The organism is Modicisalibacter sp. MOD 31.J, assembly GCF_020147985.1.
Lineage (GTDB): Bacteria > Pseudomonadota > Gammaproteobacteria > Pseudomonadales > Halomonadaceae > Modicisalibacter > Modicisalibacter coralii.
The window spans coordinates 113,670-169,916 of sequence record NZ_JAGXFF010000006.1 but is presented as its reverse complement, the minus strand read 5'-3'; the positions used below and the strand labels follow the sequence as shown (position 1 = coordinate 169,916).

Here is a 56,247-nt window from a genome sequence, read left to right as displayed (position 1 = left end):
CGTCGAGCGCGATTTCGTCAGCGGCCTGCTGGACACGGCCCGGGTGCTGATCCTCACCCAGGACGAGCAGGGGCGGATCACCCTGGTCAACCGCTTCACCGAAACGGTCACCGGCTACGACGCCGACGCCCTGATGGGCCGGCGTTTCGCCGAGTTGTTCCGCCACGAACACCACGGCCACGAGCGGCTGCCGCTGCCGCCCCAGGAGCACGCCTCGCAGGAGGAAGGCGAGCTGCTCACCGCCCGCCGGGAGTCACGGATCATCGCCTGGTATCACGCCCCGATCCCGGGACAGGGCCAGCACGCCGGCACCCTGATCTCGGTGGGGCTGGACATCACCGAACGCAAGCGGGCCGAGGAACGCCTGGCCTGGCTGGCCCATCGCGACCCGCTGACCGACCTCTACAACCGGCGTTTCTTCCAGGACGCCCTGGAACGCGCCCTGACCATCGACGCCCAGGGCGCGGTGCTGTTCCTCGACCTTGACCAGTTCAAGGAAGTCAACGAACTCAGCGGCCACAACGCCGGCGATCAGCTGCTGCGACTGGTGGCCCGGGCACTGGCCGGCGAACTGGAGGACGAAGCGATCATCGCCCGCCTGGGCGGCGACGAGTTCTCGATCCTGCTGGAGAACGCCGACGCCCACCTGGCCTGCCGGGTCGCCGAACGCATCGTCCGGGTCCTCGAGGAGATCGACTTCTCGACCAACGGCCGACGCCATCGTGCCGTGGCCAGCATCGGCATCGCCCTGTATCCCGAGCATGGCTCGAGCCAGATCGACCTGATGGCCGGCGCCGACCTGGCCATGTACAAGGCCAAGGAGAACAGCAGTCAACGCTGGCACCTGCTGTCGACGGTGGTGCACTCCCGCGAGGAGCTGCGTCAGCGCGTCTACTGGGTCGAACGGATTCGTCAGGCGCTGCGCGAGAACGACTTCGAACTGGTCCTGCAGCCGATCCGCCGACTTACCGACGACAGCATCCGCCACTACGAGGCCCTGCTGCGCATGCACGGCGACAACGGGGCCCTGGTGATGCCGGGGCTATTCATCCCCATCGCCGAACGCAGCGGCCAGATCGTCGAGCTCGACCGCTGGGTGCTGCGCGAGAGCCTGGGCCTGCTCGCGCGGTTGCAGCGCCATGGCGTGAGTCTGGCGGTCAATCTCTCCGGCCAGTCGCTGCACGACGCCAACCTCACCGAGTTCCTCGAACGCACGCTGGTCGAGTCCGGCGCCGATCCCCAGCGCCTGATCCTCGAGGTCACCGAGACCGCCGCCGTGACCGACTTCGCCACCGCCCGCGGCGTGTTGCAGGGGATCCGCGACCTGGGCTGCCAGACCGCCCTCGACGACTTCGGCGTCGGCTTCAGCAGCTTCCACTACCTGGGTCAGTTGCCCGCCGACTACATCAAGATCGACGGCTCGTTCATCCAGAAACTGCTCGACAGCCCCGAGGACCGGCTGATCGTCAAGGCGATCGCCGACATCGCCAACGGCTTCGGCAAGCGGACCATCGCCGAGTTCGTCGATCAGGCACGGATGCTGCCGTTGCTCGAGCAGTACGGCATCACCTACGCCCAGGGCTATTACATCGGCCGGCCGGTGCCGGCGAGCGAAGTCCTTGCCATCTGGCGCCGCCGTGGCGCCGACGAGCACGACTGAGACTCGACAAACGCGCATTCGCCTGCCGGCGCCGGGGGCGTAGAATGAACGCACGGTCGGGCCTTGATGAATTTCGTACAACGCCCAGGCCGCCACAGGCCCTTGCCAGGGATGACTCGACAAGGAGGCATCAGACCTCTCCGACCGAAGGGAATTGCCCGTGAACGCATTGACCCAGTTCGAGGCGGCCTTCGCCTTTCGCCTCGCCACCACCCCCGAAGCGCGCGACCGTGCCTACGCCCTGCGTCACAGCGTGTTCCGGCGCGAGCTCGACTACCAGATGAGCGAGGACCCGGCCAAGCGCCTGGAACACGACGATTACGACCGCGCTTCGCTGATCGTGCTCCTCGAGCATCGCGCCAGCGGCCTGGCCGCCGGCTGCATGCGTCTCGTTCACCCGCTCGAGGGGGCCTCGGCGACGCTGGCCCGGTTGCCGCTGGAAGTCCACTGCCGGGACAGCCTGACCCATCCCGAACTGCATCCCGAACGCCTGCCCCGCGGGCAGATCTGCGAGATCTCGCGACTCGCCGTCCCCCATTACTTTCGTCGTCAGCCGTCCGGCGACGCCCCGCCCACGCCCCCCGACTCGGATTACCGCTTCTCGGCGGACGAACGGCGTACCTTTCCGTTGATCGGGGTCGGTCTGTTCCTCGCCGCCACCGCCCTGGTGGGGCTGTCCGGGCATTATCATGTCTTCGCCATGATGCAGAATCGCCTGCCGCGGCTGCTGGCGATCTACGGCCTGCGCTTTACCTGCGTCGGCGAGCCGACCGTCTTCCACGGTCAGCGGCGCGCCTTCTACATCGATCAACGCGAGGCGGTGGCCAGCCTGCAACCCAGCCTGCATGAACTCTATCGCCACATCGAGGGCGAACTGGCCAGCCAGTACGCCAGAGCAGCGACGCGCGGCAGGGCCGAGACAAACGCAAACTAGTGTGACAAAGCGTGACGCGACGGTTTCCGGCACAGCCTCCTGCGCTAAGCTGGCGTCATCTTCGCTCAGGGAATCGCGCCGCTCATGTCACCATTGCCGCTTCACGCCGTCGACGGCGTACCACCGCCTCAGGGCGCCGCGACACGGGCGCTGATCGTCGATGACGATGTCGAGATCCGCCTTCTGATGCGCGCCCTGCTCGGCCGCCACGGGTATTGCGTCAAGGTCGCCAGCGGCCTCCAGGAGCTGGCCTGTCAGAGCGAGATGCTCGATACCGAGCTGATCTTTCTCGATGTCGACCTGGGGCCCTTCACCGGCCGGGACGTCATGCAATTCCTGCAGGACAAGCGGGCCACCGCCGGCGTGATCCTGGTCAGCAGCTGTTCGCTGGCCACCCTGGAACAGCTCGTCGAGGCCGGCCGGAGCGGCGGACTGAGGATGCTGGGTTACCTGCACAAACCCGTGCAGCCGGCCACCCTGCAGCGCCTGCTCGAGCAACGCCCGCTGCCGCCGCCCCCGCTCACCGTGGCCGAGTTCGACACCGCCCTGCGGCGCGACGAACTCTTCCTGAACTTCCAGCCCAAGCTGGAGCTGGCCAGCGGCCGGTTGACCGGCGTCGAGGCACTGCTTCGCTGGAACGCGCCGGGGCGGGGCATCGTCTACCCGGACGCCTTCATCCCGCTGGCCGAACGCAGTGGCCGTGGCGTTGCCCTGACCTGGCACGTGCTCGACCTGGCCTTTCGCCAGAAGGCACGCTGGGAAGCCGCCGGCCACCACTTCGGCCTGGCCGTCAATGTCCCGCCGGCATGGCTGCACGACGCCGACTGCCTGAGCGGCATCGATGCCCTGGCGGCGCGTCACGGCATCGCCCTGGACGGCGTCGAACTCGAAATCACCGAAAGCGGGGCGATGGAATGTCTGAGCTATGCCCGCCATGTCCTGGGCAGCCTGCGCGACCGGGGCTGCACTCTGTCGATGGACGATTTCGGCACCGGCTATTCGTCGATGGCCCAGCTCTACCGGCTGCCGTTCGACCAGATCAAGGTCGATCGCAGCTTCGTCGGCTGTAGCGACATCGACGCCGAGGCCGCCGCCATCACCCGGACCATCGTCGATCTCGGCCAGCGTCTGGGCCTGCGCGTGGTCGCCGAGGGCATCGAGACTCCCGCCCAGCACGAGCTGCTCACGGCCATGGGGTGTCCACTGGGCCAGGGCTACCTGTTCGGCCGACCGATGAATCCCGAGACCTTCGGCGACTGGCTGACCCGACATCCCCGCGCACCGCACTAAGGAAGCGCTGAATAAGAGCCCATTTCCAAACCCTCTGACGATGGGCGCCGGGGGTAGGGCAAAGCGAGGGTCCTTTGCCATGGATGGCAAAGGTAGCGCCCAGGGAGGGGTTCACAGCGCCCTCGCGTCGCCCTGCCGCCGGATAAGTCCACGTCGTCTAGCGGTTGTGAAAGGCGCTCTAAATTGGCGAGCGGTGTAAAGCACGAGGCGTACGGCGCACAGGAACCGGAGCCTATGGGGTATAGGTGAGGATTCCGACCGGGCTGGCGCACCAGCACCGCACAACGACGTGATTTGCCCGCGTAGCCATTTATGCAGTGTTTCCCTAACGCGGCGTCACCTGCCCGCCGTCAGGCGGGCAGCAGCCCCTCTTCCCGCAACGCCTCGCTGGTCGCCTCCTGGAGTCGCCGAAGCTCGGCGACACGCTGCGCCAGCGTCGCGAACGGCGTATCCGCGGCGATGCGCTCGAGCTCGGCGGCGGCCTGCGCCATGGCCGTGCAGCCCAGCGACGACGACGCCCCCTTGAGCGAATGCGCCTCGGCGGCAATACCCGCGCGATCCTCCGCCGCCAGCAACGTCTCGAAGCGACTCAGACGCGACGTCAGACGCTCGAGATAGGTCAACAGCAACCCCTCCAGTACGTCGGGTGCCAGCGCGTCGCGCAACTCGTCACGAGTCGCCGGATCGATCAGCGGAGGGCCGGCCGACGCCGCCGGCGCCTCCTCGCTGGCGACCGCCTCCCGCACCTCACCGGGCCCCTTCGCGACCCCCAGAAAGCGCCCCAGCAGGCGGCGCAGATCGGCCCGCGTAAAGGGTTTACAGATCATGTCGTCCATCCCCGCTTCCAGGCAGTGTTGGCGATCGGCCGGCATCACGTTGGCGGTGACCGCCACGATCGGCAGCCGGGTGCCGGTTTCCCGCGCACGCCAGCGGCGTGTGGTTTCCAAGCCATCGAGCCGCGGCATCTGGATGTCCATCAGCACGAGATCGTAGGGAGTCTGCGCCAGCGCCACCAGCGCCGCTTCCCCGTTATCGACGATATCGGCCGATTGCCCCAGATACTCCAGCATGGCCTGGGTGAGCGCCTGATTGACGGGGTTGTCCTCGACGATCAGCAGGTGATGACGCGACAACGCCGACGCCGGCTCACAGACCGTCTCATCGATCTCTCCCTCGGCGACCCGCGGCAGGGGCACGCGGAACCAGAACAGGCTGCCCAGGCCGGGATGACTATCGAGGCCGATCTCGCCGCCCATCGCCGTGACCAGCCGCTGACAGATGGCCAGCCCCAGGCCGGTGCCTTCGTGACGGCGGGCGATGGAACTGTCGACCTGCGAGAACGGCGCAAACAGGCGCGTCTGCATGGCCGGCTCGATCCCGCAGCCGGTGTCACGGATGTCGAAGCGGATGGCGCCGTCGTCGGGAAACACGCTCAGACGCACGAACCCGGCTTCGGTGAACTTGAAGGCGTTGTTGAGCAGATTCATGGCGATCTGGCGCAGACGGTTGACGTCCCCGCTCACCCAGTCGGGCAGGGCCGCGTCGATATCGCATTCGAAGCGCAACCCGGTGGCCTTCTCGCGGGTGCGATAGCCGGCACAGAGCTGATCGAGGAAGGCCGACAACGAGAACGGCCGCCGATCCAGATCCAGCGAACCGGCCTCGATCTTGGTGAAGTCGAGCACGTCGTTGATCACCACCTGCAGGCCCATGGCGCTGTCACGCAGCGTCTGCAGCAGGTCGTGCCCGCGCGGCCCGCTCACCTCGCCATCCAGCAGGTCGGCAACGCCCACCACACCATTGAGCGGCGTGCGAATCTCGTGGCTCATCACCGCCATGAACTCCGACTTGGCACGGCTGGCCTCCTCGGCCCGTTCCCGCGCCGCCTCGAGTTCCCGGGTGCGCACCTCGAGCTGCTCGGTCTTGAACTGGCGCTCCCTGGCCTGGCGCAGCAGGGACACCACCAGCACCCCGCCGGACCCCATCATCAACAGCACCATCGCGAGGACGACGGCGTAGAGGCGCAGCAGTAACTGGCGTTCCTCGACACGCAGCGAGGCCACGTAGCCATGCGTATTGACCAGGGTGGTCCCGACATCCTCCTGGAGCGCCTGAAACTTGGCCTCCAGGCGCTGGCGGAAGGCCGGCGTGAGCGACAACTCACCGTCGCCCAGCGCCCGGAAATCCGCCTCCATGTCATGAATCGCCGTCAGGGCCTTGACCAGTGGCTGGCGAATCGCGGGAATCGCCGCCATGCTTCGCGCGATCTCGCCGCGACTGAACAGCTGCCCCCGACTGTAGAGAATCTCGTAGCGGGTCAGCAGCTCGTCGAGATCGCCGTCCTGGGTATGACTCAAGGTCAGGCGCAGTTCGCGCACTTCGCGATCGAACTGATAGACCGCCCAGACCAGATCCTCGAGCAGGCGGTTCTCCACCGCCTGCTGACGCTGGTAGACCACGCCGCCGGTGATCATGGCCGAGAGAAAGAACAGGATCACCGCGAAGCTGGTGATCCGGAAGCGCAGCGACATCAGGTGGAGCATGGCAGGGTATCCGGCTTATTCGATATCGATCTGTGTGACCTGCCAGACCGAGCGTGTCATCACCGTCTCGTTGAGCAGTTCCGGCGCCTCGTCGAAGGGATAGATCACGAACAGCGGCCCCTGATCGCGGATCCGCAGTCGCCGGCCGTCGGCCGACATGGCGAGGATCACGTCATGCTCGTAGAAATCGGCCATCGGCACGGTCGCGGCGTAGTCGTTGAGCGCGGTCACTCGCATCCGCGTCCCCTGCGCGCCGACGGCCTCGAGCACGGCGCGCCCCAAGGGGCCGCTGAACACCACCCGACCATCGTGCCAGGGCGTGTGCGTGGCGGTGTCGCGCTGGGTCAGCGCCAGCAGCATCTGCCGGTCGAAGCGTGCCTCGTTACCCACGTTGGTGTTGGCAATATTCCCGGTGACGGTGAGCAACACCGGGCCCTGCGGCGCCTCGAGAGCGAGTGCACGCCCCCCCAGAACCGCCAGCAATGCCATACTGACGGTAAACAGGTGCTTCACGAACTGGACTGACATGTTTCAGGCCCTCCTGATGACCTGGGTCAGTATATCGGCGGAAGCGTCGTCTCCAGCACGGCCAACTGTGAAGCTTTGTGACAAGGCTGCCGATAAGACAAAGAGCCCCCATCGACAAACGTACAACGGAGCAAGCAGGCATGCGTATCGGCGTTCTCGAAGACGACAAGGATCAATGCGATTTCATACGCCAGTGCCTCGCCGACGAGCGGGTCGAGACCTACCTGCGTGCCAGCGAGATGCACCGCGCCCTGCTCGCTCGGGGCTTCGACCTGTTGATCCTCGACTGGTACCTGCCGGATGCCTCGGGCCTGGACGTGATGACCCAGTTGCGCCGTCACCACGGCTGGAACGGGCCGATCCTCTTCATTACCGCCAGCGACGGCGAGGACGACGTGGTGCTGGCGCTCGAACACGGCGCCGACGACTTCCTGCCCAAGCCCCTGCGCCCCTCCGAGCTGCGGGCCCGGGTCGCCGCCCTGGCACGCCGTGCCGGCATCCAGGCGGCGGCAAGCGACGACAACATCGGCGCCTACCATCTCGACCACCAGCGCCATCGCATTCAACTGGGCGAGGCGGAGATCCCCCTCACCGACCGCGAATTCCGGCTGGCCAGCGTGTTCTTCAGTCGTCTCGGTCAACTCTTCTCGCGGGGGCAGCTGCTGGAACTGGTCTGGGGCATCAGCGCCGACGTCTCGACGCGTACCGTCGACACCCACGTCAGTCGGCTGCGCAACAAGCTCGAACTCGACGGTCGCCACGGCCTGCGCCTGAAGAGCGTCTATCAGCATGGGTACCGGCTGGAATCCCAGGGGTGACGATTCGCCGGGTTTCCCTGCTGACGGCGTCGCTGTGCTTGGTACGACCCGAAAAAATTAACTATCCTTCGGTTTCCGATGATATCGCCACGGTAACTTTCCCTTGACCGCCTCAGGCACAGGAGACATTTGCGGGTCTTGCGGCCCGGGACACGCGCCTCATCGCATGCGTCGTGTCAGCGAACGACCAGCCGACCCTTACCGCTCCACTGTCGCCCCATCCTAGAAGGCGGTTTCCATGCCCCGTATCCAAAGCTGCATCCTGGCCAACCTGAATCACTATTTCAGGCTGGGTGACGACGACCAGCGTCTTCTGCGTGATCTCGAGAAGGATCCGGCCCAAATGCGCAGCGGTCAGCCCCTGTGGACGGCCGACAGCCCGGTCGATCAGCTCTATATCATCCAAAGCGGTTGGGCCTACAGCTTTCGCGACAATCCCGACGGGGGCCGACAGGTGGTCGACATCCTGTTGCCGGGCGATGTCGCCGGTTTGCGTGAACTGACCTTCGCGACGCATATCTCCGAGGCACGCATGATCACCGAAGGGGTGGTTTACCCGTTCCCGCATCACCGAATTCTCGACATCATGGAAAATTCGACCCCGCTGTCGATGGCGCTGCTCGCCGCGTTCGCCCGGCAGGAAGCGATCCTCACCGAGCGTCTGTTGCTGATTTCACAGCGCAGCGCGCGTGCCCGGATCGCCCACTTCATCATCGAGACCCATACCCGCCTGAATCGGGTGCAGCCCACGGACCTGAGCGGCTTCTACCTGCCGCTCTCGCAGAAATTGCTCGGGGAACTGCTCGGCCTGACCTCGGTCCACGTATCCCGGTCGCTGTCCGACATGACGCGTGACGGCTTGCTCACCAAGGCGCGTCACCACATCGAAGTTCACGATCGCGACCGGCTGTTCGAGGAGGCCGACTTCGACGACCGCTATCTGAGCTCGGCCATGAGCGGGCTGCATGCCCGGGTCGAGGACACCGCCTGAACGCGCCGCTGCCAGTCCCGACTCGACGGCGTCTCAGACGTCCGAGCGGCTGACGGCCGGGTTCGCCGGATCGCCGGACGGCGCATCGCTGGTCCCCGCTGCGCCGTGGTGGTCGAGTTCCAGGTGGGCACGCTCGACCAGCTCGGCGGGCAGCTCCTTCTTGACCGCCACGCCCAGGTCCTTGAACTCGGCGGTCTGCTTGATCAGGTTGCCCTTGCCGCTGACCAGCTGATTCATCGCCCGGTCGTAGCTCACGCGTGCACCATCGAGCTTCTTGCCGACGTCCTCCATGCTGTTCAGGAAGGTGGCCAGCTTGGCATAGAAGCGTTCGGCGCGGTTGGCGAGTTCGGCGGTGTGCTTGTTCTGATCCTCGAAGCGCCACAACTGACGAACGATGTTGAGACTGGTGAGCAGCGTGGTCGGCGTGGCGACCAGCACGTTGTTCTCGATGGCCCGCTGGTAGAGACCGTCGTCGAACTTGAGTGCCTCCACATAGGCCGACTCCACCGGCACGAACATGATCACCACTTCCGGCGAATTGAGCCCCGGCAGGTCGTAGTAATGACGGTCGGCCAGCTCGTTGATGCGCTCGCGCACCGCCCGGCAGTGCTCGGCCAGCGCCTGGCGGCGTTCGGTGTCGTCGTCGGCGTTGACGTAGCGCGTGTAGGCGGCCAGCGAGGTCTTGGCATCGATCACCAGATGCTTGCCCTGGGGCAGATGGACGATGGCATCCGGTCGCTTGCGGCCCTCTTCGGTAGTGAAGCTCGCCTCGCGCTGGTAGTCGACGCCCCGACGCAGGCCGGCGCCGTCGAGGACGTTCTCGAGCATCAGCTCGCCCCAGTTGCCCTGGATCTTCTTCTGCCCCTGCAGGGCGTTGGTCAGCCGGTCGGCCTGGTCAGTTATCGCGCGGTTGAGTTCCTGCAGGTGCCTGAGCTCGGTACGCAACTGCACGCGCTGCTCGCTCTCCTGCTGATGAATCGACTCGACCTTCTCGCGAAAGCCTTTCATCTCGTTGTGGATCGGCTGCAGAAGACCGCTGATGCGCTCCTGGGAGAGCGCCGAGAAGGCCTTGCCCTTGCGCTCGAGAATCTCGTTGGCGAGATTCTCGAACTCCTGCTTGAGCGCTTCGCGACTCTGGCGCAGCAGGTCGAGCTGTTCGTCGAAGTGCCTCTGCTTCTGCTCGAGAGTGGTGGCGAGTTCGCCGTAGGCCGTCTTCAGCTCGGCGAGCTCGCCGGCGAGTTCGCCGCTGCGGGCCTTCTCGGCCTCCCACCACTGGCGATGATCGGCCAGCGAGCGGCGCGTCTCGTCGCGCTGGGTGGTGGCGGACTGCAGCGTCTCGCGTAGCCCGGCGGTGCGCTCCTGGGCCTCCTCGAGCACCGCGGCCTGCTCGGCGAGCCGCGCTTCCAGGCGCTGGCGTTCGGTGTCACGCTCACGAAGGCGCTCCTCGAAGCCGGCCCGCAGCTCGTCCTGGTGTCGGCGCAGCCCGGCGAGCTCGGTCTCGACGCGCGCCCGGGCGATGTCGGCCTGGGACAGCGATGCCTGGGCGGCCTCGGCCTGACGCGCCTGCTCGGCCAGCCGCGACTCCAGGTCGGTCTGAATCGTGCGCAATGCTGCCACCCGACGTGCGCCACGCCAGGCGGCCAGGCTCCAGCCGGCGATGAAGGCCGTCAGGGCGGCCGCTACGGCCAGGGGAATCGGGTCGAGAATCATCGGGGCTCACTCACCAGGCATCGTCATCCGCGCATGGTAGCGCGACACGGGATCGACACGAAGACGCTACCGGAAGCGTGAACACTGAAAGACCGAGTGAGAGTGCTACAGCTCACGCCAGCCGAACCATCCGGCTGGCGAAGTTCAGCAGGTCATCCGTGTAGTTCTGGATGATCGCGATGACGATGGGGACCTGCACGGCCTGATAGTCATGCACGGCGATGTTGCGAAAGCCGGTCATGCGCTTCATGACACCGGCCAGTTCGGGGTCGATCAGCTGCGCTTTCGCCAGCAGATCGAATATCTCCCGGGCACTCTGAGGCAGGCCGAGGCGGTGGGTTCGAATCAGTCGATTGCCGGCGTCGAGTGCCGCCTCGCAGGCGCGCTGAAGATTCAGGATGGCGGCGTCCTGACGCGTCTGATCGGTCTCGAAGGAGTCCGGCCCCTTGGCATATTCTTCCCGGGCACGCGCCACACAGCGCTCGATGGTCGCGGCCTTGTTGAGAAGCACGTCATCGGCCATGAATGCTGCCTCGCTGCTGGATGTCGTCGAGCAGGTCATGGCGCAGGATGGCCAGGTCCCAGTACTCGCTGAGTGCGGTCAATTCGAATTCGTCGGCCTCCGTGCCACCACTCCACAACCGGCGTCCGTGTTCGACGACCTGATGTTGCATGACGGTACTGGCGCACCGCAGGTCGACCAGATCGACGTCCCGATTCAGCAGCTCGGCGACACGCTCGGCCAGCTCCCAACGCTGATACGCACCCAGCGGCGCGGGCAGTAGTATTGCCAGATCGACATCACTGGAAGTCTCGTGCTGCCCGCTGGCCTGACTGCCGAACAGATAGACGGCCTGCAACGCCGGCAAGCATTCGCGCAGGATGTTCACGCATCGCGTCAGACGACTGGCTGATGGACTCATGAAGGTTTCCGATGGACCGGGCAAATCTGCACTCTAGGAGGCCCCCGCCGCGCTGACAATATCGGCGACGCTTGCTGCGGGCCTACGGCCACTCGCGCACCATGATCGTCACCGTCTCGCCCCGGTAATCGACGCTCTCGACATCGCGCCAGCCCAGCCGCCGGTAGAGCGCCTGCTGGTCCGGCGTGTAGAGGTAGAAGCGTTCGAGCCCGGCTTCCCGGGCCTCGCACTCGACGCGGCGGACCAGCGCCGAGGCGATGCCACGGCCGCGCCACTCGGGCAGCACGAACACCGAGGCCAGCCACGGTGTCAGCTCGGGTCGGCTGCTCATGTCGTCGACGATCAGGCTCGCCGTGCCCAGCGGTGTCTCGCCGCTCATGGCCACGAACACCGACGGCACCCCGGCCTCGCCACACTCGTCGCGCGTCTCGGCAAGCCGGTCGGCAAAGTCGAGTGCCGGGTTGAGATGACCCCAGGTGTCGTGGGTCCAGCGCGTCACGGTATCGAGATGCGGCGAATCGGGGGGCAGACGCTCGAGCGTCCAGTCCTGCGGCATGGCACGTTTTCCTCATGGCATCAAGGCGAAGGTATGACGACTCGCCGATTGGCAAGCCCCACACGGCGCCTTAGACTTTCAGAATCGATAATAAACAACAATGCCCCTCATGCTCCACGACTCAGCCGGTCCCCTCGATACCGTCGCGCTGCTCGATGCCCTGAACCAGGGCGGTCGGGCACTGGCCGAGGCGAGCCGTTTCACCGACGGCGTCAAGCGCCTGCTCGCGCACATCGGCCAGGCCACCGGCGGCAGCCGGGTGTGGATCTTCCAGCTGATCGACTTTCAGGAAGAGGCGATCATCCAGGACTATGTCTTCGAGTGGGCCGCCGCGGCACGCTATCGCCAGCTGACCCAGCGACGCTTCCGCTTCTTCTCCACCCTGTTCGACGACCCCGAGTTCATGCGCCTGGTCAACCAGCGCCGCCTGGGCCAGCGCCAGAGCACCATCACCCACCGCCTGGCGCCGGGATCACTGCGCGCCAACCTCGAAAGTCAGTCGATCCTGTCGATGGCCACGGTGCCCATCCTGGTCAACGGCCGCTGGTGGGGCACGCTGGGGATCGACGACTGCGAGCGCGCCATCGACTGGGAGGGGCCGGGGCTCGATACCCTGGCCATCGCCGCCGAGTTGATCGCCGCCGGCCTCTCTCGCCAGCAGCTCTCCAGCCGCTCCTCGCAGGTCGAGCTGTTCCACAAGGTCACCGACTGCGGCGTCTGGGAAGTGGACCTGACCTCGGGCGACTTCTGGTGTTCCCAGGGACTGCGTCGCCTGCTCGGCTACCCGGACAGCTACCCGCACGTGCCGCTGCGCCGGGTGCTGGTCCGCCTCGTCGGCGAGGATCGCGAGCGACTGTTCGCGAGTCTGCGCCAGGCACTGCACGACGGGATCGCCTACTGGCGCCAAGACGCTCGGGTACGCATCGCCGACGGCCGCACGCGCTGGAGCGAGGTGGTCGCCGACATCACCTACGATACCTGCGGGCGGCCGCTGGGCATCGCCGGCCTGCTGATCGACATCAGCCGGCACAAGCTCCGCGAGCAGCAGGCACTGATCGCCTCCCATCACGATGCGCTGACCGACCTGCTCAACCGGCGCGGCCTGGAACAGCACTTCGCGGCGCTCCCCCGGCCCGTGCCGGGAAGCGGGGATGGCCCAGCCGAGGCCCACCTCCTGCTGCTCGACCTCGACTACTTCAAGCGAGTCAACGACCGTCATGGCCACCCCGTCGGCGATGCCCTGCTGTGCCTGGTGGCCCGGCGCATCCAGGGGACCCTGCGACACGAGGATGCCTTCGCCCGCATCGGTGGCGAAGAGTTCGCGATCCTAACCACCGCGATGGCTCCGAACCAGGCGCTCGAACTGGCCGAGCGAATCCGCCGCGCGGTCGCCGACGAGCCGTTCAGCGTGGCCCCGGGAGAGAACAGCGACCGGGTGACCCTGAGTGTCTCGCTGAGTATCGGCCTGACGCGCGTCCCGCCGCTCGACGATGTCCACGAGCGTCAGGCCGTCGCCCTGGCCCGCGCCGACCGCGCGCTCTACATCGCCAAGCACCGCGGGCGCAACCAGGTCGAGGTCGACGACGAAGCGCCGGTTACCGTGAATGAGGCGCGTTCAGCCGGCACGTAGCCGCTGCACGGCCGCGACGACGCCCAGCGCCACCGCTCCCACCACCAGGCCGATCACCAGGTTGAGCAGCGACGGACCGAGCCCGTGGATCAGGGCATCGAGCCCGGGCACGCCGACATCGGCCTCGGCGGCACCTTCGACGAGATGATGCAGCAGCGGCACTCCATGGCTGAGAATGCCGCCGCCGACCAGGAACATCGCCAGGGTGCCGACCACCGATAGCCCCTTCATCAGCCAGGGGGCACCCGCCAGCAGCCCACGGCCCAGCGTGGCCGCCGCACCGCGGCGGCGACTGAGGTAGAGCCCCAGATCGTCGAGCTTGACGATCCCCGCGACCAGCCCGTAGACGCCCAGCGTCATCAGCACGCCGATCCCCACCAGCACCGCGATCTGCTGGGTCAGGGTCGCCCCGGCCACGCTGCCCAGGGTGATGACGATGATCTCCGCGGAGAGGATGAAGTCGGTGCGAATCGCGCCCTTGATACGGTCGCGCTCGAAGGCGCGCATGTCGGTCTCGGCGTCGGCCATCGCCGCGAGCCGCCGACGGTGTTCCTCGGCATCGTCGGCACGATGCAGGAACTTGTGAGCGAGCTTTTCGACGCCTTCGTAGCACAGGTAGGCACCACCGAGCATCAACAGCAGCGTCACCGCCCAGGGCACGATGGCGCTGATCAGCAGTGCCGCGGGGATCAGGATCAGCTTGTTGCGCAGCGAGCCCACCGCCACCGCCCAGACCACCGGCAGCTCGCGGTCGGCGTTGACGCCGGTAACCTGCTGGGCGTTGAGGGCGAGATCGTCGCCGAGCACCCCGGCGGTCTTCTTCGCCGCCACCTTGGTCATCAGCGAGACGTCGTCGAGCAGGGTGGCGATATCGTCGATCAGGGTAAGCAGACTGCTGCCGGCCACGGGGGCACCTCCCACAGGGTTTCGCGCCAGCTTACCGGCTGACGACGCCCGCTGTCGCGGCCTCTGCACCGCAAATCGAGAGCCACGGGAACCGACAGCGCGCCCGGCGGTCGACTACGCTGTTGGCGACACATTCGTTTAGCCGGCTCACGGCGATGACACAAGGAGTTGGTCATGGAACTACGCCCCCTCGGCAACAGCGGTCTGGAAACCGCGCCGCTGATCTTCGGCGGCAACGTCTTCGGCTGGACACTCGACGAGCGCGAGTCGTTCGCGATGATCGATGCCTGGCTGGATGCCGGCTTCAATGCCATCGACACCGCCGATGTCTATTCGCGCTGGGTCGACGGCCACGACGGCGGCGAATCCGAGAGCGTGCTGGGCCGCTACTTCAAGGCCCGTGGCAACCGCGACAGGGTGCTGCTGGCGACCAAGGTCGGCAAGCCGATGGGCGACGGCGAACAGGGCCTGTCGAAGGAGTACATCATGCGCGCCGTCGAGGCCTCGCTGACGCGTCTGCAGACCGACGTGATCGACCTCTACCAGTCCCACGACGACGATACCGACACCCCGCTCGAGGAGACCCTGGAGGCCTATCAGCGGCTCATCGAACAGGGCAAGGTCCGCGCCATCGGCGCCTCGAACTACCCCGCGCGGCGTCTCGACGAAGCGCTGTCGGTCGCCGAGCAAAACGACCTGCCGCGCTACGAGACCCTGCAGCCCTTCTACAACCTCTACGATCGCAGCGACTACGAGTCCCGGCTGGCACCGCTGTGCGAGAAACGCAGCGTCGGCGTGATTCCCTACTTCTCGCTGGCCAGCGGCTTTCTCACCGGCAAGTACCGCAGCCGCGAAGACGCCCGTGGCAAGCCCCGCGAGGCCTTCCTCGACAAGTACTTCGACGAGCGCGGCATGCAGATTCTCGCGGCCCTGGACGAGGTCGCCGAGCGCCTCGACACCACCCCGGCGAGCGTCTCGCTGGCCTGGCTGATGACCCGCCCCGCGGTCACCGCGCCGATCGCCAGCGCCACGTCGCAGCGCCAGCTGGATGCCATGATCGCCGCCACCCGGCTGACGCTGGATGACAACGCGCTCAAGACGCTCGACGAGGCCAGCGATCCCTTTCAGGCTTAGAGTTTCCTTAACACACAACCCGGCAGACCAAGCAGGCTCCCGGGACAAGGCTTCGCGAGGGCGCTGTGAACCCTTCCGTGGGCGCTACCTTTGCCATCCATGGCAAAGGACCCTCGCTTCGCCTTGCCCCGGCGCCCAGCATCACCGGGGTTTGGAATTGAGTTCTTAATCGCCCTGACTGGCTGACCCGCCACCACCGCGCTGGTTGAAGAGAATGCGCCGCTCTGCCTCGTCGGGCGGCGCCTGGCGACGGTACTCCTTGCCCAGATCGACCCCGCGCTGCACCGCGGGTCGCGCCTTGATCGCCTGGCGCCAGCGCGCGACGTTGGGAAACTCGTCGAGCGGCTGGCCCAGCGGCTTGGCGATCAGCACCCACGGCCAGGCGGCCATGTCGGCGATGGTGTAGTCGTCGCCGAGCAGATAATCGCGCCCCGCCAGGCGCCGTTCGAGCACCCCCAGGCAGCGGTGATACTCGTTGGCGTAGCGTTCGTGGGCGTACGGATGATCGCCCGGCGCGTAGTTGACGAAATGGCTCAGTTGCCCGGCCATCGGCCCCAGATTGGCGACCTGCCAGAACAGCCACTCTTGCAGTTCCTTGCGCCCGCGTGCCCCGTTGAGCAGGAAGCGCCCGCTCTTTTCGGCCAGGTGCAGCAGGATCGCCCCGGACTCGAAAATCGGCAGTGGCCCGTTGTCGTCGGCATCGGCGGCATCATGGTCGACGATCGCCGGCATGCGGTTGTTGGGGCTGATGGCCAGGAAGTCGTCGCTGAACTGCTCGCCCTTGCCGATGTTGACCGGAATCGTGCGGTAATCCAGCCCGCACTCCTCGAGCATGATGGCCACCTTCCAGCCGTTGGGGGTGGGCCAGTAGTAGAAGTCGATCATGGGTCACCGTCCCTGGAAGTATCCGTCGAATTGCCCGACGCGGCCGAGGCGTCGGGCCCGAAGGCGCCGTCGGCGGCCAGGCGGTCGAGCGTGGCCGCATTGTAGCCGCACTCGCCGAGCACCGTGCGGGTGTCCTCGCCCAGCGCCGGGGCGCCCCGCCAGGCCTCGGGCGCGTCGACGTCGCCCTCGCCGAAGCGCGCCGCCGGACGCGCCTGACGCAACCGGCCCGCCTGGGGATGGTCGTATTCGCGGACGATGGCGTTGGCGGTGACCTGCGGGTGCTCGAGCACCTCGTGGCGGGTCAGCACCGGCGCGCAGGGCACGCCCTCGGCCTGGAGTCGCTGCAACCAGTGCTCGCTGGTCGTGGTGCGGATCACCGACTGGGTCAGCTCGAGACGGGCATCGATGTTGTCCTGGCGCAGCGCGGCGGTGGCAAAGCGCGGATCGTCGCGCCACTCGGGACGCTCCAGCGCCCGGGTCAGCGCCGCCCATTCGCGGTCGCTCTGCACCGCCAGGGTGATGTAGCCGTCCTCGGTTTCGTAGATCAGGTCCTGAAAGCTCGCCGCCGCCTGCTGGGGGAGCTCGCCGCGCACGAAGGTCTGGCTGCCCATGTCCGAGGCCCACAGGAAGGCGATCACCGAATCGAGCATCGACAGGCGCACGTGCTGGGCCTCGCCGGTGCGCTCGCGGGCGAACAGGGCGGCACTGATCGCCTGGGCAGCGTTCACCCCGGTGAGCTTGTCGGGCAGGATGGTGCGCACCAGTTGCGGGCGCCGCTCGTCGCTGCCGGCCTGCACCGTGGCCAGCCCCGAGAGCCCCTGGACCAGCGGATCGTAGACCGGGTACTGGGCGTAGGGCCCGGCCTCGCCGAAGCCGCTGATCGAGACGTAGACGATCGACGGCGCGATCTCGCGCACCCGCGTCTCGTCGAAGCCCATGCGCTCGATCACCCCGGGGCGAAAGTTCTGCACGAAGACATCGGCGCGCTCGATCAGCCGGGTGAGCGCCGCCCGCCCGCCGGGATGCTTGAGATCCAGCGCCACCGAACGCTTGTTGCGGTTGTTGTTGAGATACGACGCCGCGAAGCCGTGCCGGCGGTTGGACGCCGAGCGCGTGAAATCGCCCCCGTGGGGGTTCTCCACCTTGATCACCTCGGCACCCTGATCGGCGAGCATCATGGTCGCCAGCGGCCCCGAGACCATCGCGGTGAGATCGATGATGCGAATGCCCGACAATGGACCGGTCATCGCTGTTCTCCTTTCCCTGGATAACGCGTGATCGTTCCAAGGTATCAGAAGATCGCGACGACGCGAGCCCAGCGGCGACCGACGGACCGCCGAGCGAGCGTCACCACGGCGTCTGGCGCGGCGACCGACCATTCGGTCAGACATGCCTCGGTCGTCACGCCGGTCGATGATAGACTGTCGCCCCTTTGTCTGGAGGCGATCCGCCGTGTCGCAAGCTTCGCTCTCGTCCCGCTCTTCGCTGCCGGCCTGGCTGTGGCTGCTGGCCTTCGGGCTGGCGGCGATCAACCTGCGTGCGCCGATCGTGGTCATCGGCCCGGTGCTCGAGCCGATCATGGCGACGCTGTCGATCGGCGCCGGCGTGGCCAGCCTGTTCACCACCGGGATGATTCTCTGCTTCGGCCTGCTCTCGCCGCTGGCGCCCGGGCTCGCCGACCGGGTCGGCCTCGACCGGGCGATCGCCTGCGCGATCAGCCTGATCGCCATCGGCGGCGTGTTTCGCGGCGTCGAGAGCGTGGCGATCATGCTGCTGGGCACGCTGTGCGCCGGGCTGGGCATCGCGCTGGGCAACGTGCTGATGCCGAGCCTGGTCAAGCGCGACCGGGGCGACCGCCTGGGCCGCACCATGGGGCTCTACACGGTGATGATGGGCGTGGGCGCGACGATCAGTGCCGGCACCGCGATTCCCCTGATGCAGCTGTCGGGCAGCTGGTCGCTGCCGATCTGGCTGTGGGCGGCGTTCGGGATCGTCTCGGCGATCATCTGGTGGCGTCTGGCGTTGCGCCTGGGCCCCGAGGCCGGCACGGACAGCCATCGACCGTCGATGACCCGACTGTTCAAGAATCCCGTCGCCTGGACCCTGACACTGTTCATGGGCGCCCAGTCACTGAGCTTCTATACCCTGCAGACCTGGGTCCCGGCGGTCGCCAGCGAAGCCGGCGTCCCCCAGGCGACCGCAGGGCTCATGCTGTCGATGATCAACCTCACCAGCATTCCCGCCAGCTACTTCATCGCCCGGCTGTCCTCGCGGCTGTCACGCCACAGCCTGCTGGTGCTGGGACTGTGCACGCTGATCGCCATCGCCCTGCTGGGCTTGCTGCTGGCACCCACCGCCGCCCCGATCGGCTGGGCGCTGATGCTGGGCGCCGGCCAGGGCGGTTGCTTCAGCTTCGCGCTGACCATGATCGTGCTGCGCACGCGCCACCCCCAGCATGCCGCCATGCTTTCGGGCATGTCGCAGAGCGTCGGCTACCTGATGGCCGCCAGCGGCCCGCTGCTGTTCGGCGCCCTGCACGAACTGAACGGCGACTGGCAGCTCTCGCTGGTGTTCCTGCTGGTGCTGCTCGCCGGCCAGAGCGTGGCCGGGATGCTGATCGGCCGGCCGAAGATGGTCAGGCTCGCCGACGAGTGACCCGCCAAGAAGCAGGCTTTTTCAGCTCGATAGCGGATAACGGCAAGCATGGGCCCGCTCGGGCTCGTGCGTCCAGTCCGGCACGATCACGGCACAGTCGTCGCGCGCATACGGGCAGCGGCCATGAAACTCGCACCCCGACGGCCGGCGGACGGGGCTTGGCATCTCACCCGATAGCTCGATCCGGCCGTGTCTGGCATCCGGGTCCGGCGACGGATTGGCGGAGAGCAGCGCCTCGGTATAGGGGTGGCGTGGATGTTCGAAAATCGCCTGCGTGGCGCCCTGCTCGACGAAACGACCGAGATACATCACGGCCACCTCGTCGGTGATATGACGCACCAGATTGAGATTGTGCGTGATGATGACGATCGCCACCTGGGTGCGTTGCTGGATATCGTTGAGCAGGTTGAGTATCTCGCCCTGGACCGACATGTCCAGACCGGCGGTGGGCTCGTCACAGATCAGCAGCTTCGGGTCCAGTGCCAGCGCCCGGGCCACGCCGACCCGGCGTGCCTGCCCCCCGGAGAGCTGGTGCGCATAACGTGCGCCCAATGCCCTCGGTAGCCCCACCATCTTCAGCAGTCGATCGGCCTCGTCGCGCCCGCCGGGGCGCCCCTGGATACGCAGCGGCTCCGTGATCAGACTGGCCACGCTGAGCCGCGGTGACAGCGAGCCGATCGGATCCTGCCACATCATGGCGATATCGCGACGCAAGCGTTTCCACTCGCGGCGACCGGCGCGGACGATCTCACGCCCGTCGTAACGAATGCTGCCACGCGCGGCCTGGAGCCCGATCAGGCTGCGCGCCACGCTGGACTTACCCGAGCCACTCTCGCCGACGATACCCAGGGTGCGCCCCGCGTCGAGAGAAAAAGAGACATCCGCCACCGCGGAAAAGCGTGAAGCCTCGCGCTTGAACAGCGCGCGCAGCACGCCATAGCGACGGTAATCGATACGCAGATGTTCGACGTCTAGCAGACTCATGGCGAAGGCTCCTCGGATGCCACTCGGAAGCAACGGGCGACCTGCTCGCCCTGGACCGGGTAGATGTCCGGAGAGCGCTGCCGGCAGCGGTCGAAAACCTGCGGGCAGCGCGCCTGGAAAATACAGCCCTGCGGCACCTGGCGCAGATCGGGCAGTTCGCCGGGGATGGTCGGCAGTACCCGCGTGGCCTCGCGGATACTCGCCGGATCACACGCCAACAGCGCCTGGGTATAGGGGTGGGCAGGGGTGCGAAAGACCGTCTCCACACTGCCCGTTTCGACCACCTCACCGGCATACATCACCGCCACGTCGTCGCACAGCTCAGCCACCGTGCCCAGATGATGCGACACGAAGACCACCGAACAGCCATGCTTCTGCTGCAGCTCGCGCAGCAGATGAATCACCTGCACTTCGAGGGTGGCATCCAATGCCGTGGTCGGCTCGTCGGCGATCAGCAGCTCCGGCCGGGTCAACAGCGCCATGGCGATGCAGACCCGCTGACGCATGCCGCCGGAGAGCTCGTGTGGATAGCTATCCAGCCGCGACGCGGGGTCGGGGATGCGCACCTGTTCGAGGAATTCCAGCGCGCGCGAACGCTTCTGCACGCGTGACGTGCGATCGCGATACTGGATGTCGATCAACTGTTGACCGATCGTGCGCACGGGATTGAGCGAAGTCATCGGGTCCTGAAAGATCATCGCGATGCGTCTGCCCCGCAGCGCTTGCCAGTGGGACTCCGACAGTCCGGCGAGATCCTGCTCGCCAAACCGGATCGCCCCGCCGCAGATGCGGGCATTGGTGTCGAGCAGCCCGATGAGGCTATAGGCCAGGGACGACTTGCCGCAGCCCGACTCACCGACCAGCCCGAGGATGCGTCCCGGCATCACGCTCAGCGAGATATGCCTCAGCGCGTGGATCGGCCCGCTGGCGGTATCGAAGTCCACCGACAGGGCGTCGATCTGCATCAGCGGCGTGCCAGGCGTCGCGCTCGAAGACGCGTGCGAAATCGAAGCAGACATCAGTTGGCCTTTTGCAGTCGAGGATCGAAGATGTCGCGCAACGCCTCACCCAGGAAGGTGAAGCCCAGGGTGACCAGCACGATCGGCACCGAGCCGGCAACCACCGGCCATGGCGAGTTGCGAATGAAGTTGTAGCCATCGTTGAGAATCACGCCCCACGACGGGGTCGGCGGGCGCACCCCCATGCCCAGGAAACTCAACCCGGCCTCGGTGGCGATCACCAGCGGTACGTCCATGCTGGCCAGGATCAACAGCGGCCCGAGTACGTTGGGCAGCACGTGAATACCCAGCAGGCGCGGCAGGCTGGCGCCCATGGCACGTTCGGCTAGCACGAATTCGGCGCTGCGCAACGACTGTGCCTGGGTGCGGATGATGCGCGCATAGATCGGCACCGAGGTGATCGCCACCACCAGGACCACGGTGAACAGGCTCGGGCCGACCAGGGTGACCACCGCCAGCCCGAAGACGATGACGGGGAACGAGCGAATGGCATCGAAAATCAGCAGCAGCAGATTGTCCAGCCAGCGCGGCCCCAACCCGGCGAGCAGCCCCAGCGCCACGCCCAGCGTCAGCGCCGCGGAGAGCGCCGCGGCGGCCACCAGCATGGCGACACGCCCCCCCGCCAGCACGCGGCTGAACAGATCGCGCCCCAGATTGTCCGTACCCAGCCAGTGCGCCGACGACGGCGGCGCCAGAGGCGGCCCGGTCATGATCGCCGTCGGATCGTAGGGCGACAGCCAGGGCGCGAAAATCGCCGCCAGCACGATCAGTGTGACCAGCACGAAGCCGAGCATCCCGGTGCGCTCGCCACGCAGACCGCGCAGAAAGCGGCTCAGCCATGATGGCGGCGGCATGAAGGGCGCTGTGGTTGTTGATGTCATGCGCGAAACCTCCTGTTGTTATCGTGGTCGGCGCGGCGCGTCGTGCGCCGGCTCAGAGCGCGTCGCGCTGACGCGGGTCGAGCAGTGCCACGACCAGATCCGAGACCAGCGTCGCCAACACGATGATGACGGTCGTCACCAGCACCGCCCCAAGCACGATCGGATAGTTGCGCTCGTTGACCGAGGAGACGATCAGCGCGCCGATGCCCGGTCGCGCGAAGATGACCTCGACAAACACCGCCGCCGAAAACAGATGCACGACGCCGGTGCCGAGCAGTGTCACCGCCGGTTGCACCGCGATACGCAGGATGTAGCTCCGCACGATGCGCGCCTGCGTCAGACCAAAAGCACGCCCCATGCGCACGTGCGGCGCACTCATGACCTCGAGCATCGAGGCACGCACCATGCGTGCCACATAGCCGACCCAGGAGATGCCGATGGCGAACGCCGGCAGGATGAGATGCACCAGGCCGTCGACGCCCCCCTCGCCGGCACCGATGGCAGGCAGCCAGCCCAGCCCCACGGCAAAGATCAGCACCGCGTAGAGCGACATGACGAAGGCGGGAATGGAGAGCGTCCCCACCGAGACGATACCGGCCAAGGTATCCAGCCAGGTGCCCGCCCGCAGTGCCGAGTAGCAGCCGAGCAGAATGCCCAGCGCCGCCGACCAAGCGATCGAGACAGCGATCAACACCAGCGTATAGGGCAACTGCCCGAAGACGATGTCGCCGACCGCACGTCCGGTGAATACATCCGTACCCAGGTCGCCGCGCAGCACCCGGCCGAAGAAGTCGAGGACCTGTATCGGCAGCGGTTGATCCAGCCCCATCTCGGCGCGTGTCTGCGCGATCAGTTCGGGCGTGGCGCGCGGGCCGAGAATCATCGTCGCCGGGTCGCCAGGCACCACGTGCAGCATCACGATCAACAGCGACATCGCCACCGCGACGATCAGTGCCGAGAGCAGCAGCCGCTGAAAGGCGTAAGTGATCATCGCCGGCGACCTATACCGTGCCGCCGAAGCGCGGCAGCAGCGGCTGACCGTCGGGGCGCAGCGCCGGCTTCAAGCTGTCTCTGTACATCACCGGATTGGCTTCGTGGGTCAGGAAGCGGTAGGCACCCGAGGCCTCCATCAGATCCTGCATCTTGCGATAGAGCGCGTCGCGTTTATCGACGTCGGTCTCCTTCAGGGCCTGCTGGTGCAGCTTGTCGAATTCGGCGTTGGAGAAACGCTCCCAGTTCCAGACCCCGACCTGATCCGAGACGAACCAGCTGGTGGCATAGTAGGGATCGGGCAGCATCGAGAAGCGATTGAGGATCAGTTGCAGGTTCTTCCAGCGATCGCCCTCGCTCTCCATGCCCAGGGTCCAGAACGACCCGGAGTCCTGAACGTTGATCTGCGTTTGAATACCGATCTTCGCCAATTGCGCCTGAATGACCTGCGCCATGGTGGTCCACTTGGTGGCATTGAGCGTATCGATGGTCAGTGGCTGCTTCGGCGGTCCTCCCGCCGCTTCGAGATATGCCCGCGCCTTGTCCAGATCGCCCTCGGCCGGAATCGGGTCTTGCTCGCGATGTCCCGGCAGCCCCGGCGCGACCAGTCCAGTGGCGGGCAGGGCCTCGCCGAAATACGCCGCATAGACGACCTGCTTGACATTGATCGCGTACTGAATCGCCTTGCGCAGGTTGATATCGCTCAGCGCCGGGTTGTCGAGGTTCATGCCCAGCCAGACGTAGTAGAGCGAGGGATACTTGGTGACGATGGTGTGCGCCGGCGGCGACTGACGGTACTGCGCCAGCGAGGACAGCGTAATGCGGGTGAAGTCGAGATCCCCCGCTTCATAGGCGCGCTCGGCCGTCTTGGTATCGTCCATCGGCAGAATGCGAATCTCGTCGAATCCGGGGGCGGCCCCGTGCCAGTCGGGGTTGCGCGTCAGCTTCACATACTGATTGGGCTTCCACTCGGCCAGCACATAGGCGCCGGAGAAGACGGGCGGTTGCATACCGAAGTTGCCGCCATCGGCCGTCGCCTCCATGACCGCCTTCCGGGAGACGATATGGCCCGCGCCGTAGGGCAGCGCGATGGTCCAGATGGGCTGGAACGGCTCCTTGAGCACGATCACCCCTTCATAGCGGCCGGTCACCTCGACATGATCGAGAGGCCCCCAGTCACCCTTGACCGGGCTGTCGTGGGCGAGAATACGCTCGAAGGAGAACTTGACGTCGTCGGCAGTGATCTCGCCGTAGCCGCCGGTGAACTGCAACCCTTGTTTCAGCCGAAAATGGATATGCGTGTCATCGACCTGCTCGATCGCCTCGGCCGCCTCGAGCTCCCACTCCCACTCGCGGCCCGCCTTGTAGCGGATGAGCTTGGTGTAGATGCAGTTCATCACATCCACGTTGTAGGCATTCTGGTAGAAGGCCGGATCGAGCGCATCGATGTCGGCATAGGCACTGACACGCAGGGTCTGACCGCTCTGCGCCCAGATACGCGACCCGAGCGGCATCGTCGCCGCAAAGGCACACAGCGACGCGGAACCTTTGAGAAAGGCGCGACGCCCGATAGCGGACGAGGGGGCAGAGATATCGTTTGTCTTTGTCATGATCGAGCGTTCCTATAAAACCCAATTGTTGTCGAAGAACCAGGATTGGGATCCAGTCTGGTTCGTCTACAGCCAGCGAAACAATTTCGCACCGCTCGCTACCCGATGCCTTTCTTGCGTCGGTCTGCGAAGCTCACAACATATCCCTGGCGATCGCGCAGTCCCACGTCTGTTCATGCGCGATATGGCCATTCTCGCGCGCCACGAGACGGGCACGGATGAGGAAATGACTGTCAGTGGCGGTGAAGTCGGTCTCGGTGCGACTGTCGACCTGCCAATCGTCACGGGACAGGCGCTGATCGGAAACGACACGAGCGTGAAACGATGCCCAGTCATCGATCCCGAAGCGGTAGGTTTCCTGCGTGCTGTCCGCCACCGTCAACCCGTTATCCTCGATGCGCTGGCTACCGCCATCGTCATGGATCTCGACGCAAACGGTGGCATTGGCCAGGTCCTCAATGATCCGCCAGTCGTAGTGCGGTTCCGAGATCCTCTCGGCCGCCATCGGCGCGGCACCCCGCGGCGTTCCCAGATCGTGTGGCTCTTCGACATCCCCGGGCGCATGTCGAATCGGCAGGATGAGGTGTGTCGTGTCCAGATCCAGGCTCAGCGCGACCGGTTCGGGCGCTGGCCAGGCAACCGGAAAATAACTGGTCGAAATCGCGAGTCGCAGACGGTGTCCGGCCCGGAAGGTCTGGGCAACGTGCTTGAACGGCACTTGCGCGGTGTAGGTGCGGCCCGGTTCCAGCAATTCTGGATGCTCGTGGCTGTCGCGGTGGGTCAGGTTGAGAAGGCCATAACTGACTCGCGTCACCGTTCCGCTCGGTGCGACATCGCTAAGCCGTACCGCGACCTGCGCGAGTGATTTGTCCACGGAGAATTGCATGGCCAGCGTCGCGTCACCAGCGATCTCCAGTGGCGCCTCGAGCGGCGCAGTTTCGAAGATCAGGCTGCCGGCATCGTCGCGCCGCTGATCGGCCGGCTGGTCACCGGGATGGGCATAGGAACACCACTTGCCGCCCATGAGCCCCACCCACGGCGGCGAGCAGTGGGTTACGTGTCCCCCCTGGCCTGGTTCGTGATCGCGGCGCAACGTGCCGTTGGCCCCCAACGCAAAGGAGGTACGCTCGACATTCGGCGAGGGCCATGCCGGTTCTTCCACCCAGCGTCCGGAGCGATGACGATAGTGACTTGCGGGAGCCGCATGATCCTGCATGTACAAGCGCAACAGCGGTTCGCGCATGATGCCGGTCTCGCGTCCCTTTAGCCATTGGTCCCACCAGCGCAGTTCCTCGCCAAGCCAGTCGATGGCCGGCCCCGGCTGACCAATGTGGGGATATTTGTGCGCCCAGGGCCCAATGAGCCCCTTCTTGGGGCCGGACAGACTCTCCATCAGGCGGAAGACGGTGCGGCAGTAACCGTCCGCCCAGCCACTGACGGCATAGACCGGCACTTGAATCCGGCCGATGTCCTCACACACGGAGCCATGCTTCCAGAAGGCGTCGCGACGCTGATGCTCGGTCCAGTTCTCGAGCCAGAGCCCGGCGCCTTGCAGACGCGCCAGCCACATGTCGCGCCATCTCTCGCCGACCAGATCGGGGTCAGGTGGCAGGGTGTTGATGGCAAACATGTGCGAGGCCCAGGAGATCTGGTCGATCAGCAGGGTGCCGCCCATGTAGTGGACATCGTCGGCGTAGCGATCGTCGGTCGAGCACAACGACACCACCGCCTTGAGGGCCGGCGGACGTTCAGCGGCGATCTGCAGCCCATTGAACCCGCCCCAGGAGATACCCACCATCCCGACGTTGCCGTCGCACCAGGGCTGCGCCGCCAACCAGGCGATCACGTCGCAGCCGTCCTGAATTTCCCGGGCAGTGTACTCGTCGACCATGACCCCCTCGGACTCGCCCGAGCCCCGGATATCGACCCGCACATAGGCATAGCCGCGCGCGGCGATGAAAGGCGCTCGAACGGCGTCCCTGGCCAGGGTCTTGTCGCCCTTGCGATACGGCAGGTATTCAAGAATCGCAGGCACCGGCAATGTGCCTCTCGGCCGCCAGAGTCGTGCGGCAAGCCTGCAGCCATCGGGTAGCGGAATCTCCAGATGGCGAATTTCCTCGACCTCATCGAGGGGGTAAGTGGTCCGCTCCATGCTCTATCCGTCCTGACTGTGGCATTTCCTTTAGCGTGTCAGCGGCCACCGCTTCGCTGCAATTTCGCCCCCTTCGCTACTTGACTCTCTTGGAGCGTCGGTTAGCTTAACGGGATGAACAACAACTCCTTTCCCGACAATCTCGCTCATGCCTGCGGTTTTTATCCGTCGATCGCCCATGTCTGTCGACGCATCGGTATCAACCGTCAGCAGTTCAACAAGTATCTGGCCGGCACGGTTCGTCCATCACGGCACAACCTGCAAAAGATCTGTGACTTCTTCGGCGTTACCGAGTCCGAGTTATTGATCGAACCTGGACGGTTCAAGGAATTGCTTGCGCTGCGTCGCATACCGAACCAGACCGACGAAACCAGTGTCATCGCTCCCATCTATCAACGGCTTTCCAGACGCTCGGCATCACTCGAGCGCTACTGCGGCAACTATTTCCGCTACTTCTATTCGTTCAGTCATCCCGGCTACGTGATGCGTTCGTTCGCGCAATTGCGCAAAAAAAATGAAGACTACCTGTGGAAAAATATCGAACGGGAGCGCAATCCGAACAAGCGACCAGCGACGGTCACCAAGTATGAAGGGGTCGCGCTGTTCCTTGGCGAGCGAATCACCATCATGGAATATGAGACAATACTCAACACATCAATCACACAGATGATTCTCTACCCTTCCTACCATACCGGCATCGATTATCTGCTGGGTCTACAAACCGGCGGGCCGCTCAAGCGCGGCCGCATGCCGGCTGCGTCTCGGGTGGTACTGCAATATCTGGGACAGAGCGTGAATGTGCGCCGCGCACTCGGCGAATGTGGTCTGTTTGGCCCCGAGGAAATTGCGCCACAGATTTCCAGACTGCTCGAAAACCGTTTGCCGGAGGATAGCTGGGTTTTCGAGGTCGAACAGCAGTGAAACATCCCCCTTCCGACGCAGGGACGAACCAGCGCCGAGCCAGGGTTCCGACACGGCATGGGTGTCGTAAATGGGCCCCTGGCGCCATAGCGGGCACAAAATAGACGTTGCCGATCTCGAGCGAGCGTAGGGGGTGTGGAGCGCAACGAGCGTCTCCTCGCCGTTCGAAGTCGACGAGTGTCTCGCCCGGGTCTCGCCAACCACACACGTGACAGGCTATCGTCGTCGACGGCTTACACGACGTGACGGCGATCGCCGATACCCGTCCGGTGTGCCGGTAGGCAAATTGGCGGATCGCTCGACGGCGACCCGAACGCAACCGCAGGGCCGTGTTCGTCGTCGCTGGGCGGGCGGCCTCCCTTCGATCCGATCCCGGGAAACGCTATGGACTGGAACATGGCCTATGTCTGGCTGGCGGTGGCCCTGCTGCTGGGGCTGGCCGAACTGCTCTCCGGCGCGCTGGTATTGCTGGGACTGGCGGTGGCGACGCTGGCCGCGGTACTGCTGGCCGCCCTCGGCGCCTCGCTCACCTGGCAGTTGCTGGGGCTGGGCCTGGCCGCCGGGGTGATGCTGCCGGTGGTGGTCAAGGTGATCCGCCCGCGCTTCTCGCCCCGTGGCGTCGCCTACGGCACCACCGGGACCGGTACCGAACGCGGCAAGGTCTACCACACGCTGAAGCGCGACTTCGATGGCGCCACGGGCATCGAGATCAACGGCGACTTCTATCGCCTGCGCCTCGCCGACAGCGATACGACCGAGCTTCCCGAGAATCGTCGAGTCATCTTCCAGCGCTTCGATGGCACCGTCGCCATCGTCACGCTTCCCCACCCCACGGAGTCATCATCGTCATGAATGTCATCGGACCCGGGCTGCTGATCAGCCTGATCATCGTCGCGCTGGGCGTGATCCTCATCATCAAGGGGCTGGTCATCGTGCGCCAGTCGGAGGTGATGGTGGTCGAACGTCTCGGCTCCTTCAACCGGCTGCTGGAGAGCGGCATCAACGTGATCATCCCCTTCATCGAGCAGCCCCGGGCGATCAGCATGATTCGCTATCGCAAGCAGGGCGAGGAGTTCTATCCGATCTCCACCGAGGAGGTGCGCATCGACCGCCGCGAGACGGTGATGGACTTTCCGGGGCAGCCGGTGGTGACCACCGACAACGTCACCGTCACCATCAACGGCGCGCTCTACTACCAGATCATCGACCCCAAGCGCGCGGTCTACGAGGTCGCCAACATGAGCCAGGCGGTCGAGGTGCTGGCCAAGACCACGCTGCGCTCGGTGGTGGGCAAGATGGAACTGGACAAGCTGTTCGAATCCCGCGCCGAGGTCAACAACGCCATCCAGGCGGACATGGAGGCGCCGGCCTCCAAGTGGGGGGTCAAGATCACCCGCGTCGAGGTCCAGGACATCGCCATGCCCGAAGAGGTGGAGAGCGCCATGCGCCTGCAGATGGCCGCCGAGCGTAAACGCCGCGCCACGGTGACCGAAGCCGAGGGCGAGAAGTCCGCCGCCATCGCCATGGCCCAGGGCCAGCGCGAGTCGGCGATTCTCAACGCCGAGGGCGACAAGCAGTCAGCGATCCTGCGCGCCCAGGGCGAGCAGGAGTCGATCAAGCTGGTACTCAACGCCATCGGCGAGAGCGAAGAGAACAAGCGCACCGTGGTGGGCTATCTGCTCGGCCAGAGCTACATCAAGGCGCTGCCGACCATGGCTCAGGCCGGCGAGCGGGTCTTCGTGCCCTACGAGTCCTCCGCCCTGCTGGGTTCGATGGGCATGTTCCGCGAGATGGCCGGCTCGCCGGAAGACACCGTCGCCAAGCACCTGCGCGACAACGACCTGCAGCGCGGCATGGTCGGCGGCGCCGCCAGCCAGGGTTGAGCCGGGCCCGGGCCGCCGGAACCGGCCCCTCTCAGCCGAGCTGGAACGGATAGACGTTGCCGATACCCAGCAGGCGGGTGAGCTCGTCGAGGGCCGTCAGCGTTTCCTCGGCGAGCTGCGGGTCGGCCAGATCGTCGGGCGTCAGCCGGTCACGGTAGTGGCGCTCGACCCAGCCGACGAGTTCGCCGTAGAGCGCGTCGTCGAGCAGTACCCGGCCGGCAAGCCCGGCGCGCTCCGCGGCGTCGAGCACCACCCGCAGGCGCAGGCAGGCCGGGCCGCCCCCGTTGCGCATGCTCTGCTTGACGTCCTTGACCACCACCTCGCCGATCGGGTTGTGCCCGGCCAGCAGCAGATCCTGGATCGCCCGCCACACCGTCTCGTTCTCCTGGCACTCGCCCGGCACCACCAGCGTCATGTCGCCGCCGGGGTTGGTGAGCAGCTGCGAGTTGAACAGATAGGTCGAGACCGCCGCCTCCAGGCTGATCGCCTCGCCGGGGACACGCACCGGGATCAGCGGCGTGGCCATCCGGCTGCGCAGCGCCTCCAGGGTCGGCTCCTCGTCGAGGAACGCCATCTCGTGATAGAGCAGCACCGGGCCGTTGCCCACCGCGATCACGTCGTTGTGGAACACCCCGGCGTCGATCGCCTCGGGATGCTGCTGGGCGAACACCGTCTGCGCGTCAGCGAGGCCGTGCTGGCGCGCCACCGCCTGGCTGGCCTCGAGGGTCTGGCGGGCGGGGTAACGCTGCGGACCGCGCTCGCCGCCGAACGCCTGGCGCCCGTAGACGTAGAGGTGCACGCCGGGCTCGCCGTGGTCGCCGCAGAGCCGGGTGTGGTTGGCCGCGCCTTCGTCGGAGAACGCCGGGGTCGCCGGCAACGCCGGATGATGGGCGAAGCGTGCCTCGTCGCGGAAGATCGCCGCCAGCACGCGGGCGGTGGTCTCCGGCTCGAGATAGCGGTGAAAGCTCGACTGCAGATTGGCCGGGGTGAAATGCACCCGGCCGTCCGGTGCATCGATACTCGGCGTCACCGTGGCGGCATTGGCCGTCCACATGCTCGACGCCGAGCACACCGCGCGCAGGATCTGCGGCGCCTCGCGGGCGGCCCGGGCCAGCACCTCGGCGTTGCTGCCGGAAAAACCCAGATCGCGCAGCGCGCCGAGATCGGGGCGCTGCTGCGGCGGCAGTACGCCCTGGGCGTAACCGGCGTCCATCAGCGCCTTCATCTTGGCCAGCCCCTGGAGTGCCGCTTCCTTCGGGTTGGAGGCGAGCCCGCCATGGCGCATCGACGCCACGTTGCCGTGGGCCAGCCCCGCGTAGTTGTGGGTCGGCCCGACCAGACCGTCGAAGTTGACCTCGCGCACGTCGTTCATCGCGTCGCTAGTAACGTCGCTCATAAACTCACCCCGGGCGGCAGTTCGCCGGGCAGCGCCAGCGACTCGGACTCCATCGAGGCGATGGGGTAGGCGCAGTAGTCCGCTGCATAGTAGGCACTGGGGCGATGATTGCCGCTGTCGCCGATGCCGCCGAACGGCGCGTCGCTGGAGGCGCCGGTGGTCTGGCGGTTCCAGTTGACGATGCCGGCGCGGATGCGCAGCAGGAAGTCGTCCCAGTCGGCCTGATTACCGCCGATCAGCCCGGCGGAGAGCCCGTAGCGGGTATCGTTGGCGAGCGTGATCGCCTCGTCCCAGTCGCGGTAGCGGTGCACCTTGAGCAGCGGCCCGAAGTGCTCCTCGTCGGGCACCTCGCAGCCGGTGACGTCGATCAGCGCCGGCGTGAGCAGGCTGGTGCCGTCGACCAGACGGCGCATCCGCGCCAGCACCGTGCCGCCGCGCGCCTCGAGGTCGTCCTGGGCGGCGAGCAGACCGTCGGCCGCGGAGACACTCGCCAGCCCGCCGTAGAACGGCGCCGGCTCGCTGAACGGCGCAGCAACGCGAAGCTCGGCGATGGCCGCGACCAGTGCCTCGATCAGGCGGTCGCCGACCTCGCCTTCAGGCACCATCAGCCGCCGCGCGCAGGTGCAGCGCTGGCCGCCGGAGAGAAACGCCGACTGCAGGATGGTCAGCACCGCGGCGGCCTCGTCCGGCACGTCCTTGACCACCAGCGGATTGTTGCCGCCCAGCTCCAGGGCGAGGATCTTGTCGACCTGACCGGCGAACTGCTTGTGCAGCAGCTTGCCGGTGCGCGCACTGCCGGTGAACAGCAGGCCGTCGATGTCGTCGGCCCCGGCCAGCGCCTGACCGACCGGCCCGCCGCCCTGCACCAGGTTGATCACGCCGTCGGGCAACCCGGCGGCCTGCCAGCACTGCAGGGTCAAATCGGCGGTCAACGGCGTCAGCTCGCTGGGCTTGAAGACCACGCTATTGCCGGCCAGCAGCGCCGGGACCATGTGCCCGTTGGGCAGGTGGCCGGGGAAGTTGTAGGGGCCGAACACCGCCAGCACGCCGTGGGGGCGATGCCGCAGCACGGCCCTGGCGCCGGCGACGTCGCGGCTGCGCTCGCCGGTACGCTCCCGGTAGGCGGTCACCGAGATCGCCACCTTGCCGATCATCGCGCCGACCTCGGTACGCGCCTCCCACAGCGGCTTGCCGGTCTCGTGGGCGATGCTCGTGGCCAGGGCCTCGCGGTTGGCCTCGAGCTGGTCGCGAAAGCGCTCGACGATGGCCAGGCGCTCGTCGAAACCGCGCCGCGCCCAACCGGGAAAGGCCGCGCGAGCGGCGGCCACGGCCTCGCGGACCTGACGCTCGCTGGCGGTGGCGCCCTGCCAGAGCACGGCGTCGTCGATCGGATCGTGCTTGGTCAGCTCGCCGGCATCGCCAGCGAGCCAGGCGCCGCCGATGAAGAGTTTCTGCTGAGCTTGCATGGGAGGCTCCTAGGTTTCCAGAACGCGCAGGCTGTCGCCGGTGGTGACACCGAGGCGTCGGGCTTCCGCCTCGCCGAGGGTCAGGGTGCCGTCGTCATCCGGGCCACGGCCGACCCAGGCGGCGCGGAAGTCGGCCATGTCGGTGGTGGCGACCAGCCAACGGGGGCGCTCGGTGCTCTCCGGCAGGCTGCCGGCGACTTCCACGGGGCACAGCCGCGACTGGCGCACCGCACGCACGTCGTCGATGTAGGCCTCGACGGTGGGGCCGCCGTCGAAGATGTCGATGTAGCCCTCCCAGCGCAGGCCCTCCTTCTTGAGCATCTCCAGCGCCGGGCGGGTATCGTCGTGGACCTCGCCGATGCAGGCCCGCGCCTGCTCGGTGAGAAAGGTGGTATAGATCGGGAACTTGGGCATCAGCTCGCCGATAAAGCTCTTTTGGCCTAACCCAGTCAGTCTGTCCGCTTCATTGAAGTTCATGGGGAAGAAGTGGCTGCCCAGGCACTCCCAGAACGGGCTGACGCCGTCGGCGTCGAACTTGCCGCGCATCTCGGCGAGCACCTTGTCGGGGAAGCTGTCACGGAACTGCGCCATGAACAGCCAGCGCGCCTTGGAGAGCAGCGCGCCGTTGCGGGCGTGCCGGCCCACGCCGCGGTATTCCGGGCGCAGGTAGAGCGAAGCCACCTCGGCGTCGCCGGTGTGGTCCGAACTCAGGAACAGCGTGTCGATGGTGCGGTGCAGATCGAGCTGCACCGAGGAGTGAGCGAGGGTGCCCAGCCGGTAGTGATAGAAGGGTACCTCGCGGCCCACCTGGGCCTCGATCGCGCAGCAGCCGGCCAGCTCGCCGCTCTCCTCGTCCTCGAGGACGAAGAAGTAGAGCCGGTCGTCGATCGGGGTACGCTGGGCGAAGGCGCGCTCGGCCGAGGCGATCTTGCCGGCCAGGAAGTCACGGTTGTCGGGCAGCGAGGTGAAGCCGACCCCGGTTTCCCGGGCGATCTGCTGGAGGCCGTCGAGATCGCCGCGGGCGATGGGACGAATGCGCATTACAGTTCCCCCTCGTCGAAGGCGTCTTCCGCAGCGGGCAGGCTCAGCGGCGCGGCGAGCACCGCACGCCCCTCCTCCACGCCGAGCACCGCGGCATGCTCGGGCGAGAGCATCAACTGGCCGGTGGGCGACAGGGCGTAGCGCGCCACCACACAGCGAAAGCCGTCGAGCTTCTGGTTGGCGATCATCGCCGGTTCGGCGTCGGGCAGCGACGCCGCCGGGCGCACGCGAACCGGGTGCCAGGTGCTGTGCTGGAAGGTCTCCAGCCGGTCGCGCTCGGCCTTGATCACCGGGCCGGCATCGAAGATGTCGACGTGGCGCGAGCGGGCGAAGCCCTCGGCGAGCATCTCGTCGAGCGCCGACTCGTGGGCCGGGTGCTCGCGACCGATCGCCGCCCGGGCCGCCGGGGTGAGCAGCGGCAGGTAGAGCGGGAACTGCGGCATCACCTCGGCGATGAAGCTCTTCGAGCGCACGCCGGCGAGGTGGTTCATCTCCTGGTAGCCGCGCACGAAGAAGTGCCGCCCGACGCTGTTCCAGAACGGCGACTCCTCGTCGGCGTCCAGGTAACCGGGAAAGGCCATCGCCAGGATCTCGGCGAAGCGCTCCGGGTACTGGGCGATGAACATCAGCCGCGAGCGGCGCAGCAGGCTCTCGGCGCTGGAACCCTTGTAGCGCGGATCGAGCGACAGCGCGCACAACAGCGTCGCCTCGGAGACCTCGTGGGACAGCGACAGCGTCTGCACCTCGCGGCGCACGTTGAGCTGCTGCGAGGCGTGGATCAGCGTCTCCTGACGATAGGTGTAGTACGCCTCATGGGCGCCGGCCTGGGCGCGGATGGTGGCGGTACCGGCGATCTCGCCGCGCTCGAGGTCCTCGAGCACGAAGGTGTAGCTCTCGTCGCCGGGAAACTCGATGTCGCGGGACAGCGAGCGCTGCGAGCGGGTGATGCGCTCCTCGAGACGATCACGGTGCGCCGGCAGGTTGGTCAGCGCAGGCGTGGCCGTTCCCGCCAGGCGTTCGAGGCCCGGCAGGTCGGCCGGCTTGGCGGGACGCACGACCAGCATGGCGTTTCCTCCCGTCGATGGCGAATGGCGGCTCATGCGGATTCGACGAAGCGCGCCAGGGCACGGTCGAGACGTGCCATGCCCTCGTCGATGTCGGCCTCGGGGATCACCAGCGACGGCGCCATGCGCAGCACGTTGGGTCCGGCGATCAGCGCCATCAGCCCTTCCTCGATCGCCAGCGGCAGGATGTCCTTGGCACGGCCCTCGTAGGCCGTGGCCATCGGCGCGCCGATCAGCAGCCCCATGCCCCGGACCTCGCCGAACACGCCATACTTGGCGTTGAGCGCCTCGAGATGCTCGCGGAAACGCGCATGCCGGCGCTGCACGCCGTCGAGCACCTCGCGGGTATCGATGTGTTCGAGCGCGGCCAGCGCCACGGCGGAGGCCAGGGCGTTACCCCCGTAGGTGGAACCGTGGGTGCCCGGCGTGAAGACCTTGGCGATGCGCTCGGTGGTGAGCATGGCGCCGATCGGGAAGCCGCCGCCCAGCGACTTGGCGCTGGTCAGGATGTCCGGGGTCACGTCATAGCGCATGTAGGCGAACAGCGTACCCGGGCGGCCCATGCCCGACTGGACCTCGTCGAAGATCAGCAGCGCCTGGTGTTCGTCGCACAGCGCGCGCAGCCCCTCGAGGAAGTCCTGGGTGGCCGGCACGATGCCGCCCTCGCCCTGCATCGGCTCGACGATCACCGCACAGGTGTCGGCGTCGATCAGCTCGCGCACGCTGTCGAGGTCGTTGAACTCGCCGTGGACGATACCGCCGGGCACCGGGCCGAAGCCCTGCGAGTACTTGGGCTGGCCGCCGACGCTGACGGTGAAGAAGGTGCGGCCGTGGAACGACTGGCGGAACGAGACGATCTTGTGCTTGCGCTCGCCGTGGGTGTCGTGCGCCCAGCGCCGCGCCAGCTTGAGCGCGGCTTCATTGGCCTCGCCCCCCGAAGAACACAGATAGGCCTTGTCGGCAAAGGTGCGCTCGGTCAGCGCCCTGGCCAGCTTGAGGGCCGGCTCGTTGGTGTAGACGTTGGACAGGTGCCAGAGCTTGTCGGCCTGCGCCTTGAGCGCGCCCACCAGCACCGGATGGCAGTGACCCAGCGAGTTGACGGCGATGCCGCCGGCGAAATCGATGTACTCGCGCCCCTGCTGATCCCACAGGCGGCTGCCCTCGCCACGCACGGGGATCACCCGCTGCGGGGCGTAATTGGGCACCATGTAGCGATCGAAGTCGTCGCGGGTCGGGGTGTAATCCATGTCGGTCTCCATCCGAAGGGCATGTGCAGTCCTTCGAGTATAAGGAGCGCGGCTACCCACGGCTTACAGGGATGGGACGACGAATTATGAAAAGCGGCGGCTGCCGACGACGCCAGCGGCGGCGCGGGCCTTGAAGAATTCGATATTCGCCCCATGCTGTTGGCAGGCCAGCAATCCTGCGGGCGCCCGCTCGCGGCCCGCTTTCGACAAGGAGACCGTCAATGCGTATCGATCTTACCGGCAAGAACGCCATCATCACCGGCTCCACCGCCGGCATCGGCTTCGCCATCGCCCAGGGGCTCGCCGAATCCGGCGCCGAGGTCACCGTCACCGGTCGTACCCAAGACCGCGTCGACGCGGCGATCGGTGCGATCGAGCAAGCCGTGCCCAACGCCGCCGTCTCAGGTGTAGCTGCCGACCTGGGTACCGCCGAGGGCTGCCAGGCGCTGATCGACGCCCGCCCGGAGACCGACATCCTGATCAACAACGTGGGTATCTTCGGCCCGCAGGACTTCTTCGAGGTCGACGACGCCACCTGGCAGCAGTTCTTCGACGTCAACGTGATGAGCGCGGTGCGCCTGTCGCGCCATTACGCGCAAGGCATGAAACAGCGCGACTGGGGGCGCGTCCAGTTCATCTCCAGCGAGTCGGCGCTCAACATCCCCAGCGAGATGGTCCACTACGGCATGACCAAGACCGCCGTGCAGTCGATCTCGCGCGGGCTGGCCAAGGTACTCAGCGGCACCAATGTCACCGTCAACGCCATTCTGCCGGGGCCGACCCGCTCAGAGGGCGTGCTCAACATGATCAAGCAGGCCGCCGAGGAACAGGGCGTCTCCCCGGAAGAGATGGAAGCCCGCTTCGTTCGGGAAAACCGTCCGTCGTCGATCATCCAGCGCCTGGCCACCCCCGAGGAGGTCGCCCACATGAGCGTCTATGCGGCCTCCCAGCAGGCCAGCGCCACCACCGGGGCGGCACTGCGTGTCGAGGGCGGCATCGTCGACACCATGGCCTGACGCCACCGGGCGCACGGCAATATCCAGGGCGGCGATGTCTTCTCAAGGTCACGGTAGCGGCGCATGATACGACCGATACCCCGCGCGCCTCGGAGACCGCCGCATGCTCGACCCCACCGTCTGGAACCGCTGGCGCTACGCGTGTTACGCCCCGGTCTACGACTGGGTCGCCGACCGGGCCTTCCGCCAGGCCCGCGAGCGGGCCCTCCAGGCGGTGGACTGGGCCGGCGGTCAGCGCGTGCTGATCGTGGGCTGCGGCACCGGACTCGACCTGCCCTATCTGCCCCGCGGCATCGAACTGCACGGCTGCGATCTGACCCCGGCGATGGTCCGGCGCTTTCGCGGCCGAGCCGATACCCTGGGCTTCGACGCCCAGGCGCGGGTGATGGATGCGGCGGCACTGGACTATCCCGACGGGCATTTCGACGTGGTGGTGATGCACCTGATCCTGGCGGTGATGCCCGACCCTGTCCGCGGGCTCGCCGAGGCACACCGGGTGCTCGCCCCTGACGGGCAGTTGTGCGTGATGGACAAGTTCCAGGCCGACGACCGGCCCGCCGGACTCGGCCGGCGCGCGCTCAACCTGATCACCCGCGCCATCGCCACCGACATCACCCGCCAGGCCGGGCCGCTGCTCGCCGCGGCGGGCTTCGTCGTCGAACGCGACGAGCCGGTGATGATGGGCTCGCTGTTCCGCGCCCTGCTGGCACGCAAGGCGTGATGCGACCCGCCGTCAGGCCATGCGCTCCTCGCGCGGGGTCATGCCGAAGTGGTTGCGATAGGCAGTGGAGAAGTGAGCTCCGGACGAGAAACCGGTCTGCAGGGCGATGTCGCCCACCGCCTGGTCGGTCTCGCGCAGCAGCTTGCGGGCCCGCTGCAGGCGCAGGTCGAGGTAGTAGCGGCTGGGGACCGCCTGCAGATATTTCTTGAACAGCCGCTCCAGCTGACGCCGCGAGATCCCCAGATGCTCGGCGAGTTCGTGGGTGGTCAGCGGCTCCTCGATGTTGGTCTCCATCAGCGCCAGCGCATCGATCAGGCTCTGCGGGGCGTGGCCGAGCCGGGAGCGCAGCGGCACGTGCTGCGGCTCGTCGCCCATGCGGATTCGCTCGCAGACGAAATGCTCGGAGACCCGCTCGGCGAGACGCTGGCCGTGGTGCTGGGCGATCAGCGTCATCATCATGTCCATCGCCGCGGTCCCGCCGCCACAGGACAGACGGTCGCGATCGATCTCGAACAAGTGATGGCTGACCCGCACCGCCGGATGCGCACGCGCGAAGGCCTCGGCGCTCTGCCAGGGCAGCGTGGCCCGGTAGCCGTCGAGCACGCCCGCGCGCGCCAGCACCTCGGTACCCCCGGCGATGCCACCGAGTGCCACGCCGCGCCCCGCCAGCCGCGACAGCCAGGCTTCCAGCGCGGGGGCCTCGCCCGGCGACTGGCTGGGGGCACAGACGAACAGCATGTCCAGCGAGCCCGCGTCACTGCCGGCCACGCTCTGCGGCGACAGCGACAGCTCGGCGGCGCTTGTCACCGCGCGGCCGTCGAGGCCGAAGGTGATCGAGGTGTAGAGCCGCTCGCCGGCCAGCCGATTGGCGACGTGCAAGGGCTCCAGGGCACAGGCCTGGGCAAGCAGCGAGAACCCCGGCAGCAGCACGAAACCGATCTGCCGGGGCGTGGCGGGGTGACGACTATCGGCGGGCATCGACGCTATCGAGATCGGCGATGAAGGCGTCGGAGCGCGCGATGGCCGCGCGCATGCGCCGGCGCAGATCGGCGACGCGGGTTTCCAGGCGGTCGACCTCACCCTGCAGGGCGTCGATCGCCCGGGCGTTGAGGTTGTGCTTGAGCAGCAGCACGTTGTCGTGCAGCGTCGCCAGCACCGGCTGCATGCTCTCGGCGGCGTCATGCATCGCGCCGATCATCTGCGCGTAGTGCGCGCGGGTCGCCTCGAGCCGGCGCGCCGAGCGCTGGCGGTAGTCGTCCCGCTGGTAGAGATCGAGCTCGTCGTGCCACTCGTCGAACAGCGCCTCGGCGACGCTCTCGATGTCGTCGATGCGGGCGTCGACCCGGTCGGCGGCCTCGGCACTCGCCCGGTATTCGGCATCGAGCCGGGCATAGCTGCGCGACAGCTCGCTGTCGGGGACACGCACCACCTCGCGAAACGTCTCGAGCGCCGAGTCGAAACGCTCGGCGGCCGCGTGCTGGGCGTCGCGGGCATCATCGACCCGCTCGGCCAGCAGCTCGCGCTTGTCGACACCCATGTTCTCGAGGGTGTCGTAATACAGGCTCGAGCAGCCGGCGAGCAGGGCCAGCAAGCCGCCGGCCAGCCACCCCCGAGCCGGCCGCCATGTGCGGCACCGGAACATCGCGGCGCCTCAGAGCTGGATGACGTCGAACGCGACGACCGGGTCGACCTCGGCGTCGTAATCGACGTCATCGCGGCCGAAGCCGAACAGCTTGAGGAACTCGTGCTTGTAGCCGGCGTAGTCGGTGACCTCGAACAGGTTCTCGGTGGTCACGGTCGGCCACAGGTCCTTGCAGGCCTGCTGGACGTCGTCGCGCAGCTCCCAGTCGTCGAGACGCAGACGCCCGGCGTCGTCGGTCTCGGGCGCCTCGCCCGCGTAGAGCCGATCACGGAACAGCCGGTTGAGCTGATCGATGGTGCCCTCGTGCAGGCCCTGCTCCTTCATCACCTTGTAGACCATGGCGATGTACAGCGGCATCACCGGGATCGCCGCACTGGCCTGGGTGACCACCGACTTGAGCACCGCGACATTGGCGCTGCCGCCCTTCTCGGCCAGGCGCGCGTCGATCTCGCCGGCGGCGCGGTCGAGATCCTCCTTGGCCTTGCCCAGCGCCCCGTGCCAGTAGATCGGCCAGGTGATCTCGGTACCGATGTAGCTGAAGGCCACGCTGCGCGCGCCGTCGGCCAGCACACCCGCCTCGTCGAGGGCGTCGATCCACAGTTCCCAGTCCTCGCCCCCCATCACCTGGATGGTGTCGTCGATCTCCTGCTGGGTCGCCGGCTCGACCTCGGCCTCGATGATCGCGTCCTTGTTGGTGTCGATGGCGGTGGCGCGGTAGGTCTCGCCGATCGGCTTGAGCGCGGAACGCTTGATGTCGCCGCTGTCGGGCAGCTTGCGCACCGGCGAGGCCAGCGAGTAGATCACCAGGTCGACCTCGCCGAGGTCCTGCTTGATCGTCTCGATCGCCTGTTGGCGGGTTTCGTGGGCGAAAGCATCACCGTTGATCGCCTTGCTGTAGAGCCCTTCCTCCTTGGCGTAGCGATCGAAGGCCGCGGCGTTGTACCAGCCGGCGGTGCCCGGTTTCTTCTCGGTCCCCGGCTTCTCGAAGAACACCCCCAGGGTGCTCGCGCCATAACCGAAGGCGGCGGTGATCCGCGCGGCCAGGCCGTAACCGCTGGAGGCGCCGATCACCAGCACCTTCTTCGGCCCACTGTCGCCGGCATCGCGCTCGCCGATCGCCTGGCGGGTCGCATTGATCTGCTCGAGCACGTTCATCGCGCAGCCGGTGGGATGGGTGGTGGTGCAGATGAAACCGCGAACCTTGGGTTTGATGATCACGTCAGACCTCGACTTTCCTGAGACTTTCCTTGCCTTGGGCGCCACGCGCTACGAGCGGGGCGACTGATGCGGCTATTCTAGCGGTTAGATGCGGGACTGTCCGCTCTGCGCCGAACGGGAGGCTGTGCGACAATCGCCGACACCCCGCCGAGCCGAGGAGAGTGACTGTGAAGGACGCCCAGACCCTGGTCGACGAGCGCGGCGATCTGTGGCTCGCCCTGGCGCCGTTGTGGCTGGAACGCGAGCCCCGCGAGACCGACTACGCCCGCATGGTCGCGGTGATCGAGCGCCACGAACTGAGTCTCGAGCAACTGGAATGGGTCTTTCGCCTGGAACTGGCCCCGGTGCTGACCCGCTACCAGATGTCGGTGGCCGACAACTGGCGGGATTTCGACGATTACCGGCTGATGCGTCAGCTGGTCGCCCACAACCGCCGCCTCCGTGGCTGGCGCAAGGGATTCTGGACGCTGTTCTCGGGGCTGACGACGATGGTCACCCGGCCGCGCTGGAACACCCTGATGACACGCCTGATGGTAGCCCGCGGCGAGACGCCGCCGCGCTGACGGCTCAGGCCGAGAAAGGCGTGTCCAGGGCCTTTTCGAGCTCCGGGACGATGCGCGCCGTTCGCGTGCGCGGCGAGAAGCGGCGGATCACCTGACCGTCGCGTCCCACCAGGAACTTGGTGAAGTTCCACTTGATCGGGGTGCTGCCCAGCACGCCGGGCGCCTGGCGGCGCAGCAGCACGAACAGTGGATGGGCATCGCTACCGTTGACGCGCACCTTCTCCATGACCGGAAAGGTCACCCCGTACTCGCGCTCGCAGAAATCCCCGAACAGGCGCGCCGACTCCGGCGACTGGCGGGCGAACTGATTGCAGGGAAAGGCCAGTATCGTGAACCCCCTGTCGCGATAACGGCGATAGAGCCGTTCGAGTTCGGCCAGTTGGGGGGTGTAGCCACAGCGACTGGCGACGTTGACCATCAGCAGCACCTGACCGCGCAGGGCGCGCAGGTTGAAGGGCTCGCCGCTCTGGGTCCGACAATCTTGCGTGTAGATCTGCATAGCCCGCCATTCGCTTCGCTGAACGGAGAAGATGCCATGTCTGGCCATGGCCTGCCAGCAATGCGCGGCTCACGATCCGTCGAGGCCATCTTCAAGGATAGTTGCCCCGGCCATCGCCGTCCCGCCGTGCCGGCTTTCACAGAAAACCGCGCTGGCGCAGCAGTTCCAGCGCCCGGCGGCTGTCGGGGGTGGAGGTTTCCAGGGCCAGGGCCGCATCGGGGGCCAGCCACTCGGCACCGGCCACTTCCTCGGCCTGCAGCCGCAGCGGCCCATCGTAGTCGGTCAGGAAGACACTGCCATGAACCCGGTTGGCGGCGTCCCGAAAGACGAAATCCAGGCACCAGCGCAGCCGGGTCCCCTCGACGCCCAGTTCCTCGGCCAGTTCGCGCCGCGCCGAGACGTGGACCGCCTCGCCGGCGCCCACCACCCCGCCGGCAGCCAGGTCGTGATAGCCGGGGTAGACCTCCTTGGTCGGCGTGCGCTGCTGGACACAGAGCGCCCCGCGGGAATCGCGCACGAACACGTAGGTGGCGCGATGCCAGCATGAAAGCCGGCGCATCGTCCGCCGCGAGGCGCTTCCGCAGGGGCGGTTGCGGGCATCGACGAGCTGGACCCGCTCGGCCTTGACGTTGGCCAGGTCGATGGAGGGCGCTGCTTGCGGCATGCTGGCCTCGCGGTCGCGGTGAAACGCCCAGCATGCCAGAGCCACCACGACCCTCCCAGTCCCGGCGAGCCCCCGACGGCGAGATTGACCCCCGTCCGCGCGCGGCCCATGCTCGATGCAAAGGCTTTCCCTTGCTCGACTGCGGAGCCCTCTGCCATGTCCGATCGCGCCCCTCGCCGCCAGCTCGCCACCCACCGGGTGGACAACCAGCCCGCCCCGCCCGGCGATCGTGACCTGCTCGCCCTCGACCAGCCGCTGCGGGAGGCGCTGGCCCGCGAAGCGCCGGACTGGGTGGCACGGCGTCTGGCCCCGCTGGGCGCGGCGGTGGGCAGCCGCCAGGTCCAGGCGCTGGGCGAGACGGCCAACCGCCACCCGCCGGAACTCAAGTTGTTCGACCGTCACGGCCGTCGTCTCGACGAGGTGGCCTACCACCCCGCCTACCACCAGCTGATGCATCTGGCCCTCGACAACGGCTGGCACGCCGTGGCCTGGGAGGAAGAACACCACGGCGGCCAGCAGGCACACACCGCCGGCCTCTATCTGCTGACCCAGGCCGAACCCGGCTTCTGTTGCCCGGTGACCATGACCCATGCGGCCGTCCCGGCGCTGCGCCGCGAGCCGCGTATCTACGACGAATGGCACGCCCGGCTGATGGCCTGGGACTACGACGAACGCGCCGTCCCCGCCTGGGAGAAACCCGCCGTGACGCTGGGCATGGCGATGACCGAGAAACAGGGCGGCAGCGACGTCCGCGCCAATTCGACGCGTGCCGAAAACGACGGCGACGGCTATCGCCTGACCGGCCACAAGTGGTTCTGCAGTGCGCCGATGTCGGACGCCTTCCTCACCCTGGCCCAGACCGACGAGGGGCTGGGCTGCTTTCTGGTGCCGCGCTTCACCCCCGACGGCGAGCGCAACGCCATCGAGATCCAGCGTCTCAAGGACAAATGCGGCAACCGCGCCAACGCCTCGGCCGAGATCGAATACCGCGGCGCCTGGGCCGAGCCGATCGGCGAGCCCGACCGCGGCGTGGCGACGATCCTCGGCATGGTTCAGCAGACCCGGCTCGATGCCGCCACCGCCCCCGCCGGCATGATGCGCCAGGCACTGCTCGAGGCCTGGAGCCACGTCCGCCAGCGCCACGCCTTCGGCAAGCCGCTCGGCGAGCAACCGCTGATGCGGCGCGTGATCGCCGACCTGACGCTCGAGACCGAAGCCAGCCTGGCGCTGGTGATGCGCGCCGCACGCGCCTTCGACGCCGCCGCCGACGAACGCGAGCAGTTGCTCGCCCGCCTGGTGCCGGCGCTCGGCAAGTACTGGCACAACAAGCGCGGCCCCGGTTTCATGGCCGAGGCCATGGAGTGCCTCGGCGGCATCGGCTATGTCGAGGAGTCGCCGCTGGCGCGGCTGTATCGCGAAGCGCCGGTCAACTCGATCTGGGAAGGCTCCGGCAATGTGATCTGCCTGGATGTGCTGCGGGCGATGGGTCGCCATCCGGAATGCGTCGACGTGCTACGCGAGGAATACGCGGCCGCTCGCGGCGTGTCGAGCGACTACGATCGTGCCGTCGACCAGCTCGAGCGGGCGCTGGGCGAGCCCCAGGACGCGCTCGAGGCCAACGCCCGCTGGCTGACCCAGCGCATGGCCCAGTGCCTGCAGGCCTCGTTGCTGCTGCGACACGCCCCCAACGCGATCGCCGAGACCTTCTGCCGCAGCCGGCTGGGCGACGGTGTGAGCCCGGTCTACGGCGTGCTGCCGCTGGACGCTCCGCTCGACGCCATCCTTGCCCGTATCGAGCCCTGAGCACGGCGAACTCAGCACGTTCGCGGGCTCAATGAAAGCCAATCGCCACTCGCAGCGCCAGGGCCAGCAACAGGCAGCCGGTGATGCGATTGATCCAGTGCGCCCGTGCCTGCAACCAGGGCAGCACGGCGGAATGTGACAGCGCCACCGCCACCAGCACGTACCACACGCCGTCGATCAGCGTCGCCGTGGCCACGATCAGCGCCTTGGCGCCCCAGCCCATGTCGTCGCTCACGAACTGGCTGAGCAGCGCGACGAAGAACAGGATCAGCTTGGGATTGCCCAGTGCCACCAGCACACCGTCGCGGGCCGCCTGGGCGGGGTCGGTGGCCATGCCGCGCGCCTCCAGCGCACCGCCGCGCCCGGCCTGCAGCGCCTTGATGCCCAGCCAGGCCAGATAGGCCGCCCCCACCCAACTGATCAACCGGAACAACGTCGGCTGGTGGGCGATCACCGCGCCCAACCCCCAGACGGTGAGCAGGGCGTAGAGCCCCACCCCCAGCGCATGGCTGACCCCGGCGACCACCCCGGGCGCGCGGCCACCCCCCAGGGTGTGGCGCAGGACCATCGCCAGGCTCGGTCCCGGCGACATGGCCCCCATCGCGCAAACCGCAGCCAGCGAAAGCCAAAGCGTGAGGGGCATGATTCTCTCCTTGTAGGGGGCGATGGGGCGAGGCCGGCTGCCGCCGGCTCGAGAAGGCCTCGTTGTCGTAGAAACGATGATAAGCCTCGCCACCCGCTGAGTCAGCCGAGCGGGATTGGACCAAAGGCGAGTTTTCGGTGTGGATCGTGCGATGACCGGCGAAGGCGGCAGAGTACGAACCCAGCCCTCGATCGGGCAAGGCCGGGAAACCAGGCGCCAGACGTAAAAAAACCGGCGCTGGAAGCGCCGGTCAAACAGGGATGCTGGGATGCAGCGAGAGCCATTCTACGCATCGCAGCCAGCGGCAATCCGGCGAACTGATGACATTTATTCGAGTTTATTCATGTAGAACGCCGTTCGAGATGCCTCCGAGCATTTACCCGTAAAAACAAGGCAATAGCTATGCCTCAGGACGAGGGATATCGCTCGGAAGACCCGGATTCAAGAGAACAGCCCGCCCGCCATCGGGCAGCCACACTTGCCGGCACCAGCGGGAGAGACATTGCTGTCATTCGGGAGGCCCCAACGACAAAGCGCCCCATCCGGCAGGATGGGGCGCTCGAGGCACTAACATGTCGGTCTTGCGGGCTCCCTGGCGAATCACGACATCCTGTCGAAAGCTGCCTTCCTTGCCCACCGTGGGCCGTCCTGGCCCGGGCCTCCTTGCCTGCGCGATCACTCCCTGATCGCCGAGGTCACAGTTAACTTAGTACAAGTTTTTATCAAATAAAAGCTATTGCATAACTCAAAATTAATTAACGTGACCTATCATTGCCCGAGACACCCTCCTGGGCCTCAAGCCGCCCGCGTCTGCCGCCGCGACCCCGAGCGGGGCAGCAGTGCTTCGACCCGGGCCAGTTCGTCGTCGGTACGCGCCCCGACGAACGCCGCCAGCGTGGCCGCCGCCTCCCGACGGATGCGATCGTGAATATAGTCGTCGTAGGTGGTGATGAAGGCCCGGCAATGGCGGCAGTGCAAGACATCCGCGGGGCCGGGGTCGCCCTTCCAGAAATTGCTGCCCTGGCATGCAGGGCAATCGACACGTCTCGAACGGTTCAACATGAAAAGTGGCCTCCTGCCTGGGTGTGGCGGGCACATCCTGACAAGGCGAGGTGACAGCTTGATGAACAGACATGCGGATTTTGCGGAGGAGGGACGGCCGGGGCGCCCGATCACGCCATTACACGCCGCATCGATGGCCGACTGCCGGACCTATTCTGTCGCTTTCTACGACCCAATGCCGAAGAAGGAAGGGTAAAAACACAAACAGCCGCTCGTAAGCGACTGTTTTTCAAGGTGGTGCCGGCGGTCGGACTCGAACCGACACACTGTCTCCAGCGGCGGATTTTGCAGGGTATCCGACACCAGTCTTTGCCGGTCTACACCATGAAAAATCAGCGACTTATAGCGTTTAACTTCGCCTTCAAGCGCCTTTGTCGGGCTTGGGTGTGGACACAATGTGGTCACGTCCCCCTGCATTGCTTTATACCTCTTTAGGTATAAACTACCACCATGGATTTGGAGGACGCCATCAAACCGCTCTACTGGGTCGCCAGCAGCAAGAAAGATCTGCTGACCATGCCTGAAGACGTTCAGGATGTCTTCGGCTACGCGCTCCACCAGGCGCAAATCGGCAAAAAGCACAGCCAGATCAAGCCCCTCCAAGGGTTTCGGTTCTGCTGGCGTCCTCGAAGTAGTCGAAGACTATCAGGGCGACACCTATCGCGCCGTCTACACGGTTAAGTTCCAGGGTGCCGTCTACGTCCTTCACTGCTTTCAGAAGAAGTCCAGCAGCGGGATAGCCACTCCCAAGCCTGACCTGGACAAGATCCGCGATCGGCTCAAGGCCGTCGAACAGCACCTGAGAGGTTCCTCGTCATGATCGATATCGAACAAGGCAGCACCAACGTCTATGCCGACCTCGGTCGCAATGACGCCGACGAGATGCTGATCAAGGCCCAATTGGCCACCAAGATCGCCGAGATCATCAAGCGTCGTCGTCTTACCCAGGCCAAGGCCGCCGAGATCGTCGGCATCCCCCAGCCCAAGCTTTCCGGCCTGCTGCGTGGTCAATTCCGCGGTATCAGCGAAGCCAAGATGCTCGACTGCCTCGCTCGTCTGGGCCGCGAGGTTCGTATCGTCGTTGGCCCCTCGCGACCTCGCTCCAAGCCCGGTCACGTCGAGGTCGAGTTCACCGGATGATCTCGATGCGCTTCTCGGCGTAATTGATCTTCATCCGCTCTAGACGAACGCCTGCCACCTCGCAGGCTTGGTTCAAGATGCAATCTCGCTTCATGCGATCGGGCCTTTCATGACTCGGGGCATCGAGTTCCAACGCGCACTTCACTTTGAAATCGTTGGCGGTCTAACTCAGGCCGCAAAAGGTGTGGGTTCGTGGACCGCTTACGATGGTTCCCGGTGCCAAAGTTGCCGCGAGGCTGTGCCGAATACAGCGCGAGCTTACACATGATGAACGGTGGCGACGTGCTCACGCTGCAAAAGATCCTGGGGCATCAGACGATCACGATGACCATGCGCTACGCGCACCTGCCCCCCGACCATCTCGCGGACGCGATCAAGTACGCACCGAGGATCGGCAAGCGCCGTGGACACTTTGTGAACACTGAGGGGTAAGGTCGAATAATCAAGCCAAGGAAGGAACCGCTAAGTGCTTGATTTTTATGGTGCCGGCGGTCGGACTCGAACCGACACACTGTTTCCAGCGGCGGATTTTGAATCCGCTGCGTCTACCAATTCCGCCACGCCGGCAGCGGGGTCGCATTATACGGGGCTTCGTCAGCGCGTCAATGGCGCTCCTGACTTCGAGGCCCGCCTCGGCTATCATGGGCGCCCTGTCCAAACGGTCCACCCGAGCATCCGTTGACCCCCGATTCGATATCCACTGGCCTGGCGGTTCTTGATCCATGCAGCGTGCCGACTTTCATTACGAGCTTCCCGAGGATTTGATCGCGCGGTATCCCAGCGAGCAGCGCAGCGATTGCCGGCTGCTGTGCGTCGACGGGGCGAGCGGCGAGCTGGCCCATCGGCGCTTTCCCGACCTGCTGACACTGCTCGACCCGGGCGATCTGGTGGTGTTCAACGACACCCGGGTGATTCCGGCCCGCCTGCATGGCCAGAAGGCCAGCGGCGGGCGCGTCGAGATGCTGCTCGAGCGCCCGCTGGACGCCCATCGCGGGCTGGCCCACGTTCGCGCCAGCAAGTCGCCCAAGCCCGGCACCGAACTGATCTTCGAGGGCGACGTGCGCGCGGTCGTCGAGGGCCGTCAGGAGGCGCTGTTCGAGCTGCGCTTTCTCGGCGAGACGCCGCTCATCGAGCTGCTCGAGCGTCATGGCCACATGCCGCTGCCGCCCTACATCACCCGCGAGGACGAACTGGCCGACCGCGAGCGCTACCAGACCGTCTACGCCCGCCGCGACGGCGCGGTCGCCGCGCCCACCGCCGGGCTGCACTTCGACGAGCCGCTGCTCGAGGCGATGCGCGACAAAGGCATCGAGTCGGCCTTCGTCACGCTGCACGTGGGGGCCGGGACCTTTCAGCCGGTGCGCGTCGACGACATCCGCGAACACGTCATGCACAGCGAATGGATCGAGGTCGACGAGACGGTCTGCGCGCAGGTACGCGCCGCCCGCGCCCGCGGCAACCGGGTGGTGGCGGTGGGCACCACCAGCGTGCGCTGCCTGGAGAGCGCCAGCGCGGCGAGCGACGACGGCACGATCGCGCCGTTTCGCGGCGAGACCGACATCTTCATCTACCCGGGCTATCCATGGCGCTGCGTCGATGCCCTGGTGACCAACTTCCACCTGCCGGAATCGACGCTGGTAATGCTGGTGGCGTCGTTCGCCGGCCACGACACGGTGATGCACGCCTATCGCGAGGCGGTCGCGACGCGCTACCGCTTCTTCAGCTACGGCGACGCCATGTTTTTGACACGCCAGCCCTGACCCGCAAGCCGAGCCGTTTCGGCGCGGCTTGATCCCGTATCGAGAGTATCAATGCGTAACGACTGCTTCATGAGTTTCGAGCGCCTGGCCAGCGACGGGCGCGCCCGCCGCGGCCGGCTGACCTTCCCCCGCGGCAGCGTCGAGACCCCGGCGTTCATGCCGGTGGGTACCTACGGCACCGTGAAGGGCATGACGCCGCAGAGCGTCAAGGAGATCGGCGCCGAGATCATCCTCGGCAACACCTTCCACCTGTGGCTGCGCCCCGGCATGGAGGTGATCGAGGCCCACGGCGACCTGCACGACTTCGCCCAGTGGGACAAGCCGATCCTCACCGACTCCGGCGGCTTTCAGGTGTTCTCGCTGGGGGCGACACGCAAGATCACCGAGGAAGGTGTGCACTTCCGCTCGCCGGTGGACGGCGCCAAGGTGTTCATGGGCCCCGAGGAGTCGATGGCCGTGCAGCGCTCGCTGGGCTCGGACATCGTGATGATCTTCGACGAGTGCACGCCCTACCCGGCGACCCACGACGAGGCGCGCCACTCGATGGAGCGCTCGCTGCGCTGGGCCGAGCGCTCGCGCAGCGCCCACGGCGATTCGCCCTCGGCGCTGTTCGGGATCATCCAGGGCGGCATGTATCCGGACCTTCGCGAGCGCTCGCTCGAGGGGCTCGCGAAGATCGGCTTCGACGGCCTGGCGATCGGCGGGCTGTCGGTCGGCGAGCCCAAGCACGAGATGCTCGAGGTGTTGAACTATCTGCCCACCTGGATGCCCGATGACAAGCCGCGTTACCTGATGGGCGTGGGCAAGCCGGAGGATCTGGTCGAGGGCGTGCGCCGCGGTGTCGACATGTTCGACTGCGTGATGCCCACCCGCAATGCCCGCAACGGCCATCTGTTCACGGCCGAAGGCACGGTCAAGATCCGCAACGCCAAGCACCGCCACGATACCCGGCCGCTCGAGGAGGGCTGTGACTGCTACACCTGCCGGCACTTCTCGCGGAGCTATCTGCACCACCTGGATCGCTGCGGCGAAATGCTCGGTTCGATGCTCAATACCATCCACAATCTGCGCCATTATCAGCGTGTGATGGCCGGTTTGCGCGGTGCTATCGAAGCGGGTACATTGGCGGACTTCGTGAATACGTTCTATGCGCGACGGGGCCTGCCGGTTCCCGAGGCACCGCTCTAGAGCCGGCCACGAGACCCCCTTTCTGCGGCCGAGGGCCAACCTCGGCCCGGCATTTGCAACCTCTGTAACCTTCCGGGAGACAACAACCCATGCTGGATTTCCTCATCCCCCAGGCCCAGGCTCAGGCCGCGGGTGGCGGTGGCGCCGCGGGTGGCGGCATCGCGCAGATCGTAATGCTGGTCGGCTTCGTGCTGATCTTCTACTTCCTGCTGTGGCGTCCGCAGTCCAAGCGCGCCAAGGAGCACAAGAAGCTGATCAGCAACCTGGCCAAGGGGGACGAGATCGTCATCGGCGGCGGCCTGGTGGGGCGTGTCACCAAGGTGAACGAGGAATTCCTCACGCTGGAGATCGCCGAGGGCACCGAGGTCAACGTGCAGAAGAACGCCGTGGCGGCCGTGCTGCCCAAGGGCACCCTGAAGTCTCTCTGATTCCCCTCACGCTGCCGGCCCCAGCCGGCAGCGTTCTTTCCGCGTCAGCAACAAGGACAGGGCTTCCATGCTCAACCGTTACCCCCTGTGGAAGTATCTGCTGATACTCATCGTGCTCGTCGTCGGGTTGATCTACGCCCTCCCCAACCTCTTTCCCGAAGATCCCGCGGTCCAGATCAGCAGCGCGCGTGGTGGTGTCTCCCTCGACGACAGTCAACTCCAGCGAATCCGTAGTGCGCTCGACAAGGCCGACATCGCCGTCGAGCGCATCGACACCCAGCCCAACGGCGCCCTGGTACGCCTCGAAGACGGCGGCGACCAGCTCGAGGCACGCCAGGTCATCAGCGGCCTGCTCAACGACGACTACACCGTGGCGCTGAACCTCGCCGAGGCCACGCCGGACTGGCTCGCGAGCCTGGGCGCCTCGCCGATGAACCTGGGTCTCGACCTGCGCGGCGGCGTGCACTTCGCCCTCGAGGTCGACATGGACGCGGCGATCCAGCAGCGTCTGCAGGTCAACGCCAGCGCCATCCGCAGCGCCCTGCGCGACGAGCGCATCCGCTATCGCGATACCCGGATCGACGGTCGTACCCTGACCCTGACCTTCGCCAACGCCGACGATCGCAGCCAGGCTCGCGACATCATTCGCGGCCAGTTCCCGGACTTCCAGTACGAGGATCGCGACACCGGCAACGGCGCCACCCTGGCGATGACCCTGAGCCCGCAGAAGATCCAGGAGATTCAGGACTACGCGGTCGAACAGAACCTCACCACGCTGCGCAACCGCGTCAACGAACTCGGCGTGGCCGAGCCGCTGGTGCAGCGCCAGGGCCCCAACCGCATCGTCGTCGAACTGCCCGGCGTGCAGGACACCGCCGCCGCCAAGCGCGTGATCGGCGCCACCGCCAACCTCGAGTTCCGCCTCGCCGCGCGCCCGGACAGCCCGGCCTCGGAGACCGACACGCTGCCCTTCCGCAACGACCCGCAGCGCACCGCCGACCTGATGAAGGACGTGATCATCACCGGCGAGAACGTCTCCAGCGCCAGCGTCAGCTTCGACCAGAACGGCCGGCCGCAGGTCAACATCAACCTCGACGGCACCGGCGGCACGCTGATGAACCGCGCCACGCGCTCCAACATCGGCCGCTCGATGGCGGTGGTCTACATCGACAACAAGACCCGCACCCGCACGGTGATGGAAGACGGCAAGGCGGTCGACAAGCGCGAGAACTACACCGAGCGCGGCATCATCAGCCTGGCGACCATCCAGAGCGCACTGGGCAACCGCTTCCGCATCACCGGGCTGGACTCGCCCACCGAAGCCAAGGAGCTCGCCCTGCTGCTGCGCTCCGGTTCGCTGGCCGCGCCGATCTACTTCGTCGCCGAACGCACCATCGGCCCGAGCCTGGGCAAGTCGAACATCGAGCAGGGCATCCTCTCGGTGGAGATCGGCATGCTGCTGGTGGTGGCCTTCATGCTGATCCGCTACAAGGCCTTCGGTCTGATCGCCAACGTCGCGCTGGCCACCAACCTGGTGCTGCTGGTCGCCGCGCTGTCGCTGCTGGGCGCCACGCTCACGCTGCCCGGCATCGCCGGTATCGTCCTCACGCTGGGCATGGCGGTCGATGCCAACGTGCTGATCTACGAGCGAATACGCGAGGAAATACGCGCCAAGATGCCGGTCCAGCAGGCCATCCACGCCGGTTACGAACGCGCCTTCACGTCGATCTTCGATGGCAACATCACCACCTTGCTGGTGGCGGTGATCCTGTTCTCGATCGGTACCGGACCGGTCAAGGGCTTTGCCGTGACGCTCTCGCTGGGCATCCTGACCTCGATGTTCACGGCCATCATGGTCTCGCGTGCGATCGTCAATCTCACCATTGGCGGCAAGCCAGTGAAGAAACTCTGGATATAAGAGGTGGCCATGAAATCCCTCGTCAATCGACAGCTCGACTTCATGGGTAAGCGCCATCTGGCGTTCTACTTCTCCGGAGCGCTGCTGCTGATCTCGATCGTCTCGCTGCTGTTCCAGCAGCTCAACCTGGGGCTCGACTTCACCGGCGGCACCCTGGTCGAGGTGCGCTACGCCACGGCCCCGGCCCTCGAGGCGGTGCGTCAGACACTGGAGAGCGCCGGCTTCAGCAACGTCTCGGTGCAGACGTTCGGCGCCCCCACCGACGTGCTGGTGCGCCTGCAGCAGGCCTTCGACCCCGGCGTCGGCAATCAGGTCACCAGCGTGCTCGCCCAGGCCGGCGGCAACGTCAGCCTGGTGCGCGCCGAGTTCGTCGGCGCCCAGGTGGGCGACCAGCTACGCGACCAGAGCGGTCTGGGCATGCTGGTGGCACTGGGCGTGGTGATGCTCTACGTGGCACTGCGCTTCCAGTACAAGTTCTCGCTGGGCGCCCTGCTCGCCCTGGTCCACGACGTGGTCATCGTGCTCGGCGTGTTCTCGCTGTTCCAGATCGACTTCGACCTGACGGTGCTGGCGGCGGTGCTGGCGGTGATCGGTTACTCGCTCAACGACACCATCATCGTCTACGACCGCATCCGCGAGAACATCCGCAAGTCGCGTACCGACGACATGGCGGCGATCTTCAACGACGCCATCAACCAGACCCTGGCGCGTACGCTCGCCACGTCCGGCACCACCCTGCTGGTGCTGCTGGCGCTGCTGCTGCTGGGCGGCGACATGATCCACAACTTCGCCCTGGCGCTGATGGTCGGCGTGGGGATCGGCACCTACTCGTCGGTCTACGTGGCCTCGGCACTGCTGATTGGCCTCAAGCTCCGCCGCGAGGACCTGATCCCGGCCAAGAAGGAGAACGCCGAGGCGGACGAACTGCCCTGAGCGACTCGCACCGCCCCCCGGCTCACGACACCCCGCTTCGGCGGGGTGTCGTCGTTTCGAACACGCTACCCGCCGCAGCGCAGGCCGTGCTTGCGCAACTTGCGCACCACGCTGGGCTGACTGATTCCCAGGCGGCGGGCGATGGCGTAGGTACTCTCGCCCGACGCGCACTGCGCGGCGAGTATCCGCCGTTCGTGGGTGGCCAGCGCCTGCCCGAGCGTTTCGCCCTCGGCCAGGCAAGCGCCCCCGACCTCGCGGCTCGGTTCCACCGCTACCCCCGGCGCCTCGGGTTCGCGATCGCCGGGGGCGCCGATCACGTCGCCCGGCGACGCCAGCCAGGCACGCTCCAGCCAGTTCTCCAGCTCGCGCACGTTGCCCGCCCACTCGTTGTCCATCAGCGTCGTCCAGGCCGTCGGGTGCAGCACCTTGGTGCGCGCATAGCGCTGGTTGAGGTGGCCCAGGCAGCGCTCGACCAGCGCCGGGATGTCCTCGCGACGCTCGCGCAGCGGCGGCAGGGTCACCGGGATGACGTTGAGCCGATAGTAGAGATCGAGCCGGAAGTCACCGCTCGCCACCCGCGCTTCCAGATCCTGGTTGGTGGCCACCACCAGGCGGAAGTCGACCCGCCGTGACTGGACATCGCCGAGGCGCGTCAGGCGGCCGTCCTGGATCACCTTGAGCAGCTTGGTCTGCATCGCCAGCGGCAACTCACCGATCTCGTCGAGAAACAGCGTGCCGCCATGGGCCATCTCCAGCACCCCCGCCTTGCCCTGACGCGCCGCGCCGCTGAAGGCACCGGGCTGGTAGCCGAACATCTCGGATTCGAACAGCGCCTCGGGAATCGCCGCGCAGTTGACGTCGATGAAGGGCCCCTCGCCGCGCTGACTCCAGCGGTGGAGCTGTCGGGCGAAGGCGGTCTTGCCCACCCCCGACTCGCCGAGCATCAGCACCGTGGCATCGGTGGGCGCCACGCGCTTGAGCAGCAAGGCGATCTCGCGCATCACCGCGCTGCGCACCTCGAGCGTGTCGAGGTCGAGCGCATCGTCCAGCGACGTGCCCGCGCCGCGCTTCAGGTGATCGCTGAAACGCTGCTGGAGCAGGCTGTACTCGTCCTGCAGCAACTGCAGGTCGGTAAGATCCATCGACCGCGAGACCACCCGCACCAGCTCGCCGTCGACGAACACCGGATAGGCTTCGGCGACGACCCGTCGGCCCGTCTCGGTCTGCTGCATCAGTTGCGCCGGCCGCCCGGTACGCAGTACCTCGAGGGTCACCGAAGGGCGCAGGACGCCGCGTTCGACCAGTTGCTGAACGGTGCTGGCGCGAAGTTCCTCGCGGCTCAGACCGTAGACGGCGGCACTGCCCGGGCTGACGTCGAGGATCCCCCCGCCGGCATCGACGATGAAGAAGTGGTCGTGGGCGGTCTCGACGATGGTATCGAGGATCGCGCGGTCGATGTCGGTCATGGCGGCTCGCTGCATCGCGGGTGATGCAACAGCGTATCAATGATTCATGAGCGTATCACCCGACGCCATCACTTGATTCAAAAACGCATCGCCCTGATCTCTAAAAGCCTTCGAAAACAGTTCATTACGAATTGGCACGCTTCCTGCTCCAGGGAAGGTGATCCACTCATTCGCGAATCAGGAGACCGCGTGAGCGACTCATCCTTCAACCAGCCGCTGGGCGGCAACGAGATGCCCCGCTTCGGCGGTCCGGCGACCATGATGCGCCTGCCCACCCAGACCGATGCCAGCGGCCTGGATGCCGCCTTCATCGGCATCCCCATGGACATCGGCACCTCCAACCGCCCGGGTACCCGCCTCGGCCCGCGCCAGATCCGCGACGAGTCGCGCATGCTGCGGCCCTACAACATGGCGACCCGCGCCGCGCCCTTCGACAGCCTGCAGGTGGCGGACCTCGGCGACGTGCCGATCAACACCTTCAACCTGCCGAAGAATCTCGACATCATCACCCGCTTCTACGACGACGTGCTGGTCCACGGCTGCGTGCCGCTGACGCTTGGCGGCGACCATACGCTGACATGGCCGATCCTGCGCGCCATCGCCGCCAGGCACGGCCCGGTGGGACTGATCCACATCGACGCCCATGCCGATGTCAACGAGCACATGTTCGGCGAGGAGGTCGCCCACGGCTGTCCGTTCCGTCGCGCCCAGGAAGAGGGGCTGCTCGACAGCGAGCGGGTCGTCCAGATCGGTCTGCGCGGCACCGGCTACGCCTCCGACGACTTCGACTGGTGTCGCGACCAGGGCTTTCGTGTGGTGACCGCCGAACAGTGCTGGTACCAGTCACTGGCACCGCTGATGGCCGAGGTCCGCGAGCGAATGGGCAACGCCCCGGTGTACATCTCCTTCGACATCGACGGCCTCGACCCCTCGGTGGCGCCGGGCACCGGCACCGTCGAAATGGGGGGACTCACCGCCGCCCAGGGCCTGGAGATCGTGCGCGGCGCGGCCGGGCTCAACGTGGTCGGCGGCGATCTGGTGGAGGTCTCGCCGCCCTACGACCCCAGCGGCAATACCGCGCTGATGGGCGCCACCCTGCTCTACGAGATGCTTTGCGTGCTGCCCGGCGTGGAACACCGCGACTGATTCGCTACGTCGCCCGGCTCCTCGAGGGTCGGGCCAACCCCATTACAAGACCAATAGAGCCCTCTCATGGCCGATTCCATCGAAACGACCCTCGCCACCCAGGCCGCGCCGCTGAGTCGCGCCGGTCTGCTGAAATTCCTGATTCCCTCGCTGCTCGGCATCGGCCTGTTCCTGGTGCCCTTCTCCACCGGCGATACCATCAATATCGGCATGGGCCTGATGGCCGACGGCCTCAAGGCGCTGCTCGGCGAGGCCCTGCCACCCATCGCCGTGGCGGTGCTGTGCCTGTCCATCGTGCTGACGCTGGTGGTCAAGCTCGCCAACCCGGGCTGGGCCCGCGAAGGCGCCCTGCACGAGCTGTTCGACGTCGCCCCGTTGTGGGTGGCCATGCGCGCCCTCGGCGCGGTCTTCGCGCTGATGACCTACTTCCAGGTCGGCCCCGAGGTGGTCACCGCGTCCTTTACCGGCGGCGTGATGCTCAATGACCTGGCCCCGGTGCTGCTGACCTTCTTCTTCTTCGCCGCCATCCTGCTGCCCTTGCTGGTCGACTTCGGCTTCATGGAATTCATCGGCAGCCTGGTGCGCACGCCCTTCCGCCGCATCTTCGGCCTGCCGGGACG

53 protein-coding genes and 2 tRNA genes (2 of these 55 running past the window's edge) are annotated in these 56,247 nt (G+C 66.6%); 25 read left to right on the top strand and 30 right to left on the bottom strand.

The window, feature by feature from the left end; genetic code table 11:
* The 3 genes from KGR00_RS20575 to KGR00_RS20565 all read left to right on the top strand — a co-directional run.
* Positions 1-1,660, top strand: the 3' portion of a protein-coding gene (locus KGR00_RS20575) for an EAL domain-containing protein (RefSeq protein WP_224419122.1). It extends 1,250 nt beyond the left edge of the window; the window shows 1,660 of its 2,910 coding nt (coding positions 1,251-2,910); its start codon lies off the left edge, out of view; it ends in the stop codon at positions 1,658-1,660.
* Positions 1,661-1,820: 160 nt separating this feature from the next.
* Entirely contained in the window at positions 1,821-2,594 is a 774-nt protein-coding gene (locus tag KGR00_RS20570) for a PEP-CTERM/exosortase system-associated acyltransferase (protein WP_162500829.1), read from the top strand.
* Between the two features lie 84 nt (positions 2,595-2,678).
* Positions 2,679-3,884: an EAL domain-containing response regulator gene (locus KGR00_RS20565; protein ID WP_224419121.1), complete on the top strand. Its 1,206-nt coding sequence runs from the start codon at positions 2,679-2,681 to the stop codon at positions 3,882-3,884.
* Positions 3,885-4,234: 350 nt separating this feature from the next.
* Here KGR00_RS20565 and KGR00_RS20560 read toward each other — a convergent pair whose 3' ends face one another.
* Both KGR00_RS20560 and KGR00_RS20555 read right to left on the bottom strand, forming a co-directional pair.
* Positions 4,235-6,427, bottom strand: coding sequence for an ATP-binding protein (locus KGR00_RS20560; protein WP_224419120.1), 2,193 nt, complete (start codon positions 6,425-6,427; stop codon positions 4,235-4,237).
* Positions 6,428-6,442: 15 nt separating this feature from the next.
* Positions 6,443-6,955 carry a molybdopterin-dependent oxidoreductase gene (locus tag KGR00_RS20555; RefSeq protein ID WP_129139319.1) on the bottom strand — a complete coding sequence of 171 codons (513 nt, stop codon included), beginning with the start codon at positions 6,953-6,955 and terminating at the stop codon, positions 6,443-6,445.
* Positions 6,956-7,095: 140 nt separating this feature from the next.
* Here KGR00_RS20555 and KGR00_RS20550 point away from each other — a divergent pair, with 140 nt between their 5' ends.
* Together KGR00_RS20550 and KGR00_RS20545 are read left to right on the top strand one after the other, a co-directional pair.
* Complete coding sequence (locus KGR00_RS20550; RefSeq protein WP_129139318.1) at positions 7,096-7,773, top strand: response regulator transcription factor; 678 nt, start codon at positions 7,096-7,098, stop codon at positions 7,771-7,773.
* Between the two features lie 238 nt (positions 7,774-8,011).
* Complete coding sequence (locus tag KGR00_RS20545; protein ID WP_129139309.1) at positions 8,012-8,764, top strand: Crp/Fnr family transcriptional regulator; 753 nt, start codon at positions 8,012-8,014, stop codon at positions 8,762-8,764.
* 33 nt (positions 8,765-8,797) lie between these two features.
* On the opposite strand, the gene rmuC is transcribed toward KGR00_RS20545, so the two are convergent.
* The 4 genes from rmuC to KGR00_RS20525 form a co-directional block, all read right to left on the bottom strand.
* Positions 8,798-10,474, bottom strand: a complete 1,677-nt coding sequence (gene rmuC, locus KGR00_RS20540) for a DNA recombination protein RmuC (RefSeq protein WP_224419119.1) — start codon at positions 10,472-10,474, stop codon at positions 8,798-8,800.
* A gap of 112 nt (positions 10,475-10,586) precedes the next feature.
* Positions 10,587-10,997, bottom strand: coding sequence for a DUF86 domain-containing protein (locus KGR00_RS20535; RefSeq protein ID WP_224419118.1), 411 nt, complete (start codon positions 10,995-10,997; stop codon positions 10,587-10,589).
* The gene (locus KGR00_RS20530) at positions 10,987-11,397 is read right to left on the bottom strand and encodes a nucleotidyltransferase domain-containing protein (protein WP_224419117.1); all 411 of its coding nucleotides are present in this window, start codon (positions 11,395-11,397) and stop codon (positions 10,987-10,989) included. The genes KGR00_RS20535 and KGR00_RS20530 overlap by 11 nt, the downstream gene beginning before the upstream one ends.
* Before the next feature lie 82 nt (positions 11,398-11,479).
* Positions 11,480-11,953, bottom strand: a complete 474-nt coding sequence (locus tag KGR00_RS20525) for a GNAT family N-acetyltransferase (protein WP_129139305.1) — start codon at positions 11,951-11,953, stop codon at positions 11,480-11,482.
* A gap of 109 nt (positions 11,954-12,062) precedes the next feature.
* Here KGR00_RS20525 and KGR00_RS20520 point away from each other — a divergent pair, with 109 nt between their 5' ends.
* Positions 12,063-13,583 (top strand): sensor domain-containing diguanylate cyclase, encoded by a 1,521-nt coding sequence (locus KGR00_RS20520; protein WP_224419116.1) that lies wholly within the window; start codon positions 12,063-12,065, stop codon positions 13,581-13,583.
* On the opposite strand, the gene KGR00_RS20515 is transcribed toward KGR00_RS20520, so the two are convergent.
* Entirely contained in the window at positions 13,569-14,489 is a 921-nt protein-coding gene (locus KGR00_RS20515; RefSeq protein WP_224419115.1) for a DUF808 domain-containing protein, read from the bottom strand. The genes KGR00_RS20520 and KGR00_RS20515 overlap by 15 nt on opposite strands.
* Positions 14,490-14,663: 174 nt before the next feature.
* Here KGR00_RS20515 and KGR00_RS20510 point away from each other — a divergent pair, with 174 nt between their 5' ends.
* On the top strand, positions 14,664-15,623 hold the full coding sequence (locus tag KGR00_RS20510; RefSeq protein WP_224419114.1) for an aldo/keto reductase: 960 nt from the start codon (positions 14,664-14,666) through the stop codon (positions 15,621-15,623).
* A gap of 165 nt (positions 15,624-15,788) precedes the next feature.
* Here KGR00_RS20510 and KGR00_RS20505 read toward each other — a convergent pair whose 3' ends face one another.
* Together KGR00_RS20505 and KGR00_RS20500 are read right to left on the bottom strand one after the other, a co-directional pair.
* Positions 15,789-16,508, bottom strand: a complete 720-nt coding sequence (locus KGR00_RS20505; RefSeq protein WP_224419113.1) for a glutathione S-transferase C-terminal domain-containing protein — start codon at positions 16,506-16,508, stop codon at positions 15,789-15,791.
* Positions 16,505-17,755, bottom strand: coding sequence for a CoA transferase (locus tag KGR00_RS20500; protein ID WP_224419112.1), 1,251 nt, complete (start codon positions 17,753-17,755; stop codon positions 16,505-16,507). The genes KGR00_RS20505 and KGR00_RS20500 overlap by 4 nt, the downstream gene beginning before the upstream one ends.
* 205 nt (positions 17,756-17,960) lie before the next feature.
* Here KGR00_RS20500 and KGR00_RS20495 point away from each other — a divergent pair, with 205 nt between their 5' ends.
* Positions 17,961-19,163: an MFS transporter gene (locus KGR00_RS20495; protein WP_224419111.1), complete on the top strand. Its 1,203-nt coding sequence runs from the start codon at positions 17,961-17,963 to the stop codon at positions 19,161-19,163.
* A gap of 21 nt (positions 19,164-19,184) precedes the next feature.
* On the opposite strand, the gene KGR00_RS20490 is transcribed toward KGR00_RS20495, so the two are convergent.
* The 6 genes from KGR00_RS20490 to KGR00_RS20465 form a co-directional block, all read right to left on the bottom strand.
* The gene (locus KGR00_RS20490) at positions 19,185-20,147 is read right to left on the bottom strand and encodes an oligopeptide/dipeptide ABC transporter ATP-binding protein (RefSeq protein ID WP_224415493.1); all 963 of its coding nucleotides are present in this window, start codon (positions 20,145-20,147) and stop codon (positions 19,185-19,187) included.
* A complete protein-coding gene (locus tag KGR00_RS20485) occupies positions 20,144-21,166 on the bottom strand; it encodes an ABC transporter ATP-binding protein (protein WP_224419110.1) in 1,023 nt (340 codons plus the stop codon). Before KGR00_RS20485 ends, KGR00_RS20490 begins: the two co-directional genes overlap by 4 nt.
* On the bottom strand, positions 21,166-22,047 hold the full coding sequence (locus tag KGR00_RS20480) for an ABC transporter permease (RefSeq protein WP_224415495.1): 882 nt from the start codon (positions 22,045-22,047) through the stop codon (positions 21,166-21,168). The genes KGR00_RS20485 and KGR00_RS20480 overlap by 1 nt, the downstream gene beginning before the upstream one ends.
* A gap of 52 nt (positions 22,048-22,099) precedes the next feature.
* Positions 22,100-23,038 (bottom strand): ABC transporter permease, encoded by a 939-nt coding sequence (locus KGR00_RS20475; RefSeq protein WP_224415496.1) that lies wholly within the window; start codon positions 23,036-23,038, stop codon positions 22,100-22,102.
* 10 nt (positions 23,039-23,048) lie between these two features.
* Entirely contained in the window at positions 23,049-24,647 is a 1,599-nt protein-coding gene (locus KGR00_RS20470) for an ABC transporter substrate-binding protein (RefSeq protein ID WP_224415497.1), read from the bottom strand.
* A gap of 133 nt (positions 24,648-24,780) precedes the next feature.
* A complete protein-coding gene (locus tag KGR00_RS20465; RefSeq protein ID WP_224415498.1) occupies positions 24,781-26,799 on the bottom strand; it encodes a CocE/NonD family hydrolase in 2,019 nt (672 codons plus the stop codon).
* A 114-nt stretch (positions 26,800-26,913) separates the two neighbouring features.
* Between KGR00_RS20465 and KGR00_RS20460 the strand changes: the two genes are divergently transcribed.
* The 3 genes from KGR00_RS20460 to KGR00_RS20450 all read left to right on the top strand — a co-directional run bounded on the left by KGR00_RS20460 (position 26,914) and on the right by KGR00_RS20450 (position 29,603).
* Entirely contained in the window at positions 26,914-27,720 is an 807-nt protein-coding gene (locus KGR00_RS20460; RefSeq protein WP_224415499.1) for a helix-turn-helix transcriptional regulator, read from the top strand.
* A 384-nt stretch (positions 27,721-28,104) separates the two neighbouring features.
* Complete coding sequence (locus KGR00_RS20455) at positions 28,105-28,572, top strand: nodulation efficiency, NfeD-like protein (RefSeq protein WP_129139299.1); 468 nt, start codon at positions 28,105-28,107, stop codon at positions 28,570-28,572.
* Positions 28,569-29,603, top strand: coding sequence for an SPFH domain-containing protein (locus tag KGR00_RS20450; protein ID WP_224419109.1), 1,035 nt, complete (start codon positions 28,569-28,571; stop codon positions 29,601-29,603). Before KGR00_RS20455 ends, KGR00_RS20450 begins: the two co-directional genes overlap by 4 nt.
* 31 nt (positions 29,604-29,634) lie before the next feature.
* Here the strand turns inward: KGR00_RS20450 and astB are convergent, their stop codons facing one another.
* The 5 genes from astB to KGR00_RS20425 are packed head-to-tail and all read right to left on the bottom strand — an operon-like array spanning position 29,635 to position 35,817.
* Entirely contained in the window at positions 29,635-30,999 is a 1,365-nt protein-coding gene (astB, locus tag KGR00_RS20445) for an N-succinylarginine dihydrolase (protein ID WP_224419108.1), read from the bottom strand.
* The gene (gene astD / locus KGR00_RS20440) at positions 30,996-32,465 is read right to left on the bottom strand and encodes a succinylglutamate-semialdehyde dehydrogenase (RefSeq protein WP_224419107.1); all 1,470 of its coding nucleotides are present in this window, start codon (positions 32,463-32,465) and stop codon (positions 30,996-30,998) included. Before astD ends, astB begins: the two co-directional genes overlap by 4 nt.
* A 9-nt stretch (positions 32,466-32,474) precedes the next feature.
* A complete protein-coding gene (gene astA, locus KGR00_RS20435; RefSeq protein ID WP_224415504.1) occupies positions 32,475-33,506 on the bottom strand; it encodes an arginine N-succinyltransferase in 1,032 nt (343 codons plus the stop codon).
* A complete protein-coding gene (locus KGR00_RS20430) occupies positions 33,506-34,570 on the bottom strand; it encodes an arginine N-succinyltransferase (RefSeq protein WP_129139294.1) in 1,065 nt (354 codons plus the stop codon). Before KGR00_RS20430 ends, astA begins: the two co-directional genes overlap by 1 nt.
* A 32-nt stretch (positions 34,571-34,602) precedes the next feature.
* Positions 34,603-35,817 carry an aspartate aminotransferase family protein gene (locus KGR00_RS20425; protein WP_224419106.1) on the bottom strand — a complete coding sequence of 405 codons (1,215 nt, stop codon included), beginning with the start codon at positions 35,815-35,817 and terminating at the stop codon, positions 34,603-34,605.
* Positions 35,818-36,038: 221 nt separating this feature from the next.
* On the opposite strand from KGR00_RS20425, the gene KGR00_RS20420 reads away from it, so the two are divergent.
* Positions 36,039-36,833: an SDR family oxidoreductase gene (locus KGR00_RS20420; RefSeq protein WP_129139292.1), complete on the top strand. Its 795-nt coding sequence runs from the start codon at positions 36,039-36,041 to the stop codon at positions 36,831-36,833.
* A gap of 103 nt (positions 36,834-36,936) precedes the next feature.
* Positions 36,937-37,554, top strand: coding sequence for a class I SAM-dependent methyltransferase (locus tag KGR00_RS20415; protein WP_224419105.1), 618 nt, complete (start codon positions 36,937-36,939; stop codon positions 37,552-37,554).
* Positions 37,555-37,566: 12 nt separating this feature from the next.
* Here KGR00_RS20415 and KGR00_RS20410 read toward each other — a convergent pair whose 3' ends face one another.
* From KGR00_RS20410 to fabV, 3 genes are read right to left on the bottom strand one after another with little or no spacing between them, the layout of a single operon-like run.
* Positions 37,567-38,532: a GlxA family transcriptional regulator gene (locus KGR00_RS20410; protein ID WP_224419104.1), complete on the bottom strand. Its 966-nt coding sequence runs from the start codon at positions 38,530-38,532 to the stop codon at positions 37,567-37,569.
* Positions 38,519-39,196: a DUF2959 family protein gene (locus KGR00_RS20405; RefSeq protein ID WP_224419103.1), complete on the bottom strand. Its 678-nt coding sequence runs from the start codon at positions 39,194-39,196 to the stop codon at positions 38,519-38,521. The genes KGR00_RS20410 and KGR00_RS20405 overlap by 14 nt, the downstream gene beginning before the upstream one ends.
* 9 nt (positions 39,197-39,205) lie before the next feature.
* Complete coding sequence (fabV, locus tag KGR00_RS20400; RefSeq protein ID WP_129139287.1) at positions 39,206-40,414, bottom strand: enoyl-ACP reductase FabV; 1,209 nt, start codon at positions 40,412-40,414, stop codon at positions 39,206-39,208.
* 167 nt (positions 40,415-40,581) lie between these two features.
* Between fabV and KGR00_RS20395 the strand changes: the two genes are divergently transcribed.
* Positions 40,582-40,977, top strand: coding sequence for a hypothetical protein (locus KGR00_RS20395; protein ID WP_224419102.1), 396 nt, complete (start codon positions 40,582-40,584; stop codon positions 40,975-40,977).
* Positions 40,978-40,981: 4 nt separating this feature from the next.
* Here the strand turns inward: KGR00_RS20395 and KGR00_RS20390 are convergent, their stop codons facing one another.
* Both KGR00_RS20390 and KGR00_RS20385 read right to left on the bottom strand, forming a co-directional pair.
* Positions 40,982-41,476: a glutathione peroxidase gene (locus tag KGR00_RS20390; RefSeq protein WP_129139285.1), complete on the bottom strand. Its 495-nt coding sequence runs from the start codon at positions 41,474-41,476 to the stop codon at positions 40,982-40,984.
* 136 nt (positions 41,477-41,612) lie between these two features.
* A complete protein-coding gene (locus KGR00_RS20385) occupies positions 41,613-42,140 on the bottom strand; it encodes an NUDIX domain-containing protein (protein ID WP_224419101.1) in 528 nt (175 codons plus the stop codon).
* A 156-nt stretch (positions 42,141-42,296) separates the two neighbouring features.
* Here KGR00_RS20385 and KGR00_RS20380 point away from each other — a divergent pair, with 156 nt between their 5' ends.
* Positions 42,297-43,943: an acyl-CoA dehydrogenase family protein gene (locus KGR00_RS20380; RefSeq protein WP_224419100.1), complete on the top strand. Its 1,647-nt coding sequence runs from the start codon at positions 42,297-42,299 to the stop codon at positions 43,941-43,943.
* A 28-nt stretch (positions 43,944-43,971) separates the two neighbouring features.
* Here KGR00_RS20380 and KGR00_RS20375 read toward each other — a convergent pair whose 3' ends face one another.
* The 3 genes from KGR00_RS20375 to KGR00_RS20365 form a co-directional block, all read right to left on the bottom strand.
* A complete protein-coding gene (locus KGR00_RS20375) occupies positions 43,972-44,586 on the bottom strand; it encodes a LysE family translocator (RefSeq protein ID WP_224419099.1) in 615 nt (204 codons plus the stop codon).
* A 795-nt stretch (positions 44,587-45,381) separates the two neighbouring features.
* Entirely contained in the window at positions 45,382-45,648 is a 267-nt protein-coding gene (locus KGR00_RS20370; RefSeq protein WP_224419098.1) for a hypothetical protein, read from the bottom strand.
* 235 nt (positions 45,649-45,883) lie between these two features.
* A tRNA-Ser gene (locus KGR00_RS20365) sits at positions 45,884-45,954 on the bottom strand.
* Positions 45,955-46,183: 229 nt separating this feature from the next.
* Here KGR00_RS20365 and KGR00_RS20360 point away from each other — a divergent pair.
* The 3 genes from KGR00_RS20360 (at position 46,184) to KGR00_RS20345 (ending at position 47,220) form a co-directional block, all read left to right on the top strand.
* Entirely contained in the window at positions 46,184-46,468 is a 285-nt protein-coding gene (locus tag KGR00_RS20360) for a type II toxin-antitoxin system RelE/ParE family toxin (protein ID WP_224419097.1), read from the top strand.
* Positions 46,465-46,788, top strand: coding sequence for a helix-turn-helix transcriptional regulator (locus KGR00_RS20355; RefSeq protein ID WP_129139280.1), 324 nt, complete (start codon positions 46,465-46,467; stop codon positions 46,786-46,788). Before KGR00_RS20360 ends, KGR00_RS20355 begins: the two co-directional genes overlap by 4 nt.
* A 264-nt stretch (positions 46,789-47,052) precedes the next feature.
* Positions 47,053-47,220, top strand: a complete 168-nt coding sequence (locus KGR00_RS20345; protein WP_343232812.1) for a hypothetical protein — start codon at positions 47,053-47,055, stop codon at positions 47,218-47,220.
* A 48-nt stretch (positions 47,221-47,268) separates the two neighbouring features.
* Here KGR00_RS20345 and KGR00_RS20340 read toward each other — a convergent pair.
* Positions 47,269-47,355 (bottom strand) — tRNA-Leu (locus tag KGR00_RS20340).
* A gap of 155 nt (positions 47,356-47,510) precedes the next feature.
* On the opposite strand from KGR00_RS20340, the gene queA reads away from it, so the two are divergent.
* From queA to secF, 5 genes are all read left to right on the top strand, one after another.
* On the top strand, positions 47,511-48,548 hold the full coding sequence (gene queA / locus KGR00_RS20335; protein ID WP_224419096.1) for a tRNA preQ1(34) S-adenosylmethionine ribosyltransferase-isomerase QueA: 1,038 nt from the start codon (positions 47,511-47,513) through the stop codon (positions 48,546-48,548).
* Positions 48,549-48,617: 69 nt separating this feature from the next.
* Complete coding sequence (gene tgt / locus KGR00_RS20330; protein ID WP_203234798.1) at positions 48,618-49,736, top strand: tRNA guanosine(34) transglycosylase Tgt; 1,119 nt, start codon at positions 48,618-48,620, stop codon at positions 49,734-49,736.
* Positions 49,737-49,825: 89 nt separating this feature from the next.
* A complete protein-coding gene (yajC, locus tag KGR00_RS20325; protein ID WP_129139276.1) occupies positions 49,826-50,164 on the top strand; it encodes a preprotein translocase subunit YajC in 339 nt (112 codons plus the stop codon).
* 67 nt (positions 50,165-50,231) lie between these two features.
* Positions 50,232-52,082, top strand: coding sequence for a protein translocase subunit SecD (gene secD, locus KGR00_RS20320; RefSeq protein ID WP_224419095.1), 1,851 nt, complete (start codon positions 50,232-50,234; stop codon positions 52,080-52,082).
* A 9-nt stretch (positions 52,083-52,091) separates the two neighbouring features.
* A complete protein-coding gene (secF, locus tag KGR00_RS20315) occupies positions 52,092-53,015 on the top strand; it encodes a protein translocase subunit SecF (protein WP_129139274.1) in 924 nt (307 codons plus the stop codon).
* A 65-nt stretch (positions 53,016-53,080) separates the two neighbouring features.
* Here the strand turns inward: secF and KGR00_RS20310 are convergent, their stop codons facing one another.
* The gene (locus KGR00_RS20310) at positions 53,081-54,481 is read right to left on the bottom strand and encodes a sigma 54-interacting transcriptional regulator (RefSeq protein ID WP_224419094.1); all 1,401 of its coding nucleotides are present in this window, start codon (positions 54,479-54,481) and stop codon (positions 53,081-53,083) included.
* Positions 54,482-54,712: 231 nt separating this feature from the next.
* Here KGR00_RS20310 and speB point away from each other — a divergent pair, with 231 nt between their 5' ends.
* On the top strand, positions 54,713-55,627 hold the full coding sequence (speB, locus tag KGR00_RS20305) for an agmatinase (RefSeq protein WP_224419873.1): 915 nt from the start codon (positions 54,713-54,715) through the stop codon (positions 55,625-55,627).
* A 66-nt stretch (positions 55,628-55,693) separates the two neighbouring features.
* Positions 55,694-56,247: the beginning of a YjiH family protein gene (locus KGR00_RS20300; protein WP_224419093.1), read on the top strand. 826 nt of this gene lie beyond the right edge of the window; the window shows 554 of its 1,380 coding nt (coding positions 1-554); it begins with the start codon at positions 55,694-55,696; the stop codon falls past the right edge of the window.

Coding starts and splice junctions, on each gene's coding strand:
- KGR00_RS20545 (WP_129139309.1), top strand. CDS start 8,012: ATGCCCCGTATCCAAAGCTGCATCCTGGCCAACCTGAATCACTATTTC.
- KGR00_RS20500 (WP_224419112.1), bottom strand. CDS start 17,755: ATGACCGGTCCATTGTCGGGCATTCGCATCATCGATCTCACCGCGATG.
- KGR00_RS20480 (WP_224415495.1), bottom strand. CDS start 22,047: ATGACATCAACAACCACAGCGCCCTTCATGCCGCCGCCATCATGGCTG.
- astD (WP_224419107.1), bottom strand. CDS start 32,465: ATGCAAGCTCAGCAGAAACTCTTCATCGGCGGCGCCTGGCTCGCTGGC.
- KGR00_RS20390 (WP_129139285.1), bottom strand. CDS start 41,476: ATGCAGATCTACACGCAAGATTGTCGGACCCAGAGCGGCGAGCCCTTC.
- KGR00_RS20535 (WP_224419118.1), bottom strand. CDS start 10,997: ATGGCCGATGACGTGCTTCTCAACAAGGCCGCGACCATCGAGCGCTGT.
- speB (WP_224419873.1), top strand. CDS start 54,713: ATGCCCCGCTTCGGCGGTCCGGCGACCATGATGCGCCTGCCCACCCAG.
- KGR00_RS20560 (WP_224419120.1), bottom strand. CDS start 6,427: ATGCTCCACCTGATGTCGCTGCGCTTCCGGATCACCAGCTTCGCGGTG.
- astA (WP_224415504.1), bottom strand. CDS start 33,506: ATGCGCATTCGTCCCATCGCCCGCGGCGATCTCGACGGCCTCCAGCAG.
- KGR00_RS20550 (WP_129139318.1), top strand. CDS start 7,096: ATGCGTATCGGCGTTCTCGAAGACGACAAGGATCAATGCGATTTCATA.
- KGR00_RS20490 (WP_224415493.1), bottom strand. CDS start 20,147: ATGAGTCTGCTAGACGTCGAACATCTGCGTATCGATTACCGTCGCTAT.
- KGR00_RS20370 (WP_224419098.1), bottom strand. CDS start 45,648: ATGTTGAACCGTTCGAGACGTGTCGATTGCCCTGCATGCCAGGGCAGC.
- KGR00_RS20465 (WP_224415498.1), bottom strand. CDS start 26,799: ATGGAGCGGACCACTTACCCCCTCGATGAGGTCGAGGAAATTCGCCAT.
- KGR00_RS20425 (WP_224419106.1), bottom strand. CDS start 35,817: ATGGATTACACCCCGACCCGCGACGACTTCGATCGCTACATGGTGCCC.
- KGR00_RS20405 (WP_224419103.1), bottom strand. CDS start 39,196: ATGTTCCGGTGCCGCACATGGCGGCCGGCTCGGGGGTGGCTGGCCGGC.
- KGR00_RS20555 (WP_129139319.1), bottom strand. CDS start 6,955: ATGTCAGTCCAGTTCGTGAAGCACCTGTTTACCGTCAGTATGGCATTG.
- KGR00_RS20430 (WP_129139294.1), bottom strand. CDS start 34,570: ATGCTGGTCGTGCGTCCCGCCAAGCCGGCCGACCTGCCGGGCCTCGAA.
- KGR00_RS20420 (WP_129139292.1), top strand. CDS start 36,039: ATGCGTATCGATCTTACCGGCAAGAACGCCATCATCACCGGCTCCACC.
- KGR00_RS20510 (WP_224419114.1), top strand. CDS start 14,664: ATGGAACTACGCCCCCTCGGCAACAGCGGTCTGGAAACCGCGCCGCTG.
- astB (WP_224419108.1), bottom strand. CDS start 30,999: ATGAGCGACGTTACTAGCGACGCGATGAACGACGTGCGCGAGGTCAAC.
- yajC (WP_129139276.1), top strand. CDS start 49,826: ATGCTGGATTTCCTCATCCCCCAGGCCCAGGCTCAGGCCGCGGGTGGC.
- queA (WP_224419096.1), top strand. CDS start 47,511: ATGCAGCGTGCCGACTTTCATTACGAGCTTCCCGAGGATTTGATCGCG.
- KGR00_RS20505 (WP_224419113.1), bottom strand. CDS start 16,508: ATGATCGACTTCTACTACTGGCCCACCCCCAACGGCTGGAAGGTGGCC.
- KGR00_RS20410 (WP_224419104.1), bottom strand. CDS start 38,532: ATGCCCGCCGATAGTCGTCACCCCGCCACGCCCCGGCAGATCGGTTTC.
- KGR00_RS20345 (WP_343232812.1), top strand. CDS start 47,053: ATGATGAACGGTGGCGACGTGCTCACGCTGCAAAAGATCCTGGGGCAT.
- KGR00_RS20450 (WP_224419109.1), top strand. CDS start 28,569: ATGAATGTCATCGGACCCGGGCTGCTGATCAGCCTGATCATCGTCGCG.
- KGR00_RS20455 (WP_129139299.1), top strand. CDS start 28,105: ATGGACTGGAACATGGCCTATGTCTGGCTGGCGGTGGCCCTGCTGCTG.
- KGR00_RS20360 (WP_224419097.1), top strand. CDS start 46,184: ATGTCTTCGGCTACGCGCTCCACCAGGCGCAAATCGGCAAAAAGCACA.
- KGR00_RS20525 (WP_129139305.1), bottom strand. CDS start 11,953: ATGCCGCAGGACTGGACGCTCGAGCGTCTGCCCCCCGATTCGCCGCAT.
- KGR00_RS20485 (WP_224419110.1), bottom strand. CDS start 21,166: ATGTCTGCTTCGATTTCGCACGCGTCTTCGAGCGCGACGCCTGGCACG.
- KGR00_RS20530 (WP_224419117.1), bottom strand. CDS start 11,397: ATGAGTCCATCAGCCAGTCGTCTGACGCGATGCGTGAACATCCTGCGC.
- KGR00_RS20380 (WP_224419100.1), top strand. CDS start 42,297: ATGTCCGATCGCGCCCCTCGCCGCCAGCTCGCCACCCACCGGGTGGAC.
- KGR00_RS20415 (WP_224419105.1), top strand. CDS start 36,937: ATGCTCGACCCCACCGTCTGGAACCGCTGGCGCTACGCGTGTTACGCC.
- KGR00_RS20565 (WP_224419121.1), top strand. CDS start 2,679: ATGTCACCATTGCCGCTTCACGCCGTCGACGGCGTACCACCGCCTCAG.
- KGR00_RS20460 (WP_224415499.1), top strand. CDS start 26,914: ATGAACAACAACTCCTTTCCCGACAATCTCGCTCATGCCTGCGGTTTT.
- KGR00_RS20475 (WP_224415496.1), bottom strand. CDS start 23,038: ATGATCACTTACGCCTTTCAGCGGCTGCTGCTCTCGGCACTGATCGTC.
- tgt (WP_203234798.1), top strand. CDS start 48,618: ATGAGTTTCGAGCGCCTGGCCAGCGACGGGCGCGCCCGCCGCGGCCGG.
- KGR00_RS20385 (WP_224419101.1), bottom strand. CDS start 42,140: ATGCCGCAAGCAGCGCCCTCCATCGACCTGGCCAACGTCAAGGCCGAG.
- KGR00_RS20310 (WP_224419094.1), bottom strand. CDS start 54,481: ATGACCGACATCGACCGCGCGATCCTCGATACCATCGTCGAGACCGCC.
- secD (WP_224419095.1), top strand. CDS start 50,232: ATGCTCAACCGTTACCCCCTGTGGAAGTATCTGCTGATACTCATCGTG.
- secF (WP_129139274.1), top strand. CDS start 52,092: ATGAAATCCCTCGTCAATCGACAGCTCGACTTCATGGGTAAGCGCCAT.
- KGR00_RS20470 (WP_224415497.1), bottom strand. CDS start 24,647: ATGACAAAGACAAACGATATCTCTGCCCCCTCGTCCGCTATCGGGCGT.
- rmuC (WP_224419119.1), bottom strand. CDS start 10,474: ATGATTCTCGACCCGATTCCCCTGGCCGTAGCGGCCGCCCTGACGGCC.
- KGR00_RS20520 (WP_224419116.1), top strand. CDS start 12,063: ATGCTCCACGACTCAGCCGGTCCCCTCGATACCGTCGCGCTGCTCGAT.
- KGR00_RS20375 (WP_224419099.1), bottom strand. CDS start 44,586: ATGCCCCTCACGCTTTGGCTTTCGCTGGCTGCGGTTTGCGCGATGGGG.
- KGR00_RS20355 (WP_129139280.1), top strand. CDS start 46,465: ATGATCGATATCGAACAAGGCAGCACCAACGTCTATGCCGACCTCGGT.